At 57.2% G+C, this 55,452-nt stretch carries 61 protein-coding genes (2 of these 61 only partly in view); 33 read left to right on the forward strand and 28 right to left on the reverse strand.

Annotation, left to right across the window (positions count from 1 at the left end; translation table 11 throughout):
- The 10 genes from ACR0M3_RS08210 to ACR0M3_RS08255 form a co-directional block, all read left to right on the forward strand.
- Positions 1-70, forward strand: partial view of a NifU family protein gene (locus ACR0M3_RS08210; RefSeq protein WP_267366253.1) — the 3' end only. Its footprint begins 494 nt before the window's first position; only the last 70 of its 564 coding nucleotides appear in the window; its start codon lies beyond the left edge, outside the window; its stop codon occupies positions 68-70.
- Positions 60-650, forward strand: coding sequence for a tRNA (adenosine(37)-N6)-threonylcarbamoyltransferase complex dimerization subunit type 1 TsaB (gene tsaB / locus ACR0M3_RS08215; protein ID WP_480910217.1), 591 nt, complete (start codon positions 60-62; stop codon positions 648-650). The genes ACR0M3_RS08210 and tsaB overlap by 11 nt, the downstream gene beginning before the upstream one ends.
- A complete protein-coding gene (locus ACR0M3_RS08220) occupies positions 647-1,060 on the forward strand; it encodes a GNAT family N-acetyltransferase (protein ID WP_480910219.1) in 414 nt (137 codons plus the stop codon). The genes tsaB and ACR0M3_RS08220 overlap by 4 nt, the downstream gene beginning before the upstream one ends.
- A 157-nt stretch (positions 1,061-1,217) precedes the next feature.
- Entirely contained in the window at positions 1,218-2,216 is a 999-nt protein-coding gene (locus ACR0M3_RS08225) for a BMP family lipoprotein (protein ID WP_480483186.1), read from the forward strand.
- Positions 2,217-2,311: 95 nt separating this feature from the next.
- Positions 2,312-3,841: an ABC transporter ATP-binding protein gene (locus ACR0M3_RS08230; protein WP_480910221.1), complete on the forward strand. Its 1,530-nt coding sequence runs from the start codon at positions 2,312-2,314 to the stop codon at positions 3,839-3,841.
- Between the two features lies 1 nt (position 3,842).
- The gene (locus ACR0M3_RS08235; RefSeq protein ID WP_480910223.1) at positions 3,843-4,937 is read left to right on the forward strand and encodes an ABC transporter permease; all 1,095 of its coding nucleotides are present in this window, start codon (positions 3,843-3,845) and stop codon (positions 4,935-4,937) included.
- Positions 4,937-5,905 carry an ABC transporter permease gene (locus tag ACR0M3_RS08240; protein WP_267363835.1) on the forward strand — a complete coding sequence of 323 codons (969 nt, stop codon included), beginning with the start codon at positions 4,937-4,939 and terminating at the stop codon, positions 5,903-5,905. Before ACR0M3_RS08235 ends, ACR0M3_RS08240 begins: the two co-directional genes overlap by 1 nt.
- Before the next feature lie 90 nt (positions 5,906-5,995).
- Positions 5,996-6,919, forward strand: a complete 924-nt coding sequence (locus ACR0M3_RS08245; RefSeq protein ID WP_480910225.1) for a sulfite exporter TauE/SafE family protein — start codon at positions 5,996-5,998, stop codon at positions 6,917-6,919.
- Between the two features lie 91 nt (positions 6,920-7,010).
- Complete coding sequence (locus ACR0M3_RS08250; protein WP_209506479.1) at positions 7,011-7,931, forward strand: sulfite exporter TauE/SafE family protein; 921 nt, start codon at positions 7,011-7,013, stop codon at positions 7,929-7,931.
- A 2-nt stretch (positions 7,932-7,933) separates the two neighbouring features.
- On the forward strand, positions 7,934-8,701 hold the full coding sequence (locus ACR0M3_RS08255) for a TIGR02186 family protein (protein WP_480585601.1): 768 nt from the start codon (positions 7,934-7,936) through the stop codon (positions 8,699-8,701).
- A 3-nt stretch (positions 8,702-8,704) separates the two neighbouring features.
- Here ACR0M3_RS08255 and ACR0M3_RS08260 read toward each other — a convergent pair whose 3' ends face one another.
- From ACR0M3_RS08260 to ACR0M3_RS08285, 6 genes are all read right to left on the reverse strand, one after another.
- Positions 8,705-9,433, reverse strand: coding sequence for an SDR family oxidoreductase (locus ACR0M3_RS08260; protein WP_480585598.1), 729 nt, complete (start codon positions 9,431-9,433; stop codon positions 8,705-8,707).
- A complete protein-coding gene (locus ACR0M3_RS08265) occupies positions 9,421-10,962 on the reverse strand; it encodes an ATP-dependent DNA helicase (RefSeq protein WP_480910228.1) in 1,542 nt (513 codons plus the stop codon). The genes ACR0M3_RS08260 and ACR0M3_RS08265 overlap by 13 nt, the downstream gene beginning before the upstream one ends.
- A 60-nt stretch (positions 10,963-11,022) precedes the next feature.
- Positions 11,023-11,661 carry an acyl-homoserine-lactone synthase gene (locus tag ACR0M3_RS08270; protein ID WP_267363827.1) on the reverse strand — a complete coding sequence of 213 codons (639 nt, stop codon included), beginning with the start codon at positions 11,659-11,661 and terminating at the stop codon, positions 11,023-11,025.
- Positions 11,662-11,743: 82 nt separating this feature from the next.
- Complete coding sequence (locus ACR0M3_RS08275) at positions 11,744-12,463, reverse strand: helix-turn-helix transcriptional regulator (protein WP_209506490.1); 720 nt, start codon at positions 12,461-12,463, stop codon at positions 11,744-11,746.
- A 367-nt stretch (positions 12,464-12,830) separates the two neighbouring features.
- Positions 12,831-14,114 (reverse strand): crotonyl-CoA carboxylase/reductase, encoded by a 1,284-nt coding sequence (gene ccrA / locus ACR0M3_RS08280; RefSeq protein ID WP_267363824.1) that lies wholly within the window; start codon positions 14,112-14,114, stop codon positions 12,831-12,833.
- A 134-nt stretch (positions 14,115-14,248) separates the two neighbouring features.
- Positions 14,249-15,613 carry a 1-acyl-sn-glycerol-3-phosphate acyltransferase gene (locus ACR0M3_RS08285; RefSeq protein ID WP_480910230.1) on the reverse strand — a complete coding sequence of 455 codons (1,365 nt, stop codon included), beginning with the start codon at positions 15,611-15,613 and terminating at the stop codon, positions 14,249-14,251.
- A 51-nt stretch (positions 15,614-15,664) separates the two neighbouring features.
- On the opposite strand from ACR0M3_RS08285, the gene ACR0M3_RS08290 reads away from it, so the two are divergent.
- The 3 genes from ACR0M3_RS08290 to deoD all read left to right on the forward strand — a co-directional run bounded on the left by ACR0M3_RS08290 (position 15,665) and on the right by deoD (position 18,896).
- Positions 15,665-17,725 (forward strand): methylmalonyl-CoA mutase family protein, encoded by a 2,061-nt coding sequence (locus ACR0M3_RS08290; RefSeq protein ID WP_480910232.1) that lies wholly within the window; start codon positions 15,665-15,667, stop codon positions 17,723-17,725.
- Between the two features lie 124 nt (positions 17,726-17,849).
- The gene (locus ACR0M3_RS08295) at positions 17,850-18,167 is read left to right on the forward strand and encodes an H-NS histone family protein (RefSeq protein WP_267363820.1); all 318 of its coding nucleotides are present in this window, start codon (positions 17,850-17,852) and stop codon (positions 18,165-18,167) included.
- Positions 18,168-18,185: 18 nt separating this feature from the next.
- Positions 18,186-18,896, forward strand: a complete 711-nt coding sequence (gene deoD, locus ACR0M3_RS08300; RefSeq protein WP_480558821.1) for a purine-nucleoside phosphorylase — start codon at positions 18,186-18,188, stop codon at positions 18,894-18,896.
- Between the two features lie 24 nt (positions 18,897-18,920).
- On the opposite strand, the gene ACR0M3_RS08305 is transcribed toward deoD, so the two are convergent.
- From ACR0M3_RS08305 to ACR0M3_RS08360, 12 genes are all read right to left on the reverse strand, one after another.
- Positions 18,921-19,784, reverse strand: a complete 864-nt coding sequence (locus ACR0M3_RS08305) for an urea carboxylase-associated family protein (protein WP_480910234.1) — start codon at positions 19,782-19,784, stop codon at positions 18,921-18,923.
- Between the two features lie 290 nt (positions 19,785-20,074).
- Positions 20,075-20,215, reverse strand: a complete 141-nt coding sequence (locus ACR0M3_RS08310) for a hypothetical protein (RefSeq protein ID WP_267363816.1) — start codon at positions 20,213-20,215, stop codon at positions 20,075-20,077.
- 122 nt (positions 20,216-20,337) lie between these two features.
- Entirely contained in the window at positions 20,338-21,117 is a 780-nt protein-coding gene (locus tag ACR0M3_RS08315; RefSeq protein WP_152456842.1) for a succinate dehydrogenase iron-sulfur subunit, read from the reverse strand.
- A 31-nt stretch (positions 21,118-21,148) separates the two neighbouring features.
- On the reverse strand, positions 21,149-21,775 hold the full coding sequence (locus ACR0M3_RS08320; RefSeq protein ID WP_480910236.1) for a sulfotransferase: 627 nt from the start codon (positions 21,773-21,775) through the stop codon (positions 21,149-21,151).
- A 96-nt stretch (positions 21,776-21,871) separates the two neighbouring features.
- Positions 21,872-23,677 (reverse strand): succinate dehydrogenase flavoprotein subunit, encoded by a 1,806-nt coding sequence (sdhA, locus tag ACR0M3_RS08325; protein ID WP_267363813.1) that lies wholly within the window; start codon positions 23,675-23,677, stop codon positions 21,872-21,874.
- Between the two features lie 18 nt (positions 23,678-23,695).
- Positions 23,696-24,067: a succinate dehydrogenase, hydrophobic membrane anchor protein gene (gene sdhD / locus ACR0M3_RS08330; RefSeq protein WP_267363812.1), complete on the reverse strand. Its 372-nt coding sequence runs from the start codon at positions 24,065-24,067 to the stop codon at positions 23,696-23,698.
- A gap of 13 nt (positions 24,068-24,080) precedes the next feature.
- Positions 24,081-24,467, reverse strand: a complete 387-nt coding sequence (sdhC, locus tag ACR0M3_RS08335; protein WP_267363810.1) for a succinate dehydrogenase, cytochrome b556 subunit — start codon at positions 24,465-24,467, stop codon at positions 24,081-24,083.
- A gap of 215 nt (positions 24,468-24,682) precedes the next feature.
- On the reverse strand, positions 24,683-25,345 hold the full coding sequence (locus ACR0M3_RS08340; RefSeq protein WP_480585574.1) for a DUF1194 domain-containing protein: 663 nt from the start codon (positions 25,343-25,345) through the stop codon (positions 24,683-24,685).
- 54 nt (positions 25,346-25,399) lie between these two features.
- Positions 25,400-26,428, reverse strand: coding sequence for a MaoC family dehydratase (locus tag ACR0M3_RS08345; protein ID WP_480773324.1), 1,029 nt, complete (start codon positions 26,426-26,428; stop codon positions 25,400-25,402).
- A complete protein-coding gene (locus tag ACR0M3_RS08350) occupies positions 26,428-26,634 on the reverse strand; it encodes a DUF1737 domain-containing protein (protein ID WP_480538983.1) in 207 nt (68 codons plus the stop codon). The genes ACR0M3_RS08345 and ACR0M3_RS08350 overlap by 1 nt, the downstream gene beginning before the upstream one ends.
- 12 nt (positions 26,635-26,646) lie before the next feature.
- The gene (locus ACR0M3_RS08355) at positions 26,647-27,201 is read right to left on the reverse strand and encodes an NnrU family protein (protein WP_480910238.1); all 555 of its coding nucleotides are present in this window, start codon (positions 27,199-27,201) and stop codon (positions 26,647-26,649) included.
- 6 nt (positions 27,202-27,207) lie between these two features.
- A complete protein-coding gene (locus tag ACR0M3_RS08360; protein WP_480910239.1) occupies positions 27,208-28,065 on the reverse strand; it encodes an HpcH/HpaI aldolase/citrate lyase family protein in 858 nt (285 codons plus the stop codon).
- 169 nt (positions 28,066-28,234) lie between these two features.
- Between ACR0M3_RS08360 and ACR0M3_RS08365 the strand changes: the two genes are divergently transcribed.
- Positions 28,235-28,540: a hypothetical protein gene (locus ACR0M3_RS08365; protein ID WP_480910241.1), complete on the forward strand. Its 306-nt coding sequence runs from the start codon at positions 28,235-28,237 to the stop codon at positions 28,538-28,540.
- On the opposite strand, the gene ACR0M3_RS08370 is transcribed toward ACR0M3_RS08365, so the two are convergent.
- Positions 28,541-29,296: a sulfite exporter TauE/SafE family protein gene (locus ACR0M3_RS08370; RefSeq protein WP_267363195.1), complete on the reverse strand. Its 756-nt coding sequence runs from the start codon at positions 29,294-29,296 to the stop codon at positions 28,541-28,543.
- Positions 29,297-29,457: 161 nt separating this feature from the next.
- Here ACR0M3_RS08370 and mdh point away from each other — a divergent pair, with 161 nt between their 5' ends.
- The 11 genes from mdh to lpdA all read left to right on the forward strand — a co-directional run bounded on the left by mdh (position 29,458) and on the right by lpdA (position 41,744).
- Positions 29,458-30,420 carry a malate dehydrogenase gene (gene mdh, locus ACR0M3_RS08375; protein WP_267363196.1) on the forward strand — a complete coding sequence of 321 codons (963 nt, stop codon included), beginning with the start codon at positions 29,458-29,460 and terminating at the stop codon, positions 30,418-30,420.
- Between the two features lie 308 nt (positions 30,421-30,728).
- A complete protein-coding gene (gene sucC / locus ACR0M3_RS08380) occupies positions 30,729-31,922 on the forward strand; it encodes an ADP-forming succinate--CoA ligase subunit beta (RefSeq protein WP_267363198.1) in 1,194 nt (397 codons plus the stop codon).
- 79 nt (positions 31,923-32,001) lie between these two features.
- Positions 32,002-32,535 carry a hypothetical protein gene (locus ACR0M3_RS08385; protein WP_480773328.1) on the forward strand — a complete coding sequence of 178 codons (534 nt, stop codon included), beginning with the start codon at positions 32,002-32,004 and terminating at the stop codon, positions 32,533-32,535.
- 131 nt (positions 32,536-32,666) lie between these two features.
- Positions 32,667-33,494 carry a glycosyltransferase family 25 protein gene (locus ACR0M3_RS08390; RefSeq protein WP_480910243.1) on the forward strand — a complete coding sequence of 276 codons (828 nt, stop codon included), beginning with the start codon at positions 32,667-32,669 and terminating at the stop codon, positions 33,492-33,494.
- 13 nt (positions 33,495-33,507) lie between these two features.
- Entirely contained in the window at positions 33,508-34,389 is an 882-nt protein-coding gene (sucD, locus tag ACR0M3_RS08395) for a succinate--CoA ligase subunit alpha (RefSeq protein ID WP_209506539.1), read from the forward strand.
- Between the two features lie 122 nt (positions 34,390-34,511).
- The gene (locus ACR0M3_RS08400) at positions 34,512-35,009 is read left to right on the forward strand and encodes a DUF805 domain-containing protein (RefSeq protein ID WP_480558805.1); all 498 of its coding nucleotides are present in this window, start codon (positions 34,512-34,514) and stop codon (positions 35,007-35,009) included.
- The gene (locus ACR0M3_RS08405) at positions 35,006-35,548 is read left to right on the forward strand and encodes a DUF805 domain-containing protein (protein WP_480483139.1); all 543 of its coding nucleotides are present in this window, start codon (positions 35,006-35,008) and stop codon (positions 35,546-35,548) included. Before ACR0M3_RS08400 ends, ACR0M3_RS08405 begins: the two co-directional genes overlap by 4 nt.
- The gene (locus tag ACR0M3_RS08410) at positions 35,545-38,502 is read left to right on the forward strand and encodes a 2-oxoglutarate dehydrogenase E1 component (RefSeq protein ID WP_480773332.1); all 2,958 of its coding nucleotides are present in this window, start codon (positions 35,545-35,547) and stop codon (positions 38,500-38,502) included. Before ACR0M3_RS08405 ends, ACR0M3_RS08410 begins: the two co-directional genes overlap by 4 nt.
- Before the next feature lie 3 nt (positions 38,503-38,505).
- Positions 38,506-40,011 (forward strand): 2-oxoglutarate dehydrogenase complex dihydrolipoyllysine-residue succinyltransferase, encoded by a 1,506-nt coding sequence (gene odhB, locus ACR0M3_RS08415; RefSeq protein WP_480910245.1) that lies wholly within the window; start codon positions 38,506-38,508, stop codon positions 40,009-40,011.
- Positions 40,012-40,013: 2 nt separating this feature from the next.
- Positions 40,014-40,283: a hypothetical protein gene (locus tag ACR0M3_RS08420; RefSeq protein ID WP_480773334.1), complete on the forward strand. Its 270-nt coding sequence runs from the start codon at positions 40,014-40,016 to the stop codon at positions 40,281-40,283.
- Positions 40,284-40,355: 72 nt separating this feature from the next.
- The gene (gene lpdA, locus ACR0M3_RS08425; protein WP_480899240.1) at positions 40,356-41,744 is read left to right on the forward strand and encodes a dihydrolipoyl dehydrogenase; all 1,389 of its coding nucleotides are present in this window, start codon (positions 40,356-40,358) and stop codon (positions 41,742-41,744) included.
- A gap of 21 nt (positions 41,745-41,765) precedes the next feature.
- On the opposite strand, the gene ACR0M3_RS08430 is transcribed toward lpdA, so the two are convergent.
- Positions 41,766-42,344: a TetR/AcrR family transcriptional regulator gene (locus ACR0M3_RS08430; RefSeq protein ID WP_480773336.1), complete on the reverse strand. Its 579-nt coding sequence runs from the start codon at positions 42,342-42,344 to the stop codon at positions 41,766-41,768.
- Positions 42,345-42,445: 101 nt separating this feature from the next.
- Between ACR0M3_RS08430 and ACR0M3_RS08435 the strand changes: the two genes are divergently transcribed.
- Positions 42,446-43,039, forward strand: a complete 594-nt coding sequence (locus tag ACR0M3_RS08435) for an NAD(P)H-dependent oxidoreductase (RefSeq protein WP_480773337.1) — start codon at positions 42,446-42,448, stop codon at positions 43,037-43,039.
- Positions 43,040-43,058: 19 nt separating this feature from the next.
- On the opposite strand, the gene ACR0M3_RS08440 is transcribed toward ACR0M3_RS08435, so the two are convergent.
- The 4 genes from ACR0M3_RS08440 to ACR0M3_RS08455 are packed head-to-tail and all read right to left on the reverse strand — an operon-like array spanning position 43,059 to position 45,964.
- Positions 43,059-43,664: a pyridoxamine 5'-phosphate oxidase family protein gene (locus ACR0M3_RS08440; protein ID WP_480483127.1), complete on the reverse strand. Its 606-nt coding sequence runs from the start codon at positions 43,662-43,664 to the stop codon at positions 43,059-43,061.
- Positions 43,651-44,391: a lysophospholipid acyltransferase family protein gene (locus ACR0M3_RS08445; protein ID WP_267363220.1), complete on the reverse strand. Its 741-nt coding sequence runs from the start codon at positions 44,389-44,391 to the stop codon at positions 43,651-43,653. The genes ACR0M3_RS08440 and ACR0M3_RS08445 overlap by 14 nt, the downstream gene beginning before the upstream one ends.
- The gene (locus ACR0M3_RS08450; RefSeq protein ID WP_480910247.1) at positions 44,391-45,290 is read right to left on the reverse strand and encodes a cell division protein FtsX; all 900 of its coding nucleotides are present in this window, start codon (positions 45,288-45,290) and stop codon (positions 44,391-44,393) included. The genes ACR0M3_RS08445 and ACR0M3_RS08450 overlap by 1 nt, the downstream gene beginning before the upstream one ends.
- Entirely contained in the window at positions 45,287-45,964 is a 678-nt protein-coding gene (locus ACR0M3_RS08455) for a cell division ATP-binding protein FtsE (RefSeq protein ID WP_209506709.1), read from the reverse strand. Before ACR0M3_RS08455 ends, ACR0M3_RS08450 begins: the two co-directional genes overlap by 4 nt.
- A gap of 182 nt (positions 45,965-46,146) precedes the next feature.
- On the opposite strand from ACR0M3_RS08455, the gene ACR0M3_RS08460 reads away from it, so the two are divergent.
- Positions 46,147-46,869: a zinc-ribbon domain-containing protein gene (locus ACR0M3_RS08460; protein WP_480483122.1), complete on the forward strand. Its 723-nt coding sequence runs from the start codon at positions 46,147-46,149 to the stop codon at positions 46,867-46,869.
- A 3-nt stretch (positions 46,870-46,872) separates the two neighbouring features.
- On the opposite strand, the gene ACR0M3_RS08465 is transcribed toward ACR0M3_RS08460, so the two are convergent.
- The 4 genes from ACR0M3_RS08465 to argH form a co-directional block, all read right to left on the reverse strand.
- Positions 46,873-49,356, reverse strand: coding sequence for a TIGR02302 family protein (locus ACR0M3_RS08465; protein WP_480483367.1), 2,484 nt, complete (start codon positions 49,354-49,356; stop codon positions 46,873-46,875).
- A gap of 96 nt (positions 49,357-49,452) precedes the next feature.
- Positions 49,453-50,718 carry a diaminopimelate decarboxylase gene (lysA, locus tag ACR0M3_RS08470; protein ID WP_480910249.1) on the reverse strand — a complete coding sequence of 422 codons (1,266 nt, stop codon included), beginning with the start codon at positions 50,716-50,718 and terminating at the stop codon, positions 49,453-49,455.
- Between the two features lie 304 nt (positions 50,719-51,022).
- Complete coding sequence (locus ACR0M3_RS08475; protein ID WP_480486634.1) at positions 51,023-51,223, reverse strand: argininosuccinate lyase; 201 nt, start codon at positions 51,221-51,223, stop codon at positions 51,023-51,025.
- Positions 51,220-52,608 (reverse strand): argininosuccinate lyase, encoded by a 1,389-nt coding sequence (argH, locus tag ACR0M3_RS08480; RefSeq protein WP_480910251.1) that lies wholly within the window; start codon positions 52,606-52,608, stop codon positions 51,220-51,222. The genes ACR0M3_RS08475 and argH overlap by 4 nt, the downstream gene beginning before the upstream one ends.
- Positions 52,609-52,629: 21 nt before the next feature.
- On the opposite strand from argH, the gene ACR0M3_RS08485 reads away from it, so the two are divergent.
- The 6 genes from ACR0M3_RS08485 to ACR0M3_RS08510 all read left to right on the forward strand — a co-directional run.
- Positions 52,630-53,196 (forward strand): TlpA disulfide reductase family protein, encoded by a 567-nt coding sequence (locus ACR0M3_RS08485; protein WP_480558787.1) that lies wholly within the window; start codon positions 52,630-52,632, stop codon positions 53,194-53,196.
- Positions 53,197-53,269: 73 nt separating this feature from the next.
- Entirely contained in the window at positions 53,270-53,395 is a 126-nt protein-coding gene (locus ACR0M3_RS08490; protein ID WP_480558785.1) for a hypothetical protein, read from the forward strand.
- 114 nt (positions 53,396-53,509) lie between these two features.
- Positions 53,510-53,896 carry a hypothetical protein gene (locus ACR0M3_RS08495; RefSeq protein WP_480910253.1) on the forward strand — a complete coding sequence of 129 codons (387 nt, stop codon included), beginning with the start codon at positions 53,510-53,512 and terminating at the stop codon, positions 53,894-53,896.
- On the forward strand, positions 53,893-54,864 hold the full coding sequence (locus tag ACR0M3_RS08500) for a sterol desaturase family protein (protein ID WP_480558781.1): 972 nt from the start codon (positions 53,893-53,895) through the stop codon (positions 54,862-54,864). The genes ACR0M3_RS08495 and ACR0M3_RS08500 overlap by 4 nt, the downstream gene beginning before the upstream one ends.
- A gap of 90 nt (positions 54,865-54,954) precedes the next feature.
- On the forward strand, positions 54,955-55,143 hold the full coding sequence (locus ACR0M3_RS08505; RefSeq protein ID WP_480585514.1) for a hypothetical protein: 189 nt from the start codon (positions 54,955-54,957) through the stop codon (positions 55,141-55,143).
- A 104-nt stretch (positions 55,144-55,247) separates the two neighbouring features.
- On the forward strand, positions 55,248-55,452 hold the start of the coding sequence (locus ACR0M3_RS08510; protein ID WP_480910254.1) for an EAL domain-containing protein. Its footprint extends 641 nt past the window's final position; the window shows 205 of its 846 coding nt (coding positions 1-205); it begins with the start codon at positions 55,248-55,250; the stop codon falls past the right edge of the window.

Raw genomic sequence — 55,452 nt, forward strand, 5'->3', positions numbered from 1 at the left:
GATGGGTATCGAAAACCTGCTGCGCCATTACATCCCCGAAGTGACTGAGGTTCGCCCAGTTGCCGTCTGACCCGACGATCCTGGCATTTGATACATCGGCCGCGCATTGCGCGGCCGCTTTGTTGCGTGGCAGTGTGATCGCAGTATCCCGTGTCGAAGGCATGTCGCGGGGTCAAGCCGAACGATTGATGCCCTTGCTGCAAGAAGTGCTGACCGAGGCCGGTTGCGTATGGGCCGATCTGGACGCTATCGGTGTTGGGATTGGGCCCGGTAATTTCACGGGTATACGCATCTCGGTCTCTGCCGCCCGGGGCCTTGCCTTGGGCCTTGGCGTCCCGGCGGTGGGCGTTTCTGGATTCGATGCTCTGATTGAACTGGCAGAAGAGGGACAGCTACCAGCCATCCCTGCGCCGCGCGAACAGGTGTATGTACAACTTCCCGGAACCGGCCCTTGCCTTTTGCCCAGGGACGAGGCCGAACAGCATGGGCCTTTGTATGTCTGCTCCGACCCCGCATTGCAGGTACAAGCCGTTGCCAGACATGCCGCAAGACGATGGCGCAAGGTCAGTGCACCTCCGGCCCCGCTATATGTCAGACCTGCGGACGCAGCCCCGTCCCGAGATGTGCCGCCTGTGTTACTGGACCAATGACGCCTTACGAGATGGCAGCGACACATGCAGCGGCATTCACCCAGTCACGCCCCTGGACTGCCGATGAATTCGCCAGCCTTTTGGAGAACCGGTTCACTGACTGCGTTGGGGATGCCCGTTGCTTTGCCCTTTTTCAGGTGATCGCGGGTGAGGCAGAGTTGCTGACGATTGCGACTCACCCCGCGTTTCAAAGACAAGGTCTGGGGTTTCAGACCATGCGCAACTGGCACGACCGGGCAGTCACTTTGCAGGCAAACCGCGCTTTTCTGGACGTGGCCGCCGACAATGTTGCAGCAATCGCGCTGTATAGGCAATGCGGGTATCGCCAGTGCGGTCGGCGCAAGGGGTATTATTCCAGAAAAACAGGCCCAAATATCGATGCTCTTGTGATGGAACGCCCACTGCCCTAACGGCAACCAAAGATTTTTAGACCATTTGGTCAGAAATCAATTGACCATGACGGTTGCAAACGTCCTTAATTCCCGCCATCACAACACTTATGCTCGCTAAAAGTGGGTAAACGGGGCTAATCTGACTTCGTGCCAACAAAAAAAATGGGAGACTTAAATGACCCTGATGAAATCCTTGATGGGTGCTGCCGCTGCTGTCGCTCTGACCGCAGGTGCAGCTTTCGCTGAACCGGCGCTGATCTTTGACCTGGGCGGCAAGTTCGACAAATCTTTCAACGAAGCCGCATATAATGGCGCGCAGCGTTGGGCCGATGAGACCGGCGGCGAATACCGCGAGATCGAGATCCAGTCGGAAGCACAGCGCGAACAGGCTCTGCGCCGTTTCGCAGAATCAGGTGCCAACCCGATCATCACCATGGGCTTTGGTATGGCTGATCCATTGTCGGCCGTTGCAGGCGACTATCCTGAAACCAAATTCGTGGCTGTCGACGTGAACTGGCTGGACATCCCCAACATCCGCCAGATCGGCTTTGCCGAGCATGAAGGATCGTACCTGGTTGGCATGATGGCAGCGATGGCATCGAAATCGGGCACCGTTGGCTTTATCGGCGGTATGGACATTCCGCTGATCCGCCACTTTGGCTGCGGATACGCACAAGGCGCCAAAGCCGTGAACCCGGACATCAATGTTGTCGCCAACATGACCGGCACCACCCCTGCCGCGTGGAACGATCCTGTAAAAGGTTCGGAACTTACAAAAGCTCAGATCAGCCAGGGTGCTGACGTGATCTATGCCGCGGCTGGTGGTACAGGTGTAGGCGTTCTGCAAACGGCAGCTGACGAAGGCATCCTGTCGATCGGCGTGGACAGCAACCAGAACCACCTGCATCCGGGCAAGGTCCTGACGTCGATGCTGAAGCGTGTGGACGTCGCGGTGTATGACGCGATGAAAGCAGGTGACGCCGTAGAAACTGGCGTGTTCACAATGGGTCTGGCCGAGGAAGGTGTTGGCGTCGCCATGGACGATAACAACAAAGAGCTTGTTTCGGCCCAAATGAACGATGCGGTGGAAGAAGCCCGCAAAGCCATCATCAACGGCGATATCACCGTTGTCAGCTATTACGAGAACGACAGCTGCCCCGCACTGCAGTTCTGATACCGCGCGGGGCGGAAGGAACCCTTCCGCCCTGCCATCCACTCTGCCATCCGTGCCACCTGCCGGATGGGCTTTTCGGCAGTTGAGGGTAAGACATGACCGTCCCCGCCATTGAGCTCAAAGGGATTTCCAAATCCTTTGGGCCGGTTCAGGCCAACAAAGACATCTCAATCAGCGTCGCCCCCGGTACGATCCATGGGATCATCGGTGAAAACGGTGCGGGCAAATCCACGCTGATGAGCATCCTCTACGGCTTTTACAAAGCCGACAAAGGTGAAATTTGGATCAACGGAACAAAGACCGAAATCCCTGACAGCCAGGCGGCTATCGCCTCGGGCATCGGGATGGTGTTTCAGCATTTCAAGCTGGTGGAGAATTTCACGGTTCTGGAAAACATCGTTCTGGGTGCTGAAGATGGCGGCCTTCTGGCTCCGTCTCTGGCCAAGGCCCGCAAAGAGCTGAAAGAACTGGAAGAAGAATACGAACTGTTCGTTGACCCCGACAAACGCATTGATGAGATCGGTGTGGGGATGCAGCAGCGTGTCGAAATTTTGAAGGCATTGTATCGCAAGGCCGAGATTCTGATTCTGGATGAACCGACTGGTGTTCTGACCCCGGCTGAGGCTGACCAGCTGTTCCGTATTCTGGATCGTCTGCGGGCCGAAGGGAAAACGATCATCGTGATCACCCACAAGCTGCGCGAAATCATGGAAAACACCGATACCGTCTCGGTCATGCGCCGTGGGCAGATGACAGCTACGGTGAAAACTTTGGACACCAGCCCTGAAGAACTGGCCGAGCTGATGGTAGGCCGCAAGGTTTTGCTGCAAGTCGACAAGGTGCCTGCGACGCCGGGCAAACCCATCCTTGAGATCGAAAAGCTGAGCGTTTTCGATTCCGCCGGTGTTGAACGGGTCAAAGGTATCGACCTGACCGTGCGTGCCGGTGAGATCGTCGGTATTGCCGGTGTGGCGGGCAATGGGCAGTCGGAACTGCTGGAGGTTCTGGGCGGGATGCGTCCGGGACAAGGCTCGATCAAGCTGAACGGCGAACCGCTGGCACTAAGCGGTGCCGGATCAGACGGTCAGGCGCGTCGTGCACAGCGCATCGCGCATGTGCCCGAAGACCGTCAGCGCGAAGGCCTGATTATGGATTTCCACGCGTGGGAGAACGTGGCCTTTGGCTATCACCGGGACCCCGCTTATCAGCGTGGCCTGTTCATGGACAATTCCGCGCTGCGCGCTGATACCGAAGCCAAGATCGAGAAATTCGATGTTCGGCCACCGGATCCTTGGCTTGCCGCCAAGAGCTTTTCGGGCGGGAACCAGCAGAAAATCGTCGTTGCCCGCGAAATCGAGCGAAACCCTGACCTGCTGCTGGTCGGCCAGCCGACACGTGGCGTTGATATTGGTGCGATCGAGTTCATTCACAAGCAGATCGTTGCCCTGCGCGACCAAGGCAAGGCGATCCTGCTGGTTTCGGTTGAGTTGGAAGAGATCTTCTCGCTGTCCGACCGGATCGCAGTGATGTTCGACGGGCATATCATGGGCGAACGCCTGCCCAATGAAACAGATGAAAAAGAACTTGGCCTGCTGATGGCCGGTGTTGCAGGAGAGGCCGCGTAGGATGGAAAAAATGCCTAAATGGGCAGATGTTGTTCTGATCCCGCTGATCAGTCTGATGCTGGCCGCTATCCTGTCGGCGCTGGTCATTCTCGCCATCGGAGAAAACCCCGTCGAGGCTGTTAAGCTGATGGTTTCGGGCGCGTTGGGGTCAACCTATGGCTGGGGCTATACGCTCTATTACGCGACGAATTTCATGTTTACCGGTCTTGCGGTCGCCGTCGCATTCCACGCCCGCTTGTTCAACATCGGTGGCGAAGGTCAGGCGATGTTGGGCGGTCTTGGGGTGGCCATGGTTTGCCTTTACGTCGACTGGCCGCATTGGAGTATTGCATTGCTTGCAGCTTGCGCTGCATCAATGCTGTTCGGCGCGTTTTGGGCCACTATCCCGGCCTATCTTCAGGCTAAGCGCGGCAGCCATATCGTGATCACCACGATCATGTTCAATTTTATTGCCGCTGCCTTTCTGAACTACATGCTGGTCAATGTCATGCGCCCGCAAGGGTCGCAGGACCCGGCAACCGCACGGTTCCCCGAATCCGTCCATCTGCCAACGTTCCAGTCAATGTTCTCAACCGCAGAGAACGTGGTGTTCCGGGGGGCTCCGGTAAACATTACGTTCTTCATCGCTTTGCTGGCCTGTGTCGTCGTCTGGGCGCTGATCTGGCGGACCCGGCTGGGCTATGAAATCCGTGCTTACGGCCACTCAGAAACCGGCGCGGTCTATGCCGGCATCTCGCCGGTTCGCATTACCATTGTTGCGATGCTGATCTCGGGTGCGCTGGCAGGTCTGATGGCCATCAACAACGTTATGGGCGAGGCGGAGCGCCTTGTCCTGAACTCGACCGAGGGTGCTGGGTTCATCGGGATTGCAGTGGCCCTTATGGGGCGATCACATCCTTTCGGCGTATTGCTGGCCGCGCTTTTGTTCGGGTTCCTGTATCAGGGCGGGGCCGAGCTGGCACTGTGGGCATCGATCCCCCGCGAACTGATCGTGGTCATTCAGGCGCTGGTGATCCTGTTCACTGGGGCACTGGACAACATGGTACGGATGCCGCTTGAGAAACTGTTCCTTGGTATGCGGAAGAGGGCAGAGTAATGGACTTCTTTGTAACCCTCATCCAGGTTCTGGATTCGACCATCCGCCTTTCCACGCCGCTTTTGCTGGCCTGTTTGGCCGGTCTGTATTCGGAACGGGCTGGCATTTTCGACATCGGGCTGGAAGGTAAGATGCTGGTAGCCGCGTTCTTTTCTGCGGCTGTCGCGGCGGTTACAGGGTCAGTCTGGCTGGGCCTGCTGGCTGGTATCGGATCGTCACTGGTGCTGTCAGGACTGCACGGGTTGGCATCGATAACCTTCCGGGGCAACCAGCTGATCTCGGGTGTCGCCATCAACTTTCTTGCCTCGGGCCTGACGGTGCTTGTCGCCCAAAGCTGGTTCCAGCAGGGCGGTCGCACGCCCTCGCTCTTTGGTGGCGGCCGGTTCGAGCCTATCAATTTTCCATTTTCCGACGCGCTCGGAGGGGTTCCGATTGTCGGCCCGATCTATTCCGAACTGCTCTCAGGCCATTCCATCCTTGTCTATGTCGCATTCCTGATGGTCCCAGCGACATGGTGGGTGCTCTTCCGCACACGGTTCGGCCTGCGCCTGCGAGCTGTGGGTGAAAACCCGGCAGCGGTCGACACAGCAGGCGTGTCCGTGGTTGGCCTGCGCTTCGCAGCCGTCGCGATCTGTGGTGTACTTTGTGGTATTGCAGGTGCTTACCTGGCAACGGCTTTGCAGGCTGGGTTCGTCAAGGAAATGACCGCTGGTCGCGGCTTTATTGCACTGGCTGCCCTGATCTTTGCCAAATGGCGCCCGTGGCACGCCATGTGGGCCTGTTTGCTGTTTGGCCTGCTTCAGGCCGTAGCACTTCGATTCCAGAACATCGATCTTGGCGGCATAGTGATTCCGGTCCAGGTGATGGATGCCCTGCCCTATATTCTGACAGTGGTTATTCTGGCCGGGTTTGTTGGCAAGGCCGTACCACCGCGTGCAGGCGGAGAGCCCTACATCAAGGAGCGCTAATAAGGCCAGTTCCGAAATGAGTTTCGGTCCTGTTCGCTGCAAGGCGGCATGCAGAGTTGATTTTGCATGCCGCAACCGTTCTAAGAGGGTATGCACGTATACCTTCCCATAGCCGAAGTTTCTGTCAGCCCATTCCTGCTGTTGGGGATCGGTGGGGTCGTCGGTGTTTTATCCGGCATGTTCGGGGTCGGCGGAGGATTTTTGATCACTCCGCTGCTGTTTTTTATCGGCATTCCCCCGGCGGTTGCCGTGGCCACATCGGCCAATCAGGTTGTCGCCTCTTCTATTTCGGGATTGCTGGCGCATCTCAGGCGCAAGACCGTGGACCTAAAGATGGGAAGCGTTCTGCTGACCGGAGGGTTGTTTGGCGCGGCCCTGGGTATGCTGGTTTTCAATTTTCTCAAACACCTCGGTCAGGTCGATCTGGCTGTACAGATTTGCTACGTCGTGTTTCTGGGGGCCATCGGGACCCTCATGTTCATCGAAAGTCTTGCCGCCATCCGAAAGGCCAGCAAGTCCGGTACTCAATCTGCCCCCAAGCGACGCCAGCGTACATGGGTTCACACACTGCCCTTCAAGATGCGGTTTCGGGCATCAAGCCTTTATATCTCGGTTATACCACCTGCGCTGGTCGGGTTTGGCGTTGGCATCCTGTCTGCGATCATGGGTGTCGGCGGAGGGTTCATCATGGTGCCCGCGATGATCTATGTTCTTGGCATCCCAACCAAAGTGGTTATCGGAACATCCCTGTTACAGATCATTTTCGTCGCCGGTTTCACAACCATGATACATGCATCGACAAATTTCAGCGTCGACATAGTCCTTGCCCTGTTCCTGTTGACCGGCGGAGTTCTGGGCGCACAGTTGGGGACGCAGATCGGTGCGCGTCTGAAAGCAGAACAGCTGCGCATTCTACTCGCGCTTCTTGTCATGAGTGTTGCCGGAAAGATCGGATTTGACCTTCTGTTGCCGCCAATAGAGATCTTTTCTCTGGCAGAACCGGGAGGGGTATGATGTTGATTGATCCGCGCCACGCGACAATTACCGCTCTTGAACTCGAGTGTGATAGAAGGCAAGCCAAGACCCAGCGCAAAGTGACGGTATCATGCATATTTACCTGCCCATAGCCGAAGTCTCGGTAAATGCATTTCTACTCCTTGGTCTGGGTGGAATGGTTGGAATTCTGTCGGGGATGTTCGGGGTCGGCGGCGGGTTCCTCATGACGCCGCTGCTGTTCTTCATTGGCATACCACCGGCTGTTGCGGTTGCGACCGAGGCCAATCAGATTGTTGCCTCGTCTTTTTCCGGGGTGCTGGCCCATTTTCGACGAAAGACCGTAGACCTCAAGATGGGTACGGTATTGTTAACAGGTGGTCTGATCGGGGCCGCGTTGGGTGTTGTTGTCTTTAACTACCTAAAAAGCCTGGGCCAGGTCGACCTTCTGGTAACCCTTTGTTACGTGGTCTTCCTTGGTATCATTGGCAGTCTGATGTTCATCGAAAGCCTGAGGGCGCTGCGCAAAGCCAAAAAAGGCGGGGCAGCGCCAGCCAAGCGCCGCCAACGTGGCTGGGTTCATTCAATGCCCTTCAAGATGCGCTTTCGCACATCAGGTCTTTATATCTCGGTCATTCCACCGGCTGTGGTTGGTCTAAGCGTCGGGGTCTTGTCCGCGATCATGGGTGTCGGTGGCGGTTTCATCATGGTCCCGGCGATGATCTACCTGCTGGGAATGCCTACCAAAGTCGTTGTCGGCACATCGTTGTTTCAGATCATCTTTGTAACTGCATTTACAACAATGCTGCACGCGACCACCAACTATACAGTGGACATCGTCCTGGCGGTTTTGCTGCTGGTCGGAGGCGTCGTCGGCGCTCAGATCGGAACCGTAATCGGATCGCGCATGCCGGCTGAACAGCTGCGCGTTCTGTTGGCGGCGCTGGTTCTGGTCGTCTGCGGCAAGCTGGCCCTTGATTTGCTTCTTGAACCATCCGAGCTTTATTCGCTTGGCAACAGCGGGGGGCATTGAGAATGCTGCGCTATGTCTTTGCCGCTTTGTGCCTGTTCAGCCTGCCAGCCGCTGCCGATGAAGAGCAGGTTGTCCTGGGCCTTAGCCAGGATCGTGTTGCGATCACTGCCGACTTTGACGGGTCCGAGATCCTCATTTTCGGGGCCATCAAACGGGAAACCCCTATTCCCCCAGGCCCACCGGTCGCGGTTATCGTCGCAGTTGCAGGCCCGTCCGAGCCCGTTACGGTTCGCCGCAAAGAGCGAAAGCTGGGGATATGGGTTAACACCGATAGCGTTCTGGTCGACCTGGCACCAAGCTTTTACGCGGTTGCCACCAGCGAACCGTTGGATCAAATTCTGACAGATACCGAAGACCTGCGTCACCGCATTTCGATTGAACGCGCGATCCGGTCGGTGGGAGCAGCAATGCACATCCGTGGTGCTCAGGATTTCGCAGATGCCGTAATCCGTATCCGTGAATCCGAACACCTGTATTCCATCCGCGAGAACACAGTGGCCGTGGACGAACAAACCTTGTTCCGGACGTCAATCGACATGCCCGCGGACCTCACCGAAGGGGATTATTCCGCCCGGATCTTCCTGACCCGCGGAGGAGAGGTCGTATCACAATACGAAACCACAATCGATGTCCGCAAAGTCGGGTTGGAGCGGTTTCTGTACAACATGTCCCGTCAGCAACCCGTCTGGTACGGGCTGATGTCATTGGTTATTGCAATTGCCGCGGGTTGGGGCGCGTCGACAGCGTTCCGTCTGTTGCGGGAAAACTGACACTCACCCCCTGCCGATATAGGGCATGGTCGTGGCCATGACCGTCATGAACTGCACATTCGCTTCGGGCGGCAAGGTGGCCATATGCAGAACAGACCGCGCGGCATCCTCGACCGCCATGGTCGGGTCCGGCGTCTGGCCTGCCGCCTGCGCCGCATCCACCAGATCCTGAACCATCTGCGTACGTGCGTTGCCGATATCGATCTGACCACATGCAATTCCAAAGGATCGCCCATCCAGTGAAAGGCTGCGCGTCAGCCCCGTAATGGCATGTTTGGTCGCCGAATAATGTACAGAATTCGGGCGCGGAACATGCGCAGCAATCGAGCCGTTATTGATGATCCGCCCGCCCTGCGGGCTTTGATGACGCATGATCCCAAAGGCCTCGCGCGCGCATAGAAACATACCGTTCAGGTTGACGTTGACGGTTTGATACCAATCGTCCAACGCGATTTCGTCGATTGTGCCGCCGCGGGCAAAAATACCAGCGTTGTTAAACAGAACATCAAGTCGCCCTGTCCGATCCATGAAGGCGTGGAACGCCTGTTTGACGGCGTCCGGGTCGGTCACATCTGCGGGTAATGCTATGGCCGCCGGGTATTCCTGCGCGAGGGCATTCAGCTTGTCCGCGCTGCGCGCCAGCAGCCCGACCGTCCAGCCCTGCACCAGAAAAAGCTCGGCGGTGGCCCGACCTATGCCAGAGCTTGCACCAGTTACGATTATGGAACCCATGTCTCTTCTGTCTCCAGTGTGAGTGAAACTGCGGGGACCGCGCGCAAATCATCAATCTGCAACGGGTGGGTGGGTTTCGACAGCCGGTTACGGACCACCCAGATCAAACGCTCTTGTGCGCGGGTGATCGCAACATAAGCCAAACGCTTCCACAAAGGTTGCCCGGCCTCGGAACGGCCCATACGGGCCGCGGCGTAAATGTCAGGGGCAAACACCTGAACCGTGTCCCACTGTGATCCTTGTGCCTTATGTATAGTCACCGCAGCCCCGTGCAAAAACGTCGCCCCCATGCGGGCAGCAAAAGGAATGAAGGGCTCTTCCTCATCCGGTTTTTCGATCTGGACAATCGACGCAGCGCTGACCTGTGGGTCTTCGGCCCCCATCACATGCAAGCGCGAAAACCCCGGTTTGCGACCGGGACCAAGATAAACAACCTGGGCTCCTTTGATCAGGCCGCGCGCCTCAAGATCCAACCGCTTCTTGCGGTGCTTCAACGGCAACTCGATCCCGTCGCAGATCAGCGGCTCGCCTTCCAAAAGCTCTGTATCCGGTGCGCCATGAACTTGCCTGAACGCCTGTATCAAACGAATGCGCGTGGCGTTGCGCCAGACGAGAACCGGGCTGCGCGCCATCAGATCAACTTCGACCCGCTGCCCCCAAACGACCCTGTCATCCCGCCGGGCAGTGTCTTCGACCAGACGCTCAAATTCTTCATATCCCATCGACGGATCGGCAAGAGCGTGCGCCAGATCCAGGATCGGGTTATCTGCATCCTGCCGATGCACACGCTGAAGCGTCAGCTTTCGCGGTTCGGGCAAGGCTTCAAACACCATGCTGCCGGACTGATTGACCGGAGCCAGCTGTGCGGGATCACCGAACAGTAGAAGGGTCGGGAATATCTCTTTCAGGTCCTCGAACTGACGATCATCCAGCATCGACGCCTCATCGACAAACCCTATATCCAGCGGTTCCTCACGTCGTTTCCAACCAGTGATGAAATCTGAACCGCGCAATCCGGCTGCCGCCAGCGCTCCGGGGATCGATTTGTTGTTACGATAAAACGTAGCAGCACGGTCCAAAGCTTCGTCTGTCAGACCTTCGATCTCGGGGCGTTCATCATTTCCGGCCAGCCACTCGGCGATACGCTCGTATTCCGGGTCATAGACCGGCGTATAAAGGATGCGGTGAATAGTAGTTGCCGGAACACCGCGAAGGCGCAAAACACTTGCGGCTTTGTTCGTGGGGGCCAGAATGGCAAGGCTGCGCTTGTCTCTGGATTTCCGGCTTTCGTAATCGCCGGACACGACCTGAACGCCGGTCTCCGCCAGCGCCTTATATAGTTCGGCCAGTAGCAACGTTTTGCCGGACCCGGCCTTGCCGATGACAGCCATCACGCCAGACTTCCCTGCCCCCGGCAGTTTCAGAAGGGCATCGTCCTCCAGGTCGACACCGGCTGAGCGCAGCATCTCGGCGATGCTGTCATACGCGGCGGCCTGATCATCTGAGAAGGTCACGTTGGGCAAAGACATGGCGCGACCCTACAGGGCCGCGCCAACCATCACCAGATGCGGAATTGCGTTTTCCGGTCCTTAGGCAGACAAGGCAAATCGGTGCAGTTTGGATCGCCCGAAAGCCGCCTTGAACCACATGCGCGAAAGCTCACGCGGGATGCCTGCCCGTTCAGCCACGCGGTTGCAATCATCCGCTGAATAGGGCCACAACCCAACCGAGATCTGGTCACGCCCTTTGCCTTGGGTTCCAAGAACCTCGGGGGACGACCCGATCAGACGATAGATCCGGATCATACGGGCATCAAAAACACCGGCAATATGCGTCAGGCCAAAGCCTTCCATCATCTCGCCCCCGCTTAGCATGATGGCCCCGGCAGTGTGCGGGCTTGCTGTGCGGGACAGGCAGAACCGGGTCACCTCCCAGATCAGCGGGCTGCAAATCGGCTTGCCGCCGTTGAGATGCCCAAACACCTCATTGATCATTACCCGGCCTGTTGTCGGCAATACCCGCATCGACCCGCCATGGCTGCCATCCGGTTCTTCCCAGATGACATAAAGCGGGTTGAGGTCGTCGTACTCATCCCGCTCTTCTCCTTTTTTGTTGACATGGACATCCCACCCCAACCGGGTTTTGAACTGATCTGCGCGATCCTTGAACATCCCCTCAGCCAGAGTCGGAAATCTGTGTAACTCATCGGCATATAGATAACGCAACATGACTTTTCCCCTTGTCGTCCTGTGCAGGAACGAAGGGGGTACAGAGTCGTGGTTAATATTGCGTTTTGAGGACGCTCTGGCCTTAAACGACTATTAATCCCCGGCTGAGTGCCGTTGCGATTGCGTGGGTCGTGTTAAGGGCTCCGAGTTTCGACCGGGCGCTTTCAATGTAAACGCGTAGCGTGTGTTCGGAAATCGACAGGGAATGCGCCACCTGAGCACGGCTGTAACCCAGTGCCAAAAGGGTAATGGCGTCGATTTCACGGGGTGACAGGCCGCGCGTGGCATCCGGTTGCCTGTCCTTTTCAAACTCCAGCGCTTTGCGGTTGATGTAGTGCGCAACAAGAATCAACTCACGCCCGTAGGTCGAGATAAAGGTCTGCCAGGTTTGATCGTCGCAACTATGATTAACGGTAAAAAGAGCGAACTGACCGTTTGGCCCTCGGATCGGGATCGAGTATCCCTGATTGCCGACCCCATGGTCGTGGGCATCCTGAAGGAATGATTTGGCCACCTTGCTGGACCAGTCCAGCGACTTCCAGTCAACCGGGTGAAATCTCTGGAAACACCCCAGAATTACAGGGTCGATACGATGATAGTTTTTTTCCCTGTATCGTTCGTCCCAGGCGTCTGAGTATGTCGTATACCCGTATTGGTCACCTGCGCCGTCAACCCAGTGATATGTCAGATGTGCAACCTTCAAAGTGTCTCGCAGACACTCGGCGACGATGCTGAGCTCTTCAAGCGTGCTGGTGTTTTCCAAATCCTGCAGGATTTGACCCAAATCGGTTTTCGTTCCCATCCGCGGGCGCCCGTGCCTCGTTCTTCAGGGACGCGATCTCGGCCGCGGCAATCAGCCTTGTATCATCAAGCTGTTCTGCAAGCGCGCTCAACCCATTCGCAACGGCGAAAGCGTTGAGGTCCGATAGTACGTCCAATATCCACTCATTTTGCGCCATCAGGGTCTCTCTGAAACAGTTAACGAAGCGTTAACACAACCATAACATGTATGAACTTTTTCGACCTATTCACCGGTTTCTACTCCCCAAAAATAGCGGGGGTAAAAATCGCAAGCATCTGAAAGCATGAAATAGGCCTGCAAACAGCAAACCACCCGCGAACTGACAGTGCGATTCGCGGGTGGTTTTTGTCTAAGGTCCTGAACTTTATCAGCCTGCGTCCAAAACCTCCTCAAGGGTGCGCAATCCGGTACGCGGTGCCTGAACAAGCACAGACATGTTGCCCGGCTTGTGTTCATTCCGCAGCATTTTCATATGTGCTTCCGGTAGGTCGTTCCAGGCAAACACCTCGGACATACAGGGATCCAGGCGGCGCTCGACCATCAGCTTGTTCGCCGCCGCCGCCTGTTTCAGATGGGCAAAATGCGAACCCTGCAGGCGTTTCTGGTGCATCCACATGTAACGCACATCGAATGTGCAGTTAAACCCGGACGTCCCCGCACAAATCACAACCATGCCGCCTTTTTTCACCACGAAAGTCGAGACCGGGAAGGTGCTCTCGCCCGGATGCTCGAACACCATGTCGACATTGTTGCCCTTGCCGGTGATGTCCCAGATTGCCTTGCCGAATTTGCGGGCCTCTTTGAACCACTCGGCGTATTCGGGCGTATTGACCGTGGGCAGTTGACCCCAGCAATTAAAGTCGCGGCGGTTCAGAACCCCCTTTGCGCCCAGACCCATGACGAAATCACGCTTGCTTTCGTCCGAGATCACCCCGATCGCGTTTGCCCCGGCTGTGTTGATCAACTGGATTGCATAAGATCCCAGACCGCCCGAGGCACCCCAGACCAGAACGTTCTGACCCGGTTTCAGGTCATGCGGTTCGTGACCAAACAGCATACGATAAGCTGTCGCCAGTGTCAGCGTGTAGCACGCCGCTTCTTCCCAAGTCAGGTGCTTGGGGCGCGGCATCAACTGCTGAGCCTGCACGCGTGTGAACTGGCTGAATGAGCCGTCAGGTGTTTCATAGCCCCAGATCCGCTGGCTGGTCGAATACATTGGGTCGCCGCCGTTGCATTCTTCGTCGTCGCCATCGTCCTGGTTGCAGTGGATGACAACTTCGTCGCCAACCTTCCACCGCTTGACCTTGTCACCAACGGCCCAGACGATACCCGATGCATCAGAGCCCGCGACATGGTACGGTGCCTTGTGGCCATCAAAGGGGCTGATCGGCTGGCCCAGTGCAGCCCAGACACCGTTGTAATTAACGCCTGCTGCCATCACCAGAACAAGCACTTCATTGCTGTCCAGCGTGGGTACATCGACCACTTCCTGCTGCATCGCTGTGCTTGGCTCGCCATGGCGTTCCTTTCGGATGGCCCAGGCGTACATTTGTTTCGGAACATATCCCATTGGAGGGATCTCACCCATTTCATAGAGGTCTTTTTCGGGTGCCTCATACGACGCGATACCGGTTTCGGTGTCCAAAGCCATGCTGGCCTCCTTTTTCAATACTTTTGCCGCGCCGCAGAATCGCGCGCTTTATCAGATGAAATATTGGCCATCGCGAAATATTGCAACCGTTTTTGATGCGAAATTGTAATTTTATGACCCAGCAGTTGCAGAAATTATTTTGCATCCGCAGAATCAGGGAGGCGCGCTGCCACCGGTACAGATGCTGCATAATACTCCAGCAGATCACCGCGTTGCCCAGATGCAGAAAGAATATGCCCCTGCCGCTTGAGTATCCGCCGTTCAATCAACTGGTCCAATGCGCTTGATATGGCCGATGCATTGTCTTGGGTCTGCTTACCGTCGCGTTCCATCATCGCCTGAATAGAGGACCGCAGTTCCTGTTCCGCCATCGGCCCATTGTCACGTATCAGCAAACAGGCCGCAGGGGCCGGGACCAACGGGATCGCGTTCTGAATACGCTGCATCAATGTACGCGCCAGATCGGTCATCATGTCGTCACTACCCTCGGCCCGGAACTCTTTCAGAGAAATCGGCAGCCCGTACCGGACCGATGCCAGCCCAAACCGCTTGTAGCGCCCGATCACTCGCCGCCAGATCTGTTTGAGAATCCAACGCGTGATGACCCCGATCCTCGCCCGGAAACGACGTTCTGTTCCCAACGCCGCGCGGGTCAGAATGGTGTCTTCAAGCACACGGTCATAATTCAAAGCGACGGGAACGAATACAACATCACGCCCCTGCGACGTCGTCCCATCCATTATGTACTTGAGCAATCCAAGCTTTGGGCGGGCGAGCGCTCCTGTCAGGCTTAAACCACCTTCTGGAAACATGGCTTGCGTCACTCCGGCTTCGGTCGCATGGCGCACATAGGTGGACAAAACCTGCCGGTAGAGCTCGCTGCCTGACTTGCGCCGGATAAAGTAGGCCCCCATTGCACGGATCAACCGACTGAGCGGCCAAACCCGAGCCCATTCTCCTACCGCGTAGGATAAAGCAGAATGCGGGGCCGCCAGATATGTAACCAACACGTAGTCCATGTTGCTTCTGTGGTTCATCACAAAAACAACGGTTGCATCAGGGTCGATAGTCCTGACCGCGTCTTCGTCTTCGTAGCTAAGCCGCACCTCGTAGAACGTATTGCTTAGCAGCCGGGCCAAACGGATCGCAAAACTGAAATAGGCGAAGGCGGAAAAGGACGGCACTATTTCGCGGGCATAGCGGCGTGCCTGCTCGGACGCGACAGCTTCGGGTATTCCGGTTTCAAGGGCGTGATGCTGGACCGCTTTACCGACCTGTGGATCATAAATCAGCCGTTGAATCATGTCGTGCCGACGGGCCAGCTTGAACGGTTGGATCGGACGTTGCAGGCGCTGGTTCAAACGCGCCACGGCACGTTCCAACCGGCGGCGGAAGAACCATCGGACTGACGGGAACAGGAAATGTGAAGCGAAAGTAACCATGGCAAAGACCACGATCAGCACAAAAAGCCAAAGCGGAAGTTCCACGGTTTGCGTCATGGCCGCACCTTGCCACCAATCGCAGCTGCTCACAATCTGAACAATTGCAGGATGCCGCAACGCAGCGAATTGACTTGTCCCGAAAATTGCGCTTTAGAACCCATAGACGTAATTTTATTGCCCACCGAAACGCGAGGCCCCTTCATGACGCAGATGCAGAAAGATCGCCCCTGGCTCATCCGGACCTATGCCGGTCATTCTACCGCCAAGGCCTCGAACGCGCTATATCGTGGCAACCTCGCCAAAGGGCAAACCGGTCTTTCGGTAGCCTTCGATCTACCCACCCAGACCGGATATGACAGTGACCACACGTTGGCACGTGGTGAAGTTGGCAAGGTCGGGGTGCCCGTCTGCCATCTGGGCGATATGCGGGTTTTGTTCGATCAGATTCCGCTGGAACAGATGAACACGTCAATGACGATCAACGCGACCGCCCCTTGGTTGCTTGCCCTTTACATCGCCGCAGCCGAGGAACAAGGCGCTGACGTTTCCAAGTTGCAGGGCACAGTCCAGAACGACCTGATCAAGGAGTATCTGAGCCGGGGCACTTATGTCTGTCCGCCAAAACCGTCGCTGAAGATGATCGCGGACGTGGCCGAGTATTGCTATTCCAATGTCCCCAAGTGGAACCCGATGAATGTGTGTTCCTATCATTTGCAAGAGGCTGGCGCGACACCGGAACAAGAACTTGCTTATGCGCTGGCAACAGCCATCGCCGTGCTGGACGAATTGCGCCCACGAGTACCTGCCGAGGATTTCCCCGCGCTCTGCGGCCGGATTTCCTTTTTTGTGAATGCTGGCATCCGCTTTGTCACTGAAATGTGCAAAATGCGCGCATTTGTCGATCTTTGGGACGAAATTCTGCAACAGCGATATGGTGTCGAGAACCCAAAGTTCCGCCGCTTCCGCTATGGTGTGCAGGTGAACTCTCTGGGGCTGACCGAGCAACAACCTGAGAACAATGTCTACCGCATCCTAATCGAGATGCTGGCCGTAACCCTGTCGAAGAATGCACGCGCCCGTGCGGTGCAGTTGCCTGCCTGGAACGAGGCGCTTGGCCTGCCACGCCCCTGGGACCAGCAATGGTCCATGCGGATGCAGCAGATTCTGGCCTATGAAACTGACCTGTTGGAATTCGATGACCTGTTCGATGGCAACCCTGCCGTTGATGGCAAGGTCGAAGAATTGAAAGCAGGCGCGCGGGCAGAGCTTGCGAATCTGGATGCGATGGGCGGTGCGGTTGCATCAATCGAGTATATGAAATCCCGCCTTGTGGATTCCAACGCTGAACGTCTGAACCGGATCGAACGCAACGAAACTGTGGTCGTCGGCGTGAACAAATGGATGGAAGGCGAGGCTTCGCCCCTTCAGACCGAAGATGGCGGCATCATGGTCGTTGATCCTGCGGTAGAACAGGAACAGATCGACCGCCTGAACGCGTGGCGGGCTGAGCGCGACGAAGCGGCTGTTACAGCGACCTTGTCCGCGTTGCGCCAGGCGGCTCAGACAGGAGCGAACGTCATGGAGCCGTCCATTGCCGCTGCCAAGGCGGGTGTGACAACCGGGGAGTGGGCCGAAGAGATGCGCAAGGTTTTCGGCACTTATCGTGGCCCGACCGGCGTTTCCGGTTCGGTCTCGAACAAGACCGAAGGGTTGGAGGACCTGCGCGCGGCGGTTGATGCCGTCAGCGACAAACTGGGACGGCGCCTGAAATTCCTGGTTGGAAAACCGGGGTTGGACGGCCATTCCAACGGCGCCGAACAAATCGCGTTCCGTGCCCGCGACTGCGGCATGGATATCAGCTATGAGGGTATCCGGCTGACCCCGGAAGAAATTGTCACCTCAGCCCGCGATGATGACGCACATGTCATCGGGTTGTCGATCCTGTCCGGTAGCCATCTGCCTTTGGTCGAAGATGTAATGGATCGGCTGCAAAAGGCTGGCCTGTCTCACATTCCCGTGGTTGTCGGCGGAATTATTCCGGATGAAGATGCCGCAAAATTGAAAGCCATGGGTGTAGCCAAGGTTTACACCCCCAAAAACTTTGAACTTAATGCGATCATGAGCGATATTGTAACGCTGGTTGACCCCAAAAACCTCGCAGCCGAGTAACTGAGGTTTTAGAACCTTAATTCCCCGTTTCTTCGCTTTGGATATTTGGGATGGAATAAACCATTCGCTAGAATTACGGTGCGCGCTCAAGTGTACCGTAAAATATATCCTTTGGAGATGAATGATGGGGTTCAATCTTGAACAGATGTCGCGCAAAGACCTTTTGGCATTGCGCGACGATGTCGAAAAAGCCTTGGTAGGAGCGGAAAAACGCGAGCGCCGTGAGGCTTTGAAAGCCGCAGAAAAAGCTGCCGCAGAATTCGGGTATTCGCTGTCCGAACTTTCAGGCGATGCACCCCGCGCATCCAAGCAAAAGAAAACAAAAGAAAAATACCGCAATCCTGGCAATCCGGAACAAACCTGGACAGGTCGTGGCCGCAAACCGAAATGGGTGCATGACGCGTTGCAGGCGGGCGCCGATATTTCCGATCTAGAAATCTGATCAGGGCGGAGCGAAACAATGACAATTCATATCGGCGCTGAAAAAGGCGAAATTGCAGAAACTGTCCTATTACCCGGAGATCCTTATCGGGCGAAATGGGCAGCCGAGACGTTTTTGGACGATGTGAAACAGGTCAACAACGTCCGGGGAATGCTTGGGTTTACCGGAAATTGGAAGGGAAATCCTGTAACGATACAGGGTAGCGGCATGGGAATGCCCTCGCTCTCCATTTACGTAAACGAGTTAATTCGCGATTACGGTGCAAAAACCCTGATCCGAATTGGGTCGTGTGGCGGAATGCAGGACAGTGTCAAAATTCGAGACGTCATTCTGGCAATGACTTCGACGACGCTGAGTACGCCGTCACGCGGTATCATGAAAGAACTGAATTTTGCGCCCTGCGCCGATTGGAGCTTGTTGCAGGCGGCCGCGAAGGTGGCGGCTGCCAAAGGAACCCCTACCCATGTCGGTGGGATTTATTCTTCGGACGTTTTCTATGATGAGCGCCCGGACCTGAACGAACAGATGGTGCGTCACGGGATTCTCGGCGTCGAAATGGAGGCGGCCGAGCTCTATATCCTGGCAGCGCGCCACAAATGTCGTGCTCTGGCAGTTCTCACCGTTTCCGATCACCTTCTGACGGGAGAGGCTCTGCCATCCTCGGAACGTGAAAGCAGCTTTGGAGACATGGTGGAAATCGCGCTACAGGCCGCATTCCCGGGCAACTAGCAGTAAGGTGGGTGCCCGCCGATCCTAACGCCCGTGCGTGCGATCATAGCCATTGCGCGCCGGGCTTTCCCAGCCATCCAGGTCTGTGACCGTCGCGGCAAATGTTTCGACCAACAAGGGATAACACGCGGCGGTGTCCGAGGAATGCTCGGACGAGCAATCCCCACCCGGACAGGCGCTGAGATTGCCAAGCAGATCGATTTCGGCAAAGAATTCCAGATAGTCGCCGGGGCGAACGGGCGATGCTTTCATGAAATACTGACCAGTATCCCGAGTGAAACCAGTACACATGAAGACGTTCAGAACGTCGTGCACCGCGGGTTCGGCCTCATCCATCGGGATATTCAGATGATCCGCCAACGCGCGGGTCAGGTTGGAATGGCAGCAATGATGATACTGCGTGCCGGACAGCAAATTGCCCGTATATGGATCACAACGCGTGCCAATCACGTCATGAACCGACCCCCCATGGGTATCGATCCCGTACCATTCCAGTGTATCCGCTATGATCGTGGCCATCGGCCGCAGATGTGGGAAACTGGACCACATCCGCTCTCCGGTGGTCAGGTGCGTGCCATGCAGAGCCCGCGTTTTTCCGGAATAAAAGCGCTCGGACAAATCATTGCGGTTCCACAGGTTCAAATCGCCAACCTGCGGGCCTTGAACCGATGTGATGCGAAAGAAATGCCCGGCAGGTACATCAAAACAGCGCGCCTCACGCGGAGGAACCAGGACTTCGCCGGTTTGGACTGCCCGTTGGCGTACAGATCTGATCCAGGGCAAATCTGGTCGCGGCAAGGCATCGTTCGGATAACAAATGACAGGGGCGACCGAACGACGGGCTTCGGCATCTTCTGGGGGGCGGGCAGTATTCTCAGAACCGGTCATGGCGTGCAGAGTGGCGGATTCTATGGCTCGCGAAAAGCCCTATTCTCAACCATCACTTGCCTTAAGACAGCGCATAGGTTGGTCCGGCGCAGCGACTGCCGCTCCACAAAAGCTACACCGCCAGATGCCATGGCGTCTGTCCTGTCGCCAACGACAATCCCGTGTCAGCGTGGAATGGCGCGACCGCCAGAAAAAATAGGCGAACACTCCGGCGGCCAACAAAAGCAGAAGAACAGGCATTCCTCTGCTTTGCCGATTGACCGAAGTTTTTCAAGGGCTGTCGTATTGGATCAGGCCGCGTTTGCGTATTCGAACAGCTCGGGCTCTTTGTCGGCTTTAACCGGTTCCGGCGTGTAGTAGGCCCATGCCTGCTCCAGCAGTTTCAGCGCCTCTTTAGCGTCGATTTTTTGTTTGGATGTGTTTGCATTCATTGGAGTGATCCTGTCTCGAACTCATCACTCCTCCCTGAGCGAAAAATAAGGCAATGCAGCCGAGGCTACATCGCCTTATTTTGCAAGATCGACATGCGTTTACAGCAATTCAGTGCAGGTGATTATACCGCGCGTTCGACCATCATCTTTTTAATCTCGGCAATCGCCTTGGCCGGGTTCAGACCTTTGGGGCAGGTCTTGGCGCAATTCATGATGGTGTGGCAGCGATAGAGCTTGAACGGATCTTCCAACTCGTCCAGGCGCTCACCCGTGGCCTCATCCCGGCTGTCGATGATCCAGCGGTATGCGTGCAGCAGAGCAGCGGGACCAAGATACCGATCGCCGTTCCACCAATAGCTCGGGCACGAGGTCGAGCAGCTGGCGCACATCACACATTCATAGAGACCGTCCAGCTTTTTCCGGTCTTCGATCGACTGCTTCCATTCCTTTGCAGGGCGGTTGGTCTTGGTTTCCAGCCACGGCATGATCGACGCATGCTGGGCATAAAAATGGGTCAGATCAGGGATCAGATCTTTGACCACAGGCATATGCGGCAGCGGATAGATCTTCACGTCGCCCTTGATCTCATCCATGCCATAGATACAGGCTAGCGTGTTGATCCCATCGATATTCATCGCGCACGAGCCGCAAATACCCTCGCGGCATGAACGGCGAAATGTCAGGGTCGGGTCGATTTCGTTCTTGATCTTGATCAGCGCGTCCAAAACCATCGGCCCGCACGTGTCCATATCGACAAAGTAGGTATCGACACGGGGGTTCTGACCATCATCCGGGTTCCAGCGATAGATCTGGAACTTGCGCACATTGGTCGCGCCATCCGGCTTTGGCCAGGTCTTGCCGGTCGTAATCCGGGAATTTTTGGGCAGGGTCAGTTGAACCATGTCAATTCTCCATTCAGCACAAGGCCGCCTTTCAGCCTGTCCGGGCGCGCTGGGACGCCCCTTGGTTATAACGCCCCCAATGGGCGATGTTCACGTCAAAATCCGGCGCGAGCCAGTCCGCAACGCGTTGCGGATCATCACAGTCGATATCAAAGCGCAGGAATCGCGAGTTGCCGTTAAAATAGGCTTCTACCTCGGCATGGTGCACATCATACATATGCGCCCAGCCGTGTTTCACTTCATCCACACTCAGGCCATTGGCTTTGCAACACCGATCCAGATACCCGCCACCGGAATGGTTGGCACGCGAAACAATCCAGTCATCCTTGTCCCGTGTGTTCAGCAAGAAATAGGCATCCGGGTAAGCAGCATGCAATTCACGGAAGAAACGCGCCCCGTCCACCATGAAGCGGGAATTGACGAAAGCGATGTCTGTGAAGGCCCGCACCGCTCCAAACCCGTCCAATGGTCGTCGCCCCATGGCTATGTTGGTCAACATGCGGTGCGCAAGGTTTCGGCCCTGGTCATCTTCCCAATGAACCGACGGTATCCCGCTATTCTGAAACAGCCTGTGAAACGAGGTCGTCGCACAGCGGTTCAGCCCGATCAGGATGATCTTGGGATCGCCTGAACCGGATTGCAGGACCTCGACCGTCATGACAAGCACCGGACACGGACCGACCGCTGGCCAATGGCCGTTGCGGTCTTCGTGGGTATTTGGCGCTTGCTCACCATTGCCTGCTGTCCGAGCCTTTTAGAACGTACGTGCCTTGGGCGCGATTTTCTTCAGGCTGATGCCACCTTCGTCTTCGGTCGTCAGCGGATCGACGATCACGGGACGATAGCTAAGCTCGACCTGGTTGCCTTCGACCCGGCTAACCGTATGAACACGCCAATTTTCATCATCACGCGCAGAGAAATCTTCGTGCGCGTGGGCACCACGGGATTCCTTGCGCGCCTCTGCGCCGACGATCGTGGCCAGCGCGTTGGGCATCAGGTTGGTCAATTCCAGCGTTTCCATCAGGTCACTGTTCCAGACCAGCGACCGGTCGGTGACTTTCAGATCGTCCATCTTGGCAGCGATTGCCGTCATCTTCTCGACGCCTTCGGCCATGGTCTTGGCGGTACGGAATACGGCAGCATCCGCTTGCATGGTTTTCTGCATCTCAAGCCGCAACTCGGCGGTCGGGATGGAACCGCTGGCATTGCGCACCGCGTCGAACCGGTCAAAGGCCTTGTCGACCGATGCCTGGTTCAGAACTGGGTTCGCAGCTTCCGCATCCACGACTTTGCCTGCCCGGATCGCCGCCGCGCGGCCAAAGACCACAAGGTCAATCAGCGAGTTCGAGCCCAAGCGGTTCGCGCCGTGGACCGAGGCGCAACCGGCCTCGCCCACTGCCATCAGGCCCGGCACCACAGCTGTCGGGTTCTCGGCCGTTGGATTCAGAACTTCACCCCAATAGTTTGTGGGGATACCGCCCATGTTGTAATGCACGGTTGGCAGAACCGGGATCGGTTCCTTGGTGACATCCACGCCGGCAAAGATCTTGGCGCTTTCCGAAATGCCGGGAAGACGTTCTGCCAAAGCCTCGGCTGGCAGGTGACTGAGGTTCAGGTGAATATGATCCCCCTCCGCACCGACACCACGACCTTCGCGGATTTCCAAGGTCATCGAACGCGAGACGTAATCGCGCGGTGCCAGGTCCTTGTACTGGGGCGCATACCGCTCCATGAACCGTTCACCTTCCGAGTTGGTCAGGTAACCACCCTCACCACGCGCACCTTCGGTGATCAGGCATCCCGAACCGTAGATGCCGGTCGGGTGGAACTGGACGAATTCCATATCCTGCAGCGCCAAGCCCGCGCGGGCCACCATACCGCCACCGTCACCGGTGCAGGTATGGGCCGAGGTCGCGCTGAAATAGGCGCGGCCATACCCGCCGGTCGCCAGCACAACCATCTTGGCATTGAAGACATGCATCGTGCCATCGTCCAGCTTCCAGCAGACAACACCCTGACACTGACCGTCATCGGACATGATCAGGTCGATAGCGAAGTACTCGATATAAAACTCAGCATTGTTCTTCAGCGACTGGCCATAGAGCGTATGAAGGATCGCGTGGCCGGTCCTGTCCGCAGCGGCACAGGTGCGCTGTACTGCCGGGCCTTCGCCGAATTCAGTGGTGTGACCACCAAACGGGCGTTGATAGATCTTACCCTCTTCGGTTCGGCTGAACGGAACGCCATAGTGCTCCAGTTCGTAAACAGCCTTGGGCGCTTCCCGCGCGAGGTATTCCATCGCATCAGTGTCGCCCAGCCAATCCGAGCCTTTCACAGTGTCGTACATATGCCACTGCCAATGGTCGGGGCCCATGTTTGACAACGACGCGGCGATTCCGCCCTGAGCCGCCACGGTGTGCGAACGGGTTGGGAAAACCTTGGTCACACAGGCCGTGCGCAGACCCTGTTCCGCCATACCCAGCGTCGCCCGCAAACCGGCCCCACCGGCGCCGACAACGACCACGTCATATTCATGCGTTTCGTATTCGTATGCAGCCATTTCTTTCAGCTCCGGGAATTAGAGGGCAATGCGCGCGATGGCGAAGATACCAGCCGCTGCTGCGCCGTAGGACAGGCAAGTCAACAGAATGATCAGGACCTTTTCAAGCGTGCCGTGAACATAGTCTTCAAGCATCACCTGCGCACCGTCCGCGAAGTGTTTGAAGCCAACCGCCAGCGTCAGTGCTGCTACGATGGCAGGGAAAGGTCGCGAGTAGTAGTCGAGAACGACCTCGAATGGCTGGCCCAGGATCGGACCAAATGTAAATACAAACAACGGCACAAGGATCAGCAAAGCAACCGAGCTGACTTTCATCGCCCAGAAATGGGCAGTGCCGGATTTCGCCGAGCCAAGTCCAGCGGCGCGTTTGCGGTCGGTCAGATAACGCATGTCAGGCCTCCAATCACGCGACGAGGACAAGGGTCAGAAGGGTCAAGACGACCGATCCAATAACAACAGCCCAACCCAGCTTGGTCGCCGTCGGAAGGTCCAGACCAACCGCGTTGTCCCAGATCAGGTGCCGCACACCGGCCAACGTGTGATACCAAAGCCCCCAAACGGATAGCGCCATCACAAGGTCTCCAAGCATCGAGGTTATTACCCCATTCGCTACTGCAAACGCCTCGGGCGAAGTTGCTGCGGCCAGAAACCACCAGACGATCAACAGAGCTGCGAGCAGAAGGGCGTTGCCGGTGATGCGCGTCAGGATGGACGTGATCGACGTCAACTGCGGGCGATAAATCGACAGATGCGGCGAAAGTGGGCGATTGCCCCGATTTACATCGGCCATGGCGGCTCCTTTTCGGTTGGCTACCGAACGTTTTACTGGTTTTTGCGACACTGTCACGTGCTGCGAGTGCAAAAACTATCAAATTGCGCTCAATTACACGGATAATTCAAATATGTGATCACACAAAATAATCTCGTGATCACATATCACATTCCGCGCTGTCAATGTTAGCGTTTTCAAGGCCAAAGAGATGTGATCACGAATCTCTCAAGCCGTCATTTCAGGTCTGCTGTTTGCTGCGTCACTTCGCGCAGCAGTTTTCGGCGAATTCGTTCCGGGTAATCCGCGAACCCGGTGGCGGAAACGACAAAGGCACCTTCGCCCACGATGACATTCTCAAAGAAATACGCCGTCAGATCCGGTTCGCTTTCCTCAATAGCCAGCGCGTTGACAACGATCCCCTCGGCGCGCAGGGCCGCATGTACCCGCGTCGGCTCAATCCCTTCATTGGACACACCGTCCCCTGACAGGTCTATCAGGTGCCGTCGGCAGTCTGAAACCGAATCGAATGAACTCAGGGTCATTTGAAGCGCCTCACCGATTGCCGTCGAAAAATTCCGCCAGATGCGCGGATCGGCGGCAACCTGGTCTGCAAACTGATCCAGCGTGGCAAAGCTATCGATACGGGTCCAGGGAATAGTGATCCGCTGGCGCGATGATCCGGTCCACTGCACCAGCATCAGCCGCGCCTGCCCCCGCACCAGCGCCTCGGACACGATCGGGTCGCGCAAACCTGCGGCCAACCCATCCATCTGGATGCGATATTCGCTGCTATCGACTGAACCAGAAACATCCACGGCTAAAGCCAAGGCCAGATCGCAGGCCTGAGCCGCCGGTGCCAGAGTGACGCTGGCCAATATCGCGCGTAGCAGGTTCATTGTGCAAACCTATCACGCCTTGCAAGCCGTGGCGTCACATATCCGTCAGATCACCTATTTGGGCATCAATGCCCAATAGTCGAGATCCAGCAATACGTCTGGCAGGTACCGCCCTTCTTTGTTCTTCAGCTTGAACGGATCACCGCCTTTGGTCGCGACCAAACGCAATCGCACAGCGCCTATGCCGGGTACCCCGGTTTCCGCTTTGTCCAGAACTTCGGACCATGACTTGATCGTATCACCCGCAAAACAAGGGTTAGCATGGGCGCCACCATTCAAGCCGACAATCATCTGTGCATTTGCAAGGCCATTGAAGGACAATGTCCGCGCCATCGAGATTACATGCCCACCATAAATGAGCCTGCCTTCCGGACGGAACGTCAGATCGTAATGCACCTTGGCGGTGTTTTGCCAAAGACGTGTGGCCAGCATATGTTCGGCCTCTTCGACGGTGACACCATCCACATGATCGATGGTTTCACCGATCTCATAATCGCCCCAGCGATGCGCCTCGCCCGCGAGGGCAAAATCGTAGTTTGCAAAATCGAGCCCTTCCGGCACGGTCAGGTCCTGCGGATCAAGTACAGCCTTCAAATCAGGAACAACCGTCTCGGGCGCGGGTGCATCCATGTTTGCCTTACGCACCATGACCCAACGCACATATTCAAGAACCACCTCGTCCAATTGGTTCAACCCGCGGGTACGAACCCAGACAACACCGGTTTTTCCGTTGGAATTCTGCTTCAGGCCGATAACCTCTGATACGGATCGCAGCGTATCGCCAGCATAAACGGGCTTCAACCAACGGCCTTCGGCATAGCCAAGATTGGCAACCGCGTTCAAGGAAATGTCAGGCACGGTTTTGCCGAACACAATGTGGAACGCGGCCAGATCATCAATCGGGCTTTCCGGCAACCCACAGACCCGGGCAAATTCGTCCGAAGAGTAAAGCGCGTGACGTGCGGGATAAAGCGCGTGATACAAGCCGCGCTCTCCCTCGGTCACGGTGCGAGGTACTGCATGCTGCAATACCTGCCCTACAGAATAGTCCTCGAAAAATCGGCCCGGATTTGTTTTCGCCATTACTGCTGTCCCAGTTTCATGTCGGGGGAATAGTCGGCCTCGGCCTCTTTGGTCACGGCCTGCGCACAACGCATTACGTTGCCGTTGGCATCAAAGGCGTAAGCCGGGTCGCCATACAGCTCCCATCCTTTTGACAGGGCGTCGGACACCTTGTGACAGAAGGCCGAAGTGTCTTCTTCGGTCAGCAAGCGATAAAGTTTCGACATCAAATCAAATCCTTATGAGCCGAACGGAGATGGGCCAACCAGCCCGTGGATGTATCCGATAATTCCCATCAGAACGATCGAAGCCACAAAGAACATCGCATCCTTGCCGTAAGTGCCAGGCTCTGCCGGGGTCCACTCGGGTTCAGACTTGTTGATTACAATGACTTCGACCACCGCCCAGACCAGAAGGCCACCAAACAGGATGATCGAGGCCAGATCGCCGTTCACCAACAGGTGCGCAAAAGCCCACAGTTTGAACCCGCCCAGCATCGGGTGGCGCAGGTTGTTCAGCAGCCGGCCTTTTGTGCCCGCAGGGCTCATCATATAAATCGCGATCAAAACCAACAGGTTGTTGACGTGAACCAGAAAGGTTGGCGGCGCCCAAACATGGATGAAGTCGGTCATGCGATACCCGAAGATCATCAGAAGGATCGACGCGACCAAAGCCAGGGCAACAGCGCCTTTACCCGCGTCACCCATTGCGGCGCGGCGTTCAGGTGCCACACGTTTGAACAGATGCGCCCCCCACCACAGCGCCACACCCAAGATCAGAAGAACAAAGCCCATGCTGGCCTACCCCGCTTGCAAAGCTAATATCGCCTCTGCTTTTGCCAGAATTTCGCGGGCAGTTACAACGTGCAGATTTTCGACAATCTTGCCATCGACAACGGCGACCCCTTGGCCAAGCGCCTCGGCCTCTTCAAAGGCCGAGATCTGGCGGCGAGCCAGGTCGATCTCGTGATCCGATGGCGCGAAGGCAGTATTTGCCACTTCGACCTGGGCCGGGTGGATCAGCGTTTTGCCATCAAAGCCCATATCACGGCCCTGGGCACATTCGAAAGCCAGACCTTCGACATCCTTGAAGGCGTTGTAAACACCGTCGATGATAATCAGCCCTTCGGCCTTGGCGGCCAGCAAGCACAGCCCTAACGAGGACATCATAGGCAGGCGATCTGGGCGGAAGCGGGTTTGCAACTCTTTCGCCAGATCATTTGTTCCCATCACGAATCCGGCCATCAGCGGATGCGCGGCGATTTCTGCCGCGTTCAGCATTCCACGCGGCGTTTCCATCATGGCCCAGATCGGCAGATCTCCGGTGATCGCAGCCAGCGCATCCACGTCAGCCGCCGAATTCACCTTAGGCAACAGGACTACGTCGGCATCCATTTCGCGCGCAGCCTCGGCATCCGCACGGCCCCATTCGGTGTCCAACCCGTTTATCCGGACAATCTTGACGCGTGACTCGTAACCTCCGGCAGCCAAGGCCGCCTTAAGCGTTTCGCGCGCATTGTCCTTTTCGTCGGCCGCGACCGCATCTTCCAGATCGAAGATGATTGCATCTACCGGCAGAATGCGGGCCTTTTCCAAAGCCCTCTCCCGGGACCCAGGGATATAGAGAACCGAACGATAGGGGCGCTGACGAGGATCCATGGACCACTCCCATTGAAATAAAGTTGCGCGGAATGGGGCATTTTTTACCGGAAAGTTCAAGCCCAAAATTGCCGCACCGCAGCAAACAGGGCGCAACGTGCTTTGCCTTAACTGAATTTCGGCCCCTACGCCGCACCCTGACCAGCAGAGGGAACCGAAAGGATTCGGGATGCGAAAGACAATGTTCAAGATGACGATGGGACTTGGGATCATGGTTCTGGCGGCACAACAGGTACAGGCCCAGGGGCAAAACTGCGCACCGCGAGAGGATGTGCTAAGAAGGTTGACCGACACTTATGGCGAAACGCGCAGGGGCTTTGGTCTGGCCCAGCAAGGCGCAGTCATGGAACTTTTCGCCTCAGCTCAAAGCGGCAGCTGGACCATCACGGTGACCTTGCCCAACGGGGTCACCTGCCTCGTCGCTTCGGGGCAAGCTTTTGAGGCTGTAGCCGAAGCGCTGCCCCCGAACGCCTGATCAGGTAAGTGCGTCCCAGATCAGTTTACTGCCTGTGAGGGTCAGCAGCACATAAGCAATTCCAAAGAACAGGCGTTCGGACAACATGAAATGTGCGCGGACGCCCAGCCACGCACCGAGAACAGCAAACGGTGTTAACAGCATATCGGCCCATGCCGTCTGCCACGTGAACATGCCCAGATAAGCGTAGGGTACAAACTTCGCGATATTAATCACCCAGAAAACCAATACCGTACTGGCTTGAAACTCGGTCTTTGTCAGCCGTTGGGACAACAGGTAAACGGCAGCTGGAGGGCCTCCGGCATGGCTGACGAAGCTGGTGAAGCCCGCGACCAGCCCTGCAAACAGGCCAGCGGAGGGTGGCAACCGTCTGGCAAACCCGCGCACCCAGCCTTTTGACTGTGCGATGTGCCAGATCACGAACCCGACCGAGATGCCGCCGATCAGCAGGCGCAGCAGGTCATCATCCGTTGAGCGGTAAAGCCATGCCCCCATTGCCACACCGGGTACAGCACCCAGGATCAGCAGGCGCGCATCCCTCCAGCTCCACCGCTTCCAATAAGGGCCCAAAGTGGCCACATCGATCACCATCAGAATCGGCAGCATCAGGGCCAGGGCCTGCCCGGGCGTTAGGATCAAGGCCAGAATCGATGATGACGCAAAAGCCACGCCCGAGCCGAAACCGCCCTTTGAGATACCCGCAAATATCACCGCCGGGATCGCCACTGCAAAAAACATCAGGTTCAATTCAAACATGCACCGGTCCCGGTTTTGGCTTGTCTCAAAGGCCCTTTAGCGCAACCACATGGGGTCTCGCAAACGGTATGCGGTTGTATGCCACGTCGCAGAACTCTTGCCTAATGCCGTTTTAGCGACTAGCACAGCCGCGATTTCAAAACCGACCGGAGATATTCCAAATGGCCAGACCCAAGATTGCGCTGATCGGCGCGGGGAACATCGGCGGCACGCTTGCGCATCTTGCAGCTGTCAAAGAACTGGGTGACGTTGTCCTGTTTGACATTGCTGACGGATTGCCACAGGGCAAGGCGCTCGACATCGCCGAATCCGGCCCGTCCGAAGGCTTTGACGCTTCGATGAAAGGTACCAGCGACTATGCCGATATCGCTGGCGCGGATGTCTGCATCGTGACCGCAGGCGTAGCCCGCAAACCGGGCATGAGCCGCGATGACCTGCTGGGCATCAACCTGAAAGTCATGAAGTCGGTCGGCGAAGGTATCGCAGCGCATGCGCCCGATGCGTTCGTGATCTGCATCACCAACCCTCTGGACGCCATGGTCTGGGCGCTGCGCGAATTCTCGGGCCTGCCGCACAACAAAGTCTGCGGCATGGCTGGCGTGCTGGATTCAGCACGTTTCGCGCATTTCCTGTCGGAAGAGTTCAACGTCTCGATGCGCGATGTAACCGCGTTCGTATTGGGCGGACATGGCGACACCATGGTGCCGTCGGTTCGTTATTCGACCGTTGCCGGTATCCCGCTGCCTGATCTGGTTGAAATGGGCTGGACCTCGCAAGAAAAGCTGGATGCCATCGTACAGCGCACCCGTGATGGTGGCGCGGAAATCGTAGGCCTGCTGAAAACCGGGTCGGCTTATTACGCGCCCGCCACTTCGGCGATCGAAATGGCCGAAGCCTATCTGAAAGACCAGAAGCGTGTTCTGCCTTGTGCGGCGTACTGCAGCGGTGAATTAGGCGTTAACGGCCTTTATGTCGGGGTGCCGACGGTCATCGGCGCTGGTGGCGTCGAGCGCATCGTAAACATCAAGTTGAACGAAGACGAGCAAGCCGGTTTCGACAATTCGGTCAACGCCGTGAAAGGCCTGATCGAGGCATGCAAAGGCATCGACAGTTCACTGGCGTAAAACTGCCAGACAATCTGAATTTGAGACCGGCCCAATTATGGGCCGGTTTTCATTTGCCACCGCGGAATCCGGCCGCATATGTTGGCGCAAACGTCGCAAATCCCTTTTTTCGAATGTGATTTCAAAAAACTGTGCAGGATTATCGAATCAATTGATGACACTCGAGCTTTTGTGATCACACCCTAAAAACCCGTGATCACAAATGCTGAAAATCTTCGGCAATTTCCCGTCACAGGTCAAAAAACCCTTTAAATTTACCCGCTAGACACGCCTATAACGGTTAAACGCAGTCAGACGGGACAATTTCGATGAACATTCACGAATATCAGGCCAAGGCTCTTCTTCGCAGCTACGGCGCTCCGGTCTCCGATGGTCGCGCCGTGCTGCGCGCCGAGGAAGCCAAAACCGCAGCCGGTGAGCTGGATGGGCCGCTTTGGGTCGTCAAGGCGCAGATACACGCGGGTGGCCGTGGCAAAGGATCCTTCAAAGAAGCCGACGCTGGTGAAAAAGGCGGTGTCCGTCTGACGAAATCGGTCGAGGAAGCGGCCGAAGAAGCCAAGAAGATGCTGGGTCGCACTCTGGTCACCCATCAGACGGGTCCGGCAGGCAAGCAGGTCAACCGCATCTATATCGAAGCCGGTTCCGGCATCGAGCGTGAGTTGTACCTGGCCCTGCTGGTAGATCGTCAGACCAGCCGTATCTCGTTTGTCTGCTCGACCGAAGGCGGTATGGACATCGAAGAAGTCGCCGCCGCGACGCCCGAGAAAATCCTGTCCTTCTCGGTTGACCCCGCCACCGGCTACCAACCCTACCACGGTCGCCGCATCGCATTTTCGCTGGGGCTCGAGGGCGCGCAGGTCAAGCAATGTGTCAGGCTTATGGGCATCCTCTACAAAGCCTTCGTCGAGAAGGATATGGAGATGCTCGAGATCAACCCGCTGATCGTATCCGACAGCGGCGACCTGAAAGTGCTGGATGCCAAAGTTGGCTTTGACGGCAACGCGGTCTACCGCCACCCGGATATCGCTGAACTGCGCGACACGACCGAGGAAGACCCCAAGGAACTGGAAGCCAGCAAATACGACCTGAACTACATCGCACTGGACGGTGAGATCGGCTGTATGGTCAACGGTGCCGGTCTGGCGATGGCCACGATGGACATCATCAAGCTTTATGGGGCCGAGCCTGCCAACTTCCTCGACGTGGGCGGCGGTGCGACCAAAGAGAAGGTGACCGAAGCATTCAAGATCATCACCTCGGACCCGCAGGTCAAAGGTATTCTGGTCAACATCTTCGGCGGCATCATGCGCTGTGATGTTATCGCAGAGGGCGTGGTGGCTGCGGTGAAAGAGGTCGGGCTGCAAGTTCCGCTGGTCGTGCGTCTGGAAGGCACCAATGTCGAGAAAGGCAAAGAGATCATCAACAATTCGGGTCTGGACGTGATCGCGGCGGACAACCTGAAAGACGGTGCCGAGAAGATCGTGAAGGCGGTTAAGGGTTGAGCAGAGTGGGAGGAAGATTTGCAGAAATGCAAACCTTCCTCTGTCCTCGGGATGAGTATCACTTTCAAAGGCCGATTGAATGAATTTCCAGAAGATCTCCTTGGCAACCGCAATTCTTTTAGCTGGTTGCACGAACGCGCCGGTAACACGAAGCAGTGCAATTGAAGAAGCGAGTGTGCTGTTTGAAACGGTCTGCATGGCCAGCTTGGGTAATCCTTCTCAAGCAACTCAAACGCTGGAGAACTCAGGCCTTGAACGTATTTCTAACACGTCCGAGGGAGGAACTCGGTTCTTCAGTGAGCCGAATTGGATCTATGCAGTCACCGGAACCAGAACTTCTGATTTTGGAGCCAGGGGCAGGGTCGAGTATGACTACTGCTATATAGCGTCGAAAAACCTAACTTCCACTGACGTAGAAGAAATACAAAAGCGGATGGCTGCAAAGCACATCGATGGTTCATCTACTTATCAGACGACCAGAAGCTCTTCGAGAACTACGCTGAGAGCCGACAAACCCATTGCAGGGCGAAATGTCTACATCGTCTCCGGGCAACCTCCGAAACAACCCGCTGGACAGCAATACTCGTCCATCGAACTTCAACAGATAAGATAGCAAGCGAAGGAGCCACTAAAATGGCAGTCCTCATCGACGAAAATACCAAAGTGATCTGTCAGGGCTTTACCGGCTCGCGGACCGGATCGCTGTTGGTGCAGGCTGCCTGATCTCACTGGAATCGTAACCCCATGACCATCCCTATCTTCCTCATAGGCCTAGAACGCGCCACCGGGCGGGCGCGTTTGATGGCGCAGGAGCTGCAAAAGGCAGGCCTGTCGGCAACGCGCATCAACGCTGTTGATTGCGACGCCGCCACCCGTGAGGAATTCCTGCGTGAATGCCGGTCTGAGGGACCTTGGGGTTATTTCCATACCAAGGACATGGCCTGCACCCTCAGTCACGCCAAAGCGTGGGAGGCCGTTGTCGCCTCTGGCGCGGAGCAGGCTTTGATACTTGAGGATGATGTTTTCCTGTCGCCAGAACTGGCGGATTGGTTGAACGATGCATCCTGGTGGCCAGAGGATGCCGATATCGTGCGGTTCGAACGCTGGCGCAGCACAAAGCTTTACCTCGCACTTGAGCGCAAAAGCTCATCCCATCTGGGTCGGGAACTGCGCCTGATGCACTCACGCCACCCCGGCGGTGCCGCATATGCGTTGACCCGGCAAGCGGCAGAACACTTTCTGGCGCAAAAGCCCTATGACATCACGCTGGATGGCCTGTTGTTCAACCCGTCAGCCTCGGCTGCGGCGCGTCGGGTCAATGTCTATCAGGTGGTTCCTGCGATGGTCGAGCAAGGCAACGAAGCGCCGGGCGAAATCCAGATGGGTTTCCCCCGCGCACGCCCTACGGGCTGGCCGCTGGTCCGACAAAAAATCAGGCGCGGTATCGCCGAAATCAGCAGCGGCCTGCGCACGATGGCCGATCTGGCCCTTGGTCGCGCCACGCTTCAGAAAATCACCTATGCGCCGCAGGTTCTTCCAGCGGCTGAACCCTATCAATCCCACACCGCCTAGAGAAAGGGACAAAATGGCAGTCCTCATCGATGAAAACACCAAAGTGATCTGTCAGGGCTTTACCGGCTCGCAAGGTACATTCCACAGCGAACAGGCTATTGCCTATGGCACCAAGATGGTCGGCGGCGTGACCCCCGGCAAAGGCGGGATGGAGCATCTGGGCCTGCCCGTGTTCAACTCGGTCCACGAGGCCAAGCACGTGACCGAAGCCAACGCATCGGTGATCTACGTACCGCCCCCATTCGCGGCGGACTCGATCCTCGAAGCGATTGATGCCGAGATGGAAGTGATTGTCTGCATCACCGAAGGTATCCCGGTTCTGGACATGATGAAGGTAAAACGCGCGCTGGAAGGCAGCAAGTCGCGCCTGATCGGCCCGAACTGCCCCGGTGTCATCACGCCTGACGCCTGCAAGATCGGCATCATGCCCGGCCACATTCACAAACGCGGGAGCGTGGGTGTCGTTTCCCGCTCGGGTACGCTTACTTATGAAGCCGTGAAACAGACAACGGATGTAGGACTGGGCCAGTCCACCTGTGTGGGCATTGGCGGCGACCCGATCAAAGGGACTGAGCATATCGACGTGCTGGAATGGTTCCTGGCAGATGACGAGACCACTTCGATCATCATGATTGGCGAAATCGGCGGCTCGGCCGAGGAAGAGGCTGCGCAGTTCCTGGCCGATGAGGCCAAGAAAGGCCGCAAAAAGCCGGTTGCAGGCTTCATCGCAGGCCGCACAGCCCCTCCGGGCCGCCGCATGGGCCACGCGGGTGCGATTGTCGCCGGTGGCAAGGGCGGTGCCGAGGACAAGATCGAAGCCATGCGCTCGGCCGGTATCGTCGTGGCCGAAAGCCCGGCGCAGCTGGGAGAGGCTGTGTTGGAAGCGATTGGGTAAGTGATGGCTGCCGGTCGCACATGTGTGCAGAGGGCAGCGCCCGACTGCGGGTGGGTGCAACGCACCCGCCCATGGGGCGGTCGGGCGCTGCCCCGGCAGTGCCGCCGAGTAAGTGAGTGTTAATGGGGCCGAAACAAGCCATATCGACTGGTATTCGAAAAGCACTCGTCTTTTCAGGCAGGGCTACGCGAGCCGAGTTTTGGTGGTTCGGACCATTGGCGGCTATGCTGCCAATAATTGTAACTCTGCATCTTGACTGGCGTGTTTCCTTCGGCTGGGGAATCGGGCGGTTAATAGTAGTGATGGCAACCTCTATCCCTTTGCTCGCGGCTATGAGCCGACGGTTACAAGATACTGGAGAAGATGGTCATCAGGCCCTGTATCCTTTCATGCCAATTATACTCATCTGGATTGGGCACCAGGTCTTCTTGTTGTTCAGTTTATTGATAGGTGGGCCAATTTTGTGGCTGATCTTGGCATTCCTGACCCTTGGGCCGATGTTTCTAGCGGCACTCGTCGCGAGTGTGATGGTAACAGCAAATATCATCGGAATGATGCTTGTCGCGTCTGAGCCGGGGAGCAACCGGTTTGGTGTGCCAAATGGAGAAGTGACCGCATGACCTTCTCCGACGCCATACGCACCTGCTTCTCCAAGTTCTTCACCTTTTCGGGCCGTGCTTCGCGGCCCGAATACTGGTTCTTTTTTCTGTTCATCGTGATCTGGAACATCATTGCCGGGATCATCGACTGGCAGTTCTTCACGCAGGTCGCGGTGACGGAAACCGAAACCTCGAAATCCGTGTCGACCACGTCCTCGCAACCGGTGCAGGGCATCGTCAGCCTGATCGTCTTCTTTCCCCATCTGGCAGTTGCTTTCCGGCGGATGCATGATACCGGTCGCAGCGGGCTGTATGCTCTGCTGCCGATCCTGTTGATCCTTGGCGCCGGAGCCGTGCTCGTTTTCGGTATCGGCCTGGCCTCTCATTTCCAGCATGGTGGCAGGCTGGATATCCTGTTTACCCGCGCCACGTTGCTCATCGTTCTTCCGACACTACTGGTACTGGTCGTGTCGCCCCTCCTGGTTCTATGGTGGCTGACACGCCCCAGCCAGCCAGGCACCAATCAATACGGTCCCAACCCAACAGAGGTAGCCCTATGACCGAACATTCGCCCAATTCCGCCTTTCATGCCTCAAGCTTCATGCAGGGGCATAATGCCGAATATCTGGAGCAGCTTTATGCGCAATACACAAAGAACCCCGGTGCGGTGGATGCCGCATGGGGCGCGTTCTTTGATGCCATGGGCGATGATGCCCCCGATGTTCAACGCGAAGCCGAAGGTCCGTCCTGGGCGCGCACCGACTGGCCGCCGATGCCAGCAGACGACCTGACTGGTGCGCTGACTGGTGAATGGGCCGAGATTGACGCCAAAGCGGCGGGCAAGAAGATCAAGGACAAGGCGGCTGAAAAAGGGGCTGAGGTCAGCGACGATCAGATCAAACGCGCCGTGCTGGACAGTTTGCGAGCACTGATGCTGATCCGGGCCTATCGCATCCGGGGCCATCTGGCCGCGGATCTGGACCCGCTGGGCATGCGTGCTGCCAGCACACATCCTGAGCTGGACCCGAAGACTTACGGTTTCACCGATGCCGACATGGATCGCCCGATCTTTATCGACAACGTGCTGGGATTGCAGGTCGCTTCGATGCGGCAGATCGTTGAAATCGTGAAACGTACATATTGCGGCACCTTCGCACTGCAATACATGCATATCTCGAACCCGGAAGAGGCCGCCTGGCTGAAAGAACGGATCGAGGGCTATGGCAAGGAAATCCAGTTCACCAAGGAAGGCCGCAAGGCGATCCTGAACAAGATGGTCGAGGCCGAGGGTTTCGAGAAGTTCCTGCACGTCAAGTACATGGGCACCAAGCGGTTCGGTCTGGACGGTGGCGAGGCGCTTATCCCGGCGATGGAACAGATCATCAAGCGCGGTGGAGCGCTTGGCCTTAGTGACATCGTCATCGGGATGCCGCACCGGGGTCGCCTGAACATTCTGGCCAACGTGATGGGCAAGCCTTATCGCGCGATTTTCAACGAATTCCAGGGCGGTAGCTTCAAGCCCGAAGACGTGGATGGCTCTGGCGACGTGAAATATCACCTCGGCGCCTCCAGCGATCGCGAATTCGATGGCAACAGTGTGCACCTGTCACTGACCGCCAACCCCTCTCACCTTGAGGCGGTAAACCCGGTGGTTCTGGGTAAGGTCCGCGCCAAGCAGGACCAACTGGGCGATACAGATCGCACAAGGGTCATGGCCATTTTGCTGCACGGTGACGCGGCCTTTGCCGGTCAGGGTGTGGTGGCCGAAGGCTTTGGCCTGTCAGGCCTGAAAGGGCACAGAACCGGCGGCACCATGCATATCGTGGTGAACAACCAGATCGGGTTCACTACCGCGCCGCATTTCAGCCGCTCGAGCCCCTATCCCACCGATATCGCGCTGATGGTCGAGGCCCCGATCTTCCATGTGAACGGCGACGACCCCGAGGCGGTTGTTCACGCCGCGAAAGTGGCGACCGAGTTCCGCCAGAAGTTCCATAAAGACGTGGTTCTGGACATCTTCTGCTATCGCCGGTTTGGCCATAACGAGGGCGATGAGCCCATGTTCACCAACCCGATCATGTACAAGAAGATCAAAACCCATAAAACTACGCTTTCCTTGTACACCGAGCGGCTGGTCAAGGACGGGCTGATCCCCGAGGGTGAGATCGAAGATATGAAGGCCGCTTTTCAGGCCCACCTGAACGACGAGTTCGAGGCCGGGAAAGACTATAAACCCAACAAGGCCGACTGGCTGGATGGGCGCTGGTCGCATCTGGACAAGAACAAGGATGATTATGTCCGGGGTGAAACAGCGATCTCGGCAGAGACACTGGCGGAAATCGGAGCCGCGCTGACCAAGGCTCCTGACGATTTCGCAATGCACAAAACTGTTGAGCGGTTGCTGGAACATAAAAAACAGATGTTCGAGACTGGTGCAGGCTTCGACTGGGCCACGGGCGAGGCACTGGCGTTTGGCTCGTTGCTGACCGAAGGATATCCTGTGCGTCTGGCCGGACAGGATGCAACACGGGGCACCTTCAGCCAGCGTCACTCTGGGTTTGTTCATCAGGAAACCGAAGAACGGTATTACCCGCTTAACAACATCCGTGCCGGGCAATCCCAATACGATGTCATCGACTCGATGCTGTCGGAATACGCGGTGCTGGGTTTCGAATACGGCTATTCGCTAGCAGAACCGAACGCTCTGGTTCTGTGGGAGGCGCAGTTCGGCGACTTTGCCAACGGTGCGCAGATCATGTTCGACCAGTTTATCAGCTCGGGCGAAAGCAAGTGGCTGCGGATGTCCGGTCTTGTCACACTGCTGCCGCATGGCTTTGAAGGGCAAGGCCCGGAACACTCGTCAGCGCGTCTGGAACGGTTCCTGCAAATGTGCGGTCAGGACAATTGGATCGTGGCGAACTGTACGACACCCGCGAACTATTTCCACATCCTGCGCCGTCAGTTGCACCGTACTTTCCGGAAACCGCTGATCCTGGTGACACCGAAGTCGCTGCTGCGTCACAAGCTGGCCGTCAGCACGGCGGACGACTTCACCACAGGCTCCAGCTTCCACCGGGTGCTGTGGGATGACGCGCAGAAGGGCAACTCTGACACCAAGCTGGTGGCCGATGACAAGATCAAGCGCGTCGTCATGTGTTCCGGCAAGGTCTATTTCGACCTGCTGGAGGAACGCGACGCGCGTGGCATCGACGACATCTACCTGATGCGGATCGAACAATTCTATCCGTTCCCGGCACATTCACTGATCAACGAACTCGAACGGTTCAAGAATGCCGAGATGGTCTGGTGTCAGGAAGAGCCCAAGAACCAGGGTGCGTGGACCTTTATCGAACCCAACATCGAATGGGTCCTGTCCCGTATCGATGCAAAACACACTCGCCCGACCTATGCCGGTCGCGCCACATCGGCCTCGCCCGCAACGGGGCTGGCCAGCCAACACAAAGCCCAACAAGAAGCGCTGGTTAACGAAGCGCTGAGCATTGAAGGAAAGTAAGCGATGACGATTGAAGTTCGTGTTCCCACGCTTGGCGAATCGGTCACCGAAGCCACAGTTGCAACCTGGTTCAAAAAGCCCGGTGATGCGGTCGCCATGGATGAGATGCTGTGTGAGCTGGAGACAGACAAGGTCACCGTCGAGGTTCCTTCGCCGGCAGCGGGTGTCATGGGTGAAATCGTGGCAGCCGAAGGCGAAACCGTCGGTGTTGACGCCTTGCTGGCAACGATTGCGGCGGGCGAAGGCGCAGCCCCGGCGCCAGCCGCAGCCCCGGCAGCGGCACCTGCCGCATCAGGTGGGTCGGTTGACGTGATGGTTCCGACACTTGGTGAGTCTGTGACGGAGGCAACCGTTTCGACCTGGTTCAAGAAGGTTGGCGACAACGTCGCGCAGGATGAGATGCTGTGCGAATTGGAAACCGATAAAGTCTCGGTTGAAGTTCCCGCACCGACTTCGGGTGTTCTTGCGGAAATCGTTGCTCCAGAAGGATCGACCGTGGATGCGGCTGCCAAGCTGGCCGTCATCACCGGAGCTGCCGCTGGTGCAGCAGCCGCGCCGGCACAGGCAGCAGCGGCGGCGCCCGCAGCAACAAGCACCGGAAAAGACGTCGCAAACGCACCGTCCGCCCAGAAAGCAATGGCCGAAGCCGGACTGTCGGCTGATCAGGTCACCGGAACAGGCCGCGACGGTCGCATCATGAAGGAAGACGTAGCCAAAGCCGTTGCAGCAGTTTCAGCCCCGGTACCTGCGGCGGCTGCGCCCGCCCCTGTGGCCCAAGCCCCACGCGCCCCTGTGGCTGCCGAGGACGAGACCCGCGAAGAACGCGTGCGGATGACCCGCCTGCGCCAAACCATTGCCAAACGTCTCAAGGACGCACAAAACACCGCTGCGATCCTGACCACCTACAACGAGGTGGACATGACCGAGGTCATGGCCCTGCGCAATCAGTACAAAGACCAGTTCGAGAAGAAGCATGGTGTGCGTCTGGGCTTTATGTCCTTCTTCACCAAGGCCTGCTGCCACGCGCTGAAAGAAGTGCCCGAGGTCAATGCCGAGATTGATGGAACCGACATCGTCTACAAGAACTTCGTGCATATGGGCGTTGCCGCCGGTACGCCGCAGGGTCTGGTCGTTCCCGTGATCCGTGATGCCGACAGCATGTCCTTTGCCGCGATCGAAAAAGCCATCGCCGAAAAGGGCAAGCGCGCCCGTGACGGCAAGCTGAGCATGGCTGAGATGCAGGGTGGCACCTTCACCATCTCGAACGGTGGTGTCTATGGTTCGCTGATGTCCTCGCCGATCCTGAACCCTCCTCAGTCGGGTATTCTGGGCATGCACAAGATCCAGGACCGCCCGATGGTCATCAATGGTGAGATCAAGATCCGCCCGATGATGTATCTGGCCCTGTCGTATGACCACCGGATTGTCGATGGCAAAGGTGCCGTTACCTTCCTCGTTCGTGTGAAAGAGGCGCTGGAAGATCCGCGCCGCCTGCTGATGGACCTGTAAGCATGGCAACGCATGTCCTTTGGCAAGCCGACGTGGCCGATTTCAACGCCTGGCTGAAAGTGTTCCGCGAGGACAAACCGATGCGCAAGGCCGCGGGTATCCGCGACCTGCATGTCTGGCGCGACCCCAACCAAAAAGACCACGCCATCGCGATGTTCGAGGTTACAAACCTGGACAAGGCCAAAGCCTTCTTTGGTTCCGAAGAATTGGCGATGCATCACGAGCGGGGCGGAATTGCCCATATCTCGATCAAGCTGCTGGAACCTGTTTGACAATGACTATTTCCGACCCGCCAAATCGGGTCGGGGAAGCGCCGGAACGTCCGGTCGATTTAGGAGAATGTAATGGCAAATTATGACGTCATCGTAATCGGCGCCGGGCCCGGCGGCTATGTCTGCGCGATCCGCTGCGCTCAACTGGGTTTGAAAACCGCCGTGGTCGAAGGGCGCGAAACACTGGGCGGTACTTGCCTGAACGTGGGCTGCATTCCCTCCAAGGCGCTGCTGCATGCCAGCCATCAGCTGCACGAGGCCGAGCATAACTTTGCCAAGATGGGCCTGAAGGGCAAAGCGCCTTCAGTCGATTGGAAGCAGATGCAGGCCTACAAGGACGAGGTCATCGACGGCAACACCAAAGGCATCGAATTTCTGTTCAAGAAGAACAAGATCGACTGGCTGAAAGGCTGGGGATCAATCCCAGCCGCAGGTCAGGTCAAGGTGGGTGATGAGGTCCACGAGACCAAGAACATTATCATCGCCTCTGGATCGGAACCATCTTCTCTGCCCGGTGTTGAAGTTGATGAGAAGGTTGTCGTGACTTCAACCGGTGCTTTGTCGCTGAACAAAGTCCCGAAGAAAATGGTTGTGATCGGCGCGGGTGTGATCGGGCTGGAACTGGGATCGGTTTACAGCCGCCTGGGCGCCGAGGTGACGGTGATCGAGTTCCTCAAGGAGATCACGCCGGGCATGGACCCTGAGGTGCAAAAAACCTTCCAGCGCATTCTCAAGAAACAGGGCCTGACCTTTATCATGGGTGCAGCGGTGCAGAAAACCGAAGCGACCAAGACCAAGGCCAAAGTTACCTACAAGCTGCTCAAAGACGACAGTGAACATGTGATCGACGCCGACACTGTGCTGGTTGCCACAGGCCGCAAACCCTATTCGGATGGTCTGGGGCTGGACGCTTTGGGCGTCGAGATGACCCAACGTGGTCAGATCAAGGTTGGTGCCGACTGGCAGACCAACGTGCCGGGCATCTATGCAATTGGCGACGTGACCGAAGGCCCGATGCTGGCACACAAGGCCGAAGACGAAGGAATGGCCGCTGCCGAACAGGTTGCAGGCAAGCACGGTCATGTGAACTATGGCGTGATTCCGGGCGTGATCTACACTTGGCCAGAAGTCGCGAATGTCGGTGAAACCGAAGCGACGCTCAAGGAACAAGGTCGTGCCTATAAGGTCGGCAAGTTCATGTTCATGGGCAATGGGCGTGCCAAGGCGAATTTTGCGGCTGACGGGTTCGTCAAGATTCTGGCCGACAGGGAAACCGATCGCATTCTGGGTGCCCATATCATCGGCCCGGGCGCAGGTGATCTGATCCACGAGGTTTGTGTGGCGATGGAATTCGGTGCTTCTGCCGAGGATTTGGCGCTCACCTGCCACGCGCATCCGACGTATTCCGAAGCGGTGCGCGAGGCTGCCCTGGCCTGCGGAGACGGCCCGATCCACAGCTAACACCCCTGACCCCTGCGGCGATCAGCTTGCCGGGGTCAGCCATGCATCCAGATATGTTTCCAGTCTGTCTGTGAACGTTGTCGCTGAATGCAGCGCGCAATACTGTAAGGACATGGCCTGAATGGCAAAGGCCTGCACGCCTTCTGCCAACAGCTCGGATGGTACATCCTTGCGTACCTCTGCGGTTTCAAGCCACATCATCACGACCCGGAAATACCGTTCAAAACAATAGGCAATCGGCCCAATATCTGCGATTGCCGTTGCCCCCGAGTATCTGATCAACAGATCGAACACGTACCGTTCGGATGTCATGAATTCGTGGACCGGTTCCAGCGAAGCGATAATCTCTGGTACCGTTTTGGGTGGGGTACCGGATCGGGCCTGATCCAGGCAAGCATTCAGCTTGTCCGCTATCAAGATTTCCATCAGCGCATCCTTGTCGCGGAAGTGTGCAAAGAAGGTCCCCTTGGCAACACCCGCGGCCTTTACAACTTCATCCACCCGCAAGGCTTCATATCCGCCATGTCGGAAAACCTCTTCCGCAGCTGATAGAAGCTTGGCGCGGGTCTTGATGGTACGTTTCTGGATCGTTTTTTGCATAACGCCCAATCGCACATTTTTTGACCGTGGTCAAATTTAATATTGACCGCGGTCATTTTTTGATTCTATAACTGACCGCGGTCATTTTTAGGAGAACCCCGATGCACCCCAAGAAAATCCTCATCCTCGATGGACATCCGGCAGAAAGCAGCTTGTCACGCACATTCGCAGAAACCTATGGCGAGGCAGCCCGCAAAAACGGACATGATGTCCGAATAGTCCATCTGAGCGACCTGCAATTCGATTTTGATTTCGGTCAGGGCAACTATCACGACTTCAAGCCGCTTGAACCGGTTCTGGAACAAGTGTTGCAGGACTTCGAATGGAGCGACCATCTGGTCCTGACCACACCTATGTGGTGGGGCGGGCTGCCTGCAAAACTCAAGGGATTGATTGACCGGATGTTCATACCGGGGCGGACATTCGACACCCGAAACACGACGATGGCTGGCCTGCCAGCCCCGATGCTGACCGGACGCACGGCACGCGTTATCCTGACCTCAGATACGCCGGGCTGGTTCATGCGCCTGATGTACAGGCAAGCGCTTATTCGACAGGTTCGGGGCCAGATCCTCGGGTTTGTTGGCTTCAAACCAACGCGATTCACTTACTTTGCAGGCGCAAGCTATCCCAAACCGGGCAGCGTTGATCGCTGGATCAAAAAGGTGTCCAGAATCGGAGCCGCCGCAGCTTGACTGAACAACCGTCCGCTACCTACCACATTGTTTTGGCGGCGCGTGCAGCCCAGTCTTTGTCATATTGCGCGCCGCCCTCTTCACCCTCTGACGCCTCCGACAAAAGCTGCCCAATCGTCGGAAGGTCCTTGCTTTCGTCGCCACAAGTCCAAGTGCGGGCGCGCATCAGTGCACGCGCGCACTGACTGTAAATCTCGTCAATCTGCACGACGATAACCGTCGCCGGAACCTTGCCAGCCTTTTCGAACTGGTTGCGCAATGCCGCGTCTGCGGTCAATCGGGCTGTTCCGTTAACCCGAACGACATTGTCAGAACCCGGCACAAAGAACATCAGCGAAACGCGCGGGTCCCGAACAATGTTGCGCAAGCTGTCCAGGCGGTTGTTTCCCCGCCAGTCAGGCAGCGCCAGTGTTTTTGGGTTCAATTCGCGCACAACAGCACCGTCGTCCCCACGTGGGCTTCCGTCCACACCCTCGGGACCAACTGTACTGAGAACACAAAGGCGCGCGGCTTCAATCCACTTGCGATAGAGCGGAGTTAAGTGTCGAACGACCTTTCGCAACGAAGCAGCACCCGGCGTTCCGTACAACGCCTCGAGATCTTCTACTTTTTCAATGAATTCCATCAGGATCAAACCCCACTTCGCGCATCAATTCGTTCGAGCGTGTTTCGATGACTTCCTCCAACCGCGCGAGGAACTCATCGCGGGCAACACCTGGTTTGATCGGCTCCAGAAAATCTACAATGGCAAGGCCGGGCTTACGCATCACGCCTGTGCGGGGCCAGAACACGCCAGCATTCGTAGCAACCGGAACACATGGAAAACCAAGGCCTTCATACAGGACCGCTGTACCAACCTTGTAGGGTTTCTTTACTCCCGGTGCCACACGCGTGCCCTGCGGATAGATCACCAGCTGACCGGGTTCGGAAAACTCTTTTGAGACGTCCTTGACCATTTTTGCCACAGCCGCACCGCGCTTGCCGCGATTGACCGGGATACAGCCAAGGCGTCGTGCATACATGCCAATGACCGGTGTGAACAACAGCTCGCGCTTCATGATAAACTTGCCGTGCGGAATGGCGTCGAAAATCATGATGATATCAAGGAACGACTGATGTTTGGCCCCGATGACCACTTCATTCGTTGGGGCATTGCCCCGCACCTCACAGCGAATACCAACCATCCACCGGGCCAGCCACATGGTGCTTTTGGCGTAGGTTTTGCACGCTTTCAGGGCACCGTTTTTGGAAAACAGCGCATAAGGCAGAAACGCGATGCCAAGGATCAGCATCCAGGCATAGATCACAATCATGAAGATGAGGGAACGAACCCACTGAATTGCCATCAACATCAGGAAAGCTCCTTCAACTTGCGTCGGGCCGCGGCCCATGTGGCAACAAAGGCAACGGCTGCCCCAAGGACGGGGATAAGAACCGGCAATACCCAGTCTTTGCCCTGAAATCCAACTCCGGTCAGAAACCCGCCCGCGTCCGAAGCTTCGGGCAAAAGCAAGACACCTGTCATTCCCAGCAGGGTACCAACCGAGGCGCCGAAAAACGCGCGATAGGTAAACCGCCGTACAAAAGCACCGGCGATGAAACCATCCTGTGCGCCAACCAATCGCAGGACCTCGATAATCTGCGCATTGGCCGCAAGCGATGCGTTGGCCGCAAGAGTAATCATCGCAGCGGTCGCGCCACCGATCAGCAGGATTGATATCCATCCCAGACGACGCAGGGACATCGCTGCATCGACCAGCGGTTCGCGCCATCGCGTATGATCATCCAGAACCGCGCCCGGTACCTCAGCCCCCAATCGCAATCGCAGCCCGAGCGCATCCAGTCCCGGTTCGCCCTCGATGATCTCAATCAGCTGCGGGATTGGCAAAGTATCCAACGGCAGGTCCGGCCCGAACCATGGTGCCAGCAACGCGGCTTGTTCATCTGCGCTAAGCGCACGGGCAGACGCGACACCGGGTGTCTGGCTGAGGACGGTCAATGCCGCTTTTGTCTGGGCAGCAAGCTGCTCGGCCGGTGCGTTGATGCGTAAGGTTGCAGCGCCCGCCAGTTCCGAGGCCCACCGATCCGCGATGCGGCCAGAGGCGAGGGACAAAGCCAAAGCAAAAACAGCAAGAAATGCCATAGCACCAGCGACAAACAGCGTCAGATGCGCGGTGTAGCCGGTTGGTGGAACAACGCGGTCAGCACGGGTATCGCCGCGCAGCAGGTTTTGGATATCAGCCCCAGTCACAGATCTGCCCCCGCCAGATGCAGCTTTCGCTGCGAAATCCGCAAAACACGTGCCTGAACATGACTTTTTGCCGCGCGGATCAGGCTCAGGTCATGGGTGGCAATCAGAACGGTCTTTCCCATACGGTTCAGCTCGACCAGCAGGTGCAACAAACGTTGCGACATCTCCCAATCGACATTGCCCGTGGGCTCATCAGCCAATATGACATCGGGCGACAGGATGACGGCGCGCGCCAGAGCCGCCCGTTGACGTTCACCGCCGGACAATTCCGGTGGCCGCGCTTCGAGACGTGCACCAAGCCCCACCCAGCTGAGCAGTTCGGTCAAATTGTCTTGCCCAGACGACTCCCCGCGCCCGGAGACCATCAGTGGCAAGGCGACATTCTCGGCAAGCGTCATATGGTCAAGGAACTGGCAATCCTGATGAACAACGCCGACGCGTCGGCGGAGCACGGCCAGCTGATCCCGATCAAGGGCCGAGATATCCTGATCAAACACGCTAAGACGTCCAGAGGTTGGTAACAGTGCCCCGTAACACAGCTTGAGCAATGTCGTCTTTCCCGCTCCTGACGGACCGGTCAGAAAGTGGAACGACCCCGGCTGTAGTTGAACCGAGACATCGCTCAGCAACTCGCCGCCACCGTAGGTATAGCTGACATTTTCCAGCTCGATCACACGTGCCCCCAATATTTTGCCGCTCTTCTTGCCCGAGCAGGGCGACGGTTTCAATGGCTCTACCGAGTCCAATTGGTGACACTTGACCTATGAAACCGAAAACGCCCTTTGCTGTTGGGTCTTAACGGAATATCATCCCTGAAAAAACTATTATCGGCCCTTCATCCGGCCGAGGAGGCAGTATGCGTCTTACATGTCCGAATTGCACTGCGCAGTACGAAGTTCCTGACGAGGTCATCCCCGAGGAAGGCCGCGACGTGCAGTGTTCGAACTGCGATCAAACCTGGTTTCAGGCCAAGCATCCATCCGAGCAGACGGATGAACCGAACGCGCCCGAGGACAAGCCTGTTGAGGTAGATACATCGGACACCGAGGTCGAGGCCCAGAAGGACGCCGAGCCCGCAGAAAAAACAGCGCCAGAGGTTGAAAAACCTGCGGCATCCACAGGAAATGTCGCCCCATCAGTTGCCAGCATCCTGAAAGAAGAAGCCGCACGAGAAGCGGAGTTGCGTGCGCAGGATGGCGGTGGTCTGGAAAGCCAGCCCGATCTGGGCCTGGAAGCCCCACCAGAGCCAAAGGTCAGGCCCAAACGCCCTGCAACTTCGGAAACCGCCGTTGATGCCGGGCAAAAGAATGCGCTGCCGGATGTCGATGCCATCAACTCGAGCATGCGGTCGGACCCGGCAGAAGATGAGGCGCAGGCGCCTCGCAAGTCCGGTGGGTTCTTGCGCGGTTTTGCGCTGATGCTGATCATCGGCGTGGTTCTGTACCTGATCTACGGGAATGCCCGCCAGATCAGCGAGGCTGTACCGCAGGCCGATCCGTTGCTCAGCTCATATGTGTCGCTGGTGGATCAGGCGCGCATCTGGCTCGAAACTCAGGCAGGATCCGGTGCGCAGAACTAAGGGTTAGAACCGCTCCAGCAAACGCTTGAGGTATTCCAGCTCGATCTGGGGACGATCTGTTTCACCGGTCCGGCGGCGGATTTCATCCAGCAACTCTCGCGCCCGGCGATAGACATCTTCGCCCTGCAACAGGTTTTCATCGGTTGAAATCGAACCGGCAGCGCCTGGGTTTCGGCCCAGCGGATCGCGGTTGTTGGCCTGCATGTCGCCGTCCTGCGTTCCCTGCCCCGGTTGGTTCTGCTGTTCCTGCGCCATGGCTTCACCCAGCGACCGCATCCCTTCGCGCAACGCTTCCATCGCTTCGGATTGACGGTCGATAGCTTCGGCGAGATCATCGCCACGCAGGGCCTGCTCGGCCTCGTCCATGGCGCGCCCGGCCCGATCCAGCGCCTCGCGCGCGGCGTCACCTTCGGGTGTGCCGACACCGGGGAGACCTTGTTGCTGACGACCCAACTCGTCTCTCAACGCTTGCTGTCGGTCGGCGAGCGAGCCTTGCCCCTGCTCACCGTCTCCAGCCTGATCCGAACCTTCACCTTGTCCGCCCTGACCTTCGTGGCTTTGCCCCCGACCTTGCCCGCCGTTGCGACCTTCGTTCCCTTGGCTTTCACCTGATTGCGCGCCGGGGTTGAATTGTTCCTGCAAATCACGAAAGGCCTGATCGCTAAGACCCTGCTGTTCGCGCAGGGTTTCGGCAAGACCTTCCATGGCCTGCTGGCCTTCGGATTGCTGCCCTTGGCCCTGACCCTGAGTTACACGCATGTTCTCCATCATCTGCTGGAATTCTTCCAGCGCCTGCTGGGCTTCGGCCATGCGACCTTGTTCCATCAGTTCCTGAATACGGTCCATCATGCGCTGCAGGTCATCCTGCGTCATTTGCAAAGATTCACTATTCTGGCCGGGCTGACGTTCGCCGTCTTCTCCATCTTGCTGTGCCAGACGTTGTAGTTGCTGAAGGTAATCCTGCGTCGCCTCGCGCAATTCCTGCATCAACTCCGCTATTTCTTCATCGCTGGCCCCGTTCTTCATCGCCTCGGTCAGACGTTCCTGCGCGCGGCGCATCCGTTCCAATGCATCCGCCAGCGTCCCGTCCTCGATCACCACGGCAAGGTCCCACAGGGCTTGTGCAATCTCTTCCTGTTGTTTGGGTTTCAACCCGTATCGATGAAAAGTTTCCAATCGCCTCAGAACAACCCGCAGACGCAGATAGGCTGTGTCAGAACGAAACAGATCCTCAGGGCGGTGCGACACAGCCCTCAGCAATTGCGAGACACGAGGCGCATTGGATCGCGACCAAAGCAGATCGCGCCTTTGCTCAATCACGGCTGCCGCCAGCGGATCAAAGAAGCGCCGTGCTGGCAAAGCCGTCTCATAGGAATCCGAAGACGTTTGCTGCTCCGCTGCATCCGTTGCCATCAAGGTAATCCTGACCGGCAAATGCGCCCACGGATGCTGCGAGAAGTCCTCGATCAGGTCTTCGGTGAAATCTGCCCGATCACCGGTGATCGGCATGGGTAATTCAATTTCGATCACCTCGCGCGGCTCTGGCTCGGCCGCCAGTCCGTACCGACGGTCAATCGCCGCCAAATCCAGCTCGATCCGGGCCAAGCCCGAAACCACTCCGTAATCGTCGCTGGCGGAAAATGGCAGCTTCATCTGCCCGCCCGCTTCAGACTCGGCGGTACCGGAAACTGCAATCTGCGGAGCCGCGTCGTCAATGACCTGCACCGACCAGTCCCGCCCCACCGGACCATCAATGCGCAACTGACCCGAGCGTTCGGCGACAAACTCCTGTTCCGGGTCTGTTGCCGCCTCGGTTCCGCTGGCAGAACTGCTTTCGGTCAGACTATGTGCACCGACCTCACCGTAAAGTCGCAAGGTGATGCGACTGCCCTTGGGAACAGAAAGCGCCGCCCCCGTCTGATCAGCAAGATATAAGGTCGGCAAACCTGTGTATCTGGGGGGTTCCACCCATCCTTCCCAAGTTGGGCCCTGTCCAGCGACGGCTGTACCCGGCGCCATGTCCGCCACTGAACCCACGCGCCACAACGAACCAAAGATCAGCGCCACGACAAATGCCAGCAGAGCGGCATAGCGCAGCGCATACGGATCACGCGACGCAAGCCGAAGATCTGGTTTCACAGCCTCAGCAGTGGCCGCACGCTGTGCCATGCGGGCTTTGTGCGCCTGCCACAAGGCAACCGAGTCCCCATCGTTGGTACCGATTGCCTGATCATCCAGCAAAGCCTGAATAGGTCGACCGGGCAGAGCCTCATCCAGCCGCGCCAGCGCATCAGCGCGGGACGGCAGTTTGAATTTCGTGACACCGCGGACGGATGCTACACCAAAAGAGATCAACGAGAGCGCACCAGCACCCCAGACGATTTCAACGGGCAGATGATCCTGCAGCCCCAGCATCAGAGCGGCGAGCAAAGCCAGAACAATCGAGAACGCAGGCCAGAACGCGCGCAGCACCTGTTCAGCCACCATGCCAAGATGGGTTAGCCACAGGGACAGGCGCGGAATGGGCAGGTTCGTACTGTTGGTCAAGACGGGCCTCCGGGACGGGCCCGCGCGGTTATCGCGTCAAAGCCACGATGGTATGGTATCGCGGTTTATGATTTCGTCAAAGCTTGGCCGTTTACGAATGACTGCAAATTGATCTCCATTCACCAGAACTTCAGGGATCAACGGACGGGTATTGTATTCGCTGGACATCACCGCACCGTATGCACCCGCGCTGCGAAATGCGACCAGATCACCCGATTTCAACGGTGGCATATTGCGCTGCTTGGCAAAGGTATCACCGGATTCGCAGACCGGGCCTACGATGTCATAGGCTTGCTGTTCCACGCCAGCCGCCGGTTCCTGCACCGCTACGATATCGTGGTACGCTTCGTACATTGCGGGACGGATCAGGTCATTCATCGCCCCATCAAGGATCAAAAAGTCGCGACCTTCACCTGATTTCACATAGATGACCTTGCTGACCATGATCCCGGCATTGCCCGCGATCAGGCGGCCCGGCTCAATCTCGATCTCACAGCCCAGATGGCCCAGTGTTTTCTTGACCAGCGCACCATATTCAATCGGCAAGGGCGGTGCGTCGTTCGACCGGGTGTATGGAATGCCCAAACCACCGCCCAGGTCGAGGCGCCTAATGTTGTGACCTTCAGAGCGGAGGCGCTCGGTCAGCTCGGCCACCTTTGTGTAGGCCAACTCATACGGTTCAAGTTCGGTCAGTTGCGAGCCGATGTGAACGTCGATGCCGATCACCTCCAGCCCCGGCAGGTCGGCGGCGTGAGCATAAACTTCCGAGGCGCGGGCAATCGGAATGCCAAACTTGTTCTCGGACTTGCCCGTGGCAATCTTGGCATGCGTCCTGGCATCAACATCCGGGTTCACCCTGACGGTAATCGGCGCGATCACGCCAAGCTCAAGCGCAATGGCGTTGATCACTTCCATTTCGGGCTCGGATTCGACATTGAACTGGCGAATGCCGCCGCTCAGCGCCATGCGTATCTCGTCCGCTGTTTTCCCCACACCTGAGAACACGATCTTGTCACCGGGAACACCAGCCGCCTTCGCCCGCAGATATTCTCCGCCCGAGACCACGTCCATCCCCGCACCTGCTTGGGCCAATGTCTTAAGGATCGCCTGATTGCTGGCCGCCTTCATCGCGTAGCAGACCAGATGATCGGTGCCGTCCAACGCGTCATCGAACAGCTTGAAATGCCGCAGCAATGTAGCCGTGGAATAGACGTAGAACGGTGTTCCAACCGCGGCTGCGATTTCGGAGACGGGGACATCCTCGGCGTAAAGCGCGCCGTCGCGGTACAAAAAGTGATCCATGCTTGCGCGCTTAGACCATAAAAGGACTTCGGATCAATGGATTCTGTATCCTTAGTCCCGGTTTAGTTTTGCGTTGAAACACCAACTCGGCCATAGCCCGAGATTGAAATGCCGGTGCCCGATTGTTTTGGTTCGGCCGCAGGTTCCGGACGTCGCGCTGACGAAGGCTCGCAAGCCGCCAAAACAGCAAGAGCACAAACCAATCCCAGAATTTTCATTTCAATACCATTTCTTTGTGTGACAGGTAATCGATACGTGGACCCAACATGAGGTGCCGGGACCATGGGCGCAACATTCAAAAGGATCAGAATCCAAGATAAATGCCCAGCGGTCCGCGGCTTAGGCCGACACCCCCGCCAACATACGCGCCGCTTGATCCAACCCCAATGGTGGCACTGACCGTGGGTTGAGGGGCAGTTGGTTGATCAGGCTCGCCATCAGCCCCGCACCCGGCCAGCACCAGACCGGAAACCGCAATCAGGATCGCACGTAGCGCGGTTGTCATACCATTGCCTTCCATCGTTCGATCTGGGCCCGCACCTGATCGGGGGCGGTACCACCGTAGGACTGCCGCGAGTTTACCGAATTGTCGACGCCAAGGACAGAGTAGACATCATCCGAGATATCACCATGGACCGATTGCATATCATCCAGCGTCAGGTCGGGCAGATCACAATCCTTGCCTTCGGCCATGGCCACCAGTGATCCGGTGACGTGATGCGCATCCCGGAACGGCAGGCCCAGCACCCGCACCAGCCAGTCGGCCAGATCCGTAGCGGTCGAGAAACCCGAGCCGGCGGCGGCGGCAAGGCTGTCGCGGTTGGCGGTCATGTCCTTGACCATCCCTTCCATCACAGCCAGTGCCAGCATCCAGTTGTCGGCGGCATCAAAGACCTGTTCCTTGTCCTCCTGCATGTCCTTTGAATAGGTCAGCGGCAGGCCCTTCATCACCATCATCAGCGCGGTATTGGCCCCATAGATACGCCCAACCTTGGCGCGGATCAGTTCGGCTGCATCCGGGTTCTTTTTCTGCGGCATGATCGACGAGCCGGTCGAAAACCGGTCGGACAGGGACACGAAACGGAACTGGGCCGACGACCAAATCACCAGCTCCTCGGCAAAGCGCGACAGGTGCACAGCGCAGATCGAGGCGGTCGACAGGAACTCCAGCGCGAAATCGCGGTCGCTGACGGCATCCAGCGAGTTGGCGGCGGGGCGATCAAAGCCCAACGCCTGCGCCGTCATATGGCGATCAATGGGGAAAGATGTACCCGCCAGTGCGGCGGCCCCCAACGGGGATTCGTTCATTCGGGCACGGGCGTCGCGGACTCGGCTCAGGTCGCGGCCGAACATCTCGACATAGGCCATCATGTGGTGGCCCCATGTTACGGGTTGCGCAGTTTGCAGGTGGGTGAAGCCGGGCATGACCCAATCGGCGCCTGCTTCGGCCTGTGCCAAAAGCGCGCGAATCAGAGCCAGCAGACCAGTTTCAGCCGCGTCTAGCTGATCCCGGACCCACAGTTTGAAATCCGTCGCCACCTGATCATTGCGCGAACGCCCTGTGTGCAAACGGCCAGCAGGCTCGCCGATGATCTCTTTCAGCCGCGCCTCGACATTCATGTGTATGTCTTCCAACGCAGTTGAAAACTGAAACGTGCCGCTCTGGATTTCTGACAAAACGGTGAGCAGCCCTTCCCGAATGGCTTCAGCATCACTATCACTTATGACGCCTGTAGCAGCCAACATGGCCGCATGGGCGCGCGAGCCTTCGATGTCCTGGGCTGCCATCCGCTGATCGAACCCGATCGAGGCGTTGATCGCCTCCATGATCGCGTCTGGACCGGCGGCAAAGCGGCCGCCCCACATCTGGTTCGAGGATTGATCGGTCATGTAAGAAAACCCGGAGTTGATATGCGCCTATTTCGTTTGATCCCCCTTTATATGGCCCTTGCGCTAGGTGCAAATGCCGCTTTGGCAACCGATGCCGCGACACTGGGCCCCTTACGGGAAGGCAGTCTGAAGCGCCTTATCCTGCATGAAGAACCCAAACCGGCAAAAGTGATCGAGTTTCAGCTGGAAGATGACGGGGGTGTCGGCACGCTGGCCGATTATGAGGGCAAGTATGTTCTGCTGAACTTCTGGGCCACCTGGTGCGCCCCCTGCCGCAAAGAAATGCCTCAGATCGCCGAGTTGCAGGACGAGTTCGGGGGGGACAAGTTTCAGGTTCTGACCCTTGCCACAGGCCGCAACTCACCAGCAGGGATCAAGAAGTTCTTCGAAGAAAATGGCATATCCAACCTGCCGCGTCACCAGGACCTCAGCTCGGCTGCCGCGCGCGAATTCGGTATCATCGCATTGCCCATCACGGTCATTCTGAATCCCGAAGGTCAGGAAATCGCGCGGTTGATCGGCGACGCCGAATGGAATTCGGACAGCGCGAAGGCGATCGTGTCGACGCTTGTTGGCGCAGAAAGCTGAGGAAATAGCCTTATAGTCAGCGAGTTCAGTGAATCGCGATATCCTTCGGGCATTCAACCCGGAGGATATTTTTATGAAATCAATTGAAGGAATTGCCGCGATGGCGGGTGATTTCTGGATAGCCGCTGATGCTGCTACCGCCAAAGATGTACGCAAGAAGGGAAAGGGAGATCCAGTAACCTACGCGATCTCCGACTAGTATTCCTGCTTCTCGAATGGCTGCGATCAGAGCCTTGATTTTGCAACACAGCTGACGTCACGCCACCTTTGACAGTTTCCATCCTCCTTTGCACTCTGCGCTCAGGAGGATGGAATGCCGCTGGAAATTCTATTGGTGTTGGTCGTTGGAGGCATAGCCGGGATTACGGTATTGTTGCATCTGACAGGCAAGTCGCGGTTGCACGTGCTGACGCCAGACACGGCGCCACGCCAGTGGCTGCGGTATTTCCCTGAAGACACGGTGATTGACGTGACAATCGCCCATGACGGTCACGCGGCGCTGGTAAGAACCCAGAACGGGGCTGGGTTGATCTGGTCCTTCGGCGCCGACACAGTAGCGCGGCATCTCCAGGACTTCGACTGGTTTGAGACCGCCAATGGCATCGAAGTTCGGTTTCACGACTTCAGCACCCCACGCGCGACTCTTCACCTTGACCAGACCGAACGCCAGCACTGGCAACACTTGATGAGGCCCGCATGACAGACCAGGTAAGCTTTCCCGATGCGGTGCAATGGGCCGTCCCGTTTTTCATCGCTGCTATTCTGGCAGAATTCCTGTGGATCGCAGTCAAAGGCAAAGGCGGGCGGTATGAAACGCGCGATGCTGTAACCTCGCTGATCATGGGGGCCGGGAACATCGCGTCGGGCTTTTTGCTGGGCTTTATTGCCTATGCGTTTTTCATGTGGCTGTGGCAGATCACTCCTTTGGACCTGGGCACGTCAATTCCCATTATCATTCTGTGCTTTGTCCTGGATGATCTTCGCTATTACTGGGTACACCGTTTTGGGCATCGCATTCGCTGGGTCTGGGCCAGCCATGTCAACCACCACAGTTCACAGCACTACAATCTGACCACAGCTCTGCGGCAGACTTGGACCTATACCTTTACGTTCATGATGGTCGTTCGCGCGCCGCTGATCCTGCTGGGTTTCCATCCGGCCATGGTTCTGTTCGTCGGTGGATTGAACCTGATCTATCAGTTCTGGATTCACACCGAGGCCATCGGCAAGATGCCCCGATGGTTCGAAGCGGTCATGAATACCCCCAGCCATCATCGCGCGCATCACGGCCGGAACGCACGGTATCTGGATTGCAATTACGCCGGAGTTTTCATCATCTGGGACAAGATGTTCGGGACATTTGTGCCTGAACAGGAAAACGATCGGGTCGATTACGGGCTGGTTCACAATATCGGCACCTTCAACCCTTTGCGCGTTGCGTTTCACGAATGGGTCGGCATCTGGCACGACGCCACGCAGCCCGGCCTGACACTACGGCAACGTCTGGCCTATTGTTTCGCGCCTCCGGGGTACAGCCACGACGGCAGCCGCGACAACTCGGAACAGATAAAAGCCAAGCACCTGGCTCGCCATCCCGAGGACCGGGGAACGCCCGGTTTTGAGCAGGTCGACAAGATCCTGCCCAAAGGACAGGCAGAACAGGCCTGATACAGCCGTCAGGCCCCGCTAGACTTGAACTCCGGTCTTTGCACGCCATATCAGTGATTGAATGTGGCGCATAGATGAGCGAGGGGCGGCATGAAACGTTTGGCAACCATTTCAACCTTCGTGGGGTTGTTTGGCCTGTTGCTGGCCATGCTTGCCGCGCTCGGCAGCTTTGTTGGCACTCTGATCGCATTGGGTTTTGTCCTGATGATTCTGGGTGCGACAGGAGCCCTTCTCGGAGCCGCGGCGTCGCTGGCCCGTGCCGGGCACTCCGCGCGCTGAAAACCGCAATAAGCAACTTCATCTGACGCTTTAACCGCAGATTCATCTGTTTGCCCCGAAACTGTGTCAAAACACCTGTTCCGGACACACGGGAATCTGCGCCTATGGGAAACAAAAAGCTCACCAATCTTCCCGAAGGGTTGGACACCCCTTTGAATGCAGCAGTGTCAACACGGGATCGTTCGGTGGTTCAGATGGCAACCGATGCTGTGAAGCACAAGCAATGTCGGTTGGCCTTTCAGCCGGTTGTTCAGGCGCACCCGCCGCATGACATCGCGTTTTACGAAGGCTTCATTCGTGTATTGGATG

Source organism: Ruegeria sp. O5 (genome assembly GCF_056535105.1).

Coding starts and splice junctions, on each gene's coding strand:
- ACR0M3_RS08220 (WP_480910219.1), top strand. CDS start 647: ATGACGCCTTACGAGATGGCAGCGACACATGCAGCGGCATTCACCCAG.
- ACR0M3_RS08225 (WP_480483186.1), top strand. CDS start 1,218: ATGACCCTGATGAAATCCTTGATGGGTGCTGCCGCTGCTGTCGCTCTG.
- ACR0M3_RS08230 (WP_480910221.1), top strand. CDS start 2,312: ATGACCGTCCCCGCCATTGAGCTCAAAGGGATTTCCAAATCCTTTGGG.
- ACR0M3_RS08235 (WP_480910223.1), top strand. CDS start 3,843: ATGGAAAAAATGCCTAAATGGGCAGATGTTGTTCTGATCCCGCTGATC.
- ACR0M3_RS08240 (WP_267363835.1), top strand. CDS start 4,937: ATGGACTTCTTTGTAACCCTCATCCAGGTTCTGGATTCGACCATCCGC.
- ACR0M3_RS08245 (WP_480910225.1), top strand. CDS start 5,996: ATGCACGTATACCTTCCCATAGCCGAAGTTTCTGTCAGCCCATTCCTG.
- ACR0M3_RS08250 (WP_209506479.1), top strand. CDS start 7,011: ATGCATATTTACCTGCCCATAGCCGAAGTCTCGGTAAATGCATTTCTA.
- ACR0M3_RS08255 (WP_480585601.1), top strand. CDS start 7,934: ATGCTGCGCTATGTCTTTGCCGCTTTGTGCCTGTTCAGCCTGCCAGCC.
- ACR0M3_RS08260 (WP_480585598.1), bottom strand. CDS start 9,433: ATGGGTTCCATAATCGTAACTGGTGCAAGCTCTGGCATAGGTCGGGCC.
- ACR0M3_RS08265 (WP_480910228.1), bottom strand. CDS start 10,962: ATGTCTTTGCCCAACGTGACCTTCTCAGATGATCAGGCCGCCGCGTAT.
- ACR0M3_RS08270 (WP_267363827.1), bottom strand. CDS start 11,661: ATGTTGCGTTATCTATATGCCGATGAGTTACACAGATTTCCGACTCTG.
- ACR0M3_RS08275 (WP_209506490.1), bottom strand. CDS start 12,463: ATGGGAACGAAAACCGATTTGGGTCAAATCCTGCAGGATTTGGAAAAC.
- ccrA (WP_267363824.1), bottom strand. CDS start 14,114: ATGGCTTTGGACACCGAAACCGGTATCGCGTCGTATGAGGCACCCGAA.
- ACR0M3_RS08285 (WP_480910230.1), bottom strand. CDS start 15,613: ATGACGCAAACCGTGGAACTTCCGCTTTGGCTTTTTGTGCTGATCGTG.
- ACR0M3_RS08290 (WP_480910232.1), top strand. CDS start 15,665: ATGCCGCAACGCAGCGAATTGACTTGTCCCGAAAATTGCGCTTTAGAA.
- ACR0M3_RS08295 (WP_267363820.1), top strand. CDS start 17,850: ATGGGGTTCAATCTTGAACAGATGTCGCGCAAAGACCTTTTGGCATTG.
- deoD (WP_480558821.1), top strand. CDS start 18,186: ATGACAATTCATATCGGCGCTGAAAAAGGCGAAATTGCAGAAACTGTC.
- ACR0M3_RS08305 (WP_480910234.1), bottom strand. CDS start 19,784: ATGACCGGTTCTGAGAATACTGCCCGCCCCCCAGAAGATGCCGAAGCC.
- ACR0M3_RS08310 (WP_267363816.1), bottom strand. CDS start 20,215: ATGAATGCAAACACATCCAAACAAAAAATCGACGCTAAAGAGGCGCTG.
- ACR0M3_RS08315 (WP_152456842.1), bottom strand. CDS start 21,117: ATGGTTCAACTGACCCTGCCCAAAAATTCCCGGATTACGACCGGCAAG.
- ACR0M3_RS08320 (WP_480910236.1), bottom strand. CDS start 21,775: ATGACGGTCGAGGTCCTGCAATCCGGTTCAGGCGATCCCAAGATCATC.
- sdhA (WP_267363813.1), bottom strand. CDS start 23,677: ATGGCTGCATACGAATACGAAACGCATGAATATGACGTGGTCGTTGTC.
- sdhD (WP_267363812.1), bottom strand. CDS start 24,067: ATGCGTTATCTGACCGACCGCAAACGCGCCGCTGGACTTGGCTCGGCG.
- sdhC (WP_267363810.1), bottom strand. CDS start 24,467: ATGGCCGATGTAAATCGGGGCAATCGCCCACTTTCGCCGCATCTGTCG.
- ACR0M3_RS08340 (WP_480585574.1), bottom strand. CDS start 25,345: ATGAACCTGCTACGCGCGATATTGGCCAGCGTCACTCTGGCACCGGCG.
- ACR0M3_RS08345 (WP_480773324.1), bottom strand. CDS start 26,428: ATGGCGAAAACAAATCCGGGCCGATTTTTCGAGGACTATTCTGTAGGG.
- ACR0M3_RS08350 (WP_480538983.1), bottom strand. CDS start 26,634: ATGTCGAAACTTTATCGCTTGCTGACCGAAGAAGACACTTCGGCCTTC.
- ACR0M3_RS08355 (WP_480910238.1), bottom strand. CDS start 27,201: ATGGGCTTTGTTCTTCTGATCTTGGGTGTGGCGCTGTGGTGGGGGGCG.
- ACR0M3_RS08360 (WP_480910239.1), bottom strand. CDS start 28,065: ATGGATCCTCGTCAGCGCCCCTATCGTTCGGTTCTCTATATCCCTGGG.
- ACR0M3_RS08365 (WP_480910241.1), top strand. CDS start 28,235: ATGCGAAAGACAATGTTCAAGATGACGATGGGACTTGGGATCATGGTT.
- ACR0M3_RS08370 (WP_267363195.1), bottom strand. CDS start 29,296: ATGTTTGAATTGAACCTGATGTTTTTTGCAGTGGCGATCCCGGCGGTG.
- mdh (WP_267363196.1), top strand. CDS start 29,458: ATGGCCAGACCCAAGATTGCGCTGATCGGCGCGGGGAACATCGGCGGC.
- sucC (WP_267363198.1), top strand. CDS start 30,729: ATGAACATTCACGAATATCAGGCCAAGGCTCTTCTTCGCAGCTACGGC.
- ACR0M3_RS08385 (WP_480773328.1), top strand. CDS start 32,002: ATGAATTTCCAGAAGATCTCCTTGGCAACCGCAATTCTTTTAGCTGGT.
- ACR0M3_RS08390 (WP_480910243.1), top strand. CDS start 32,667: ATGACCATCCCTATCTTCCTCATAGGCCTAGAACGCGCCACCGGGCGG.
- sucD (WP_209506539.1), top strand. CDS start 33,508: ATGGCAGTCCTCATCGATGAAAACACCAAAGTGATCTGTCAGGGCTTT.
- ACR0M3_RS08400 (WP_480558805.1), top strand. CDS start 34,512: ATGGGGCCGAAACAAGCCATATCGACTGGTATTCGAAAAGCACTCGTC.
- ACR0M3_RS08405 (WP_480483139.1), top strand. CDS start 35,006: ATGACCTTCTCCGACGCCATACGCACCTGCTTCTCCAAGTTCTTCACC.
- ACR0M3_RS08410 (WP_480773332.1), top strand. CDS start 35,545: ATGACCGAACATTCGCCCAATTCCGCCTTTCATGCCTCAAGCTTCATG.
- odhB (WP_480910245.1), top strand. CDS start 38,506: ATGACGATTGAAGTTCGTGTTCCCACGCTTGGCGAATCGGTCACCGAA.
- ACR0M3_RS08420 (WP_480773334.1), top strand. CDS start 40,014: ATGGCAACGCATGTCCTTTGGCAAGCCGACGTGGCCGATTTCAACGCC.
- lpdA (WP_480899240.1), top strand. CDS start 40,356: ATGGCAAATTATGACGTCATCGTAATCGGCGCCGGGCCCGGCGGCTAT.
- ACR0M3_RS08430 (WP_480773336.1), bottom strand. CDS start 42,344: ATGCAAAAAACGATCCAGAAACGTACCATCAAGACCCGCGCCAAGCTT.
- ACR0M3_RS08435 (WP_480773337.1), top strand. CDS start 42,446: ATGCACCCCAAGAAAATCCTCATCCTCGATGGACATCCGGCAGAAAGC.
- ACR0M3_RS08440 (WP_480483127.1), bottom strand. CDS start 43,664: ATGGAATTCATTGAAAAAGTAGAAGATCTCGAGGCGTTGTACGGAACG.
- ACR0M3_RS08445 (WP_267363220.1), bottom strand. CDS start 44,391: ATGTTGATGGCAATTCAGTGGGTTCGTTCCCTCATCTTCATGATTGTG.
- ACR0M3_RS08460 (WP_480483122.1), top strand. CDS start 46,147: ATGCGTCTTACATGTCCGAATTGCACTGCGCAGTACGAAGTTCCTGAC.
- ACR0M3_RS08465 (WP_480483367.1), bottom strand. CDS start 49,356: ATGGTGGCTGAACAGGTGCTGCGCGCGTTCTGGCCTGCGTTCTCGATT.
- lysA (WP_480910249.1), bottom strand. CDS start 50,718: ATGGATCACTTTTTGTACCGCGACGGCGCGCTTTACGCCGAGGATGTC.
- ACR0M3_RS08475 (WP_480486634.1), bottom strand. CDS start 51,223: ATGACAACCGCGCTACGTGCGATCCTGATTGCGGTTTCCGGTCTGGTG.
- argH (WP_480910251.1), bottom strand. CDS start 52,608: ATGACCGATCAATCCTCGAACCAGATGTGGGGCGGCCGCTTTGCCGCC.
- ACR0M3_RS08485 (WP_480558787.1), top strand. CDS start 52,630: ATGCGCCTATTTCGTTTGATCCCCCTTTATATGGCCCTTGCGCTAGGT.
- ACR0M3_RS08490 (WP_480558785.1), top strand. CDS start 53,270: ATGAAATCAATTGAAGGAATTGCCGCGATGGCGGGTGATTTCTGGATA.
- ACR0M3_RS08495 (WP_480910253.1), top strand. CDS start 53,510: ATGCCGCTGGAAATTCTATTGGTGTTGGTCGTTGGAGGCATAGCCGGG.
- ACR0M3_RS08500 (WP_480558781.1), top strand. CDS start 53,893: ATGACAGACCAGGTAAGCTTTCCCGATGCGGTGCAATGGGCCGTCCCG.
- ACR0M3_RS08505 (WP_480585514.1), top strand. CDS start 54,955: ATGAAACGTTTGGCAACCATTTCAACCTTCGTGGGGTTGTTTGGCCTG.